Origin of the sequence: Bartonella sp. AC535YNZD (genome assembly GCF_042196625.1) — a bacterium.
GTDB lineage: Bacteria > Pseudomonadota > Alphaproteobacteria > Rhizobiales > Rhizobiaceae > Bartonella.
Genome location: NZ_JBHIQP010000004.1, coordinates 1 through 57671, shown reverse-complemented (window position 1 = coordinate 57671; position 57671 = coordinate 1). Strand labels below are relative to the sequence as shown.

47 protein-coding genes, 2 tRNA genes and 2 pseudogenes (1 of these 51 running past the window's edge) are annotated in these 57671 nt (G+C 36.6%); 22 read left to right on the top strand and 29 right to left on the bottom strand.

Annotated elements, in window-relative coordinates; genetic code table 11:
* Positions 1 to 181, top strand: the 3' portion of a protein-coding gene (locus ACFIM8_RS03895; protein ID WP_375606656.1) for a hypothetical protein. The gene continues 95 nt to the left of window position 1, outside the view; 181 of the gene's 276 nt are visible here — the last part of the coding sequence; its start codon lies beyond the left edge, outside the window; its stop codon occupies positions 179 to 181.
* Positions 182 to 362: 181 nt separating this feature from the next.
* On the opposite strand, the gene ACFIM8_RS03890 is transcribed toward ACFIM8_RS03895, so the two are convergent.
* The 3 genes from ACFIM8_RS03890 to ACFIM8_RS03880 all read right to left on the bottom strand — a co-directional run bounded on the left by ACFIM8_RS03890 (position 363) and on the right by ACFIM8_RS03880 (position 6009).
* Positions 363 to 2867, bottom strand: a complete 2505-nt coding sequence (locus tag ACFIM8_RS03890) for an SPOR domain-containing protein (RefSeq protein ID WP_375614543.1) — start codon at positions 2865 to 2867, stop codon at positions 363 to 365.
* A gap of 151 nt (positions 2868 to 3018) precedes the next feature.
* Positions 3019 to 4776 (bottom strand): arginine--tRNA ligase, encoded by a 1758-nt coding sequence (gene argS / locus ACFIM8_RS03885; RefSeq protein WP_375614542.1) that lies wholly within the window; start codon positions 4774 to 4776, stop codon positions 3019 to 3021.
* Positions 4777 to 4806: 30 nt separating this feature from the next.
* Entirely contained in the window at positions 4807 to 6009 is a 1203-nt protein-coding gene (locus ACFIM8_RS03880; protein ID WP_375608325.1) for a deoxyguanosinetriphosphate triphosphohydrolase, read from the bottom strand.
* A 108-nt stretch (positions 6010 to 6117) separates the two neighbouring features.
* On the opposite strand from ACFIM8_RS03880, the gene ACFIM8_RS03875 reads away from it, so the two are divergent.
* From ACFIM8_RS03875 to glmS, 5 genes are all read left to right on the top strand, one after another.
* Positions 6118 to 6441 carry an iron-sulfur cluster assembly accessory protein gene (locus tag ACFIM8_RS03875; RefSeq protein ID WP_273791197.1) on the top strand — a complete coding sequence of 108 codons (324 nt, stop codon included), beginning with the start codon at positions 6118 to 6120 and terminating at the stop codon, positions 6439 to 6441.
* A 39-nt stretch (positions 6442 to 6480) separates the two neighbouring features.
* Positions 6481 to 7470: a carboxypeptidase regulatory-like domain-containing protein gene (locus tag ACFIM8_RS03870; protein WP_375614560.1), complete on the top strand. Its 990-nt coding sequence runs from the start codon at positions 6481 to 6483 to the stop codon at positions 7468 to 7470.
* Between the two features lie 43 nt (positions 7471 to 7513).
* Entirely contained in the window at positions 7514 to 8302 is a 789-nt protein-coding gene (locus ACFIM8_RS03865; RefSeq protein WP_375606726.1) for a cytochrome c biogenesis CcdA family protein, read from the top strand.
* A gap of 14 nt (positions 8303 to 8316) precedes the next feature.
* A complete protein-coding gene (glmU, locus tag ACFIM8_RS03860) occupies positions 8317 to 9681 on the top strand; it encodes a bifunctional UDP-N-acetylglucosamine diphosphorylase/glucosamine-1-phosphate N-acetyltransferase GlmU (RefSeq protein ID WP_375614541.1) in 1365 nt (454 codons plus the stop codon).
* A 172-nt stretch (positions 9682 to 9853) separates the two neighbouring features.
* Entirely contained in the window at positions 9854 to 11677 is a 1824-nt protein-coding gene (gene glmS, locus ACFIM8_RS03855; protein WP_375606650.1) for a glutamine--fructose-6-phosphate transaminase (isomerizing), read from the top strand.
* A gap of 405 nt (positions 11678 to 12082) precedes the next feature.
* On the opposite strand, the gene recG is transcribed toward glmS, so the two are convergent.
* On the bottom strand, positions 12083 to 14191 hold the full coding sequence (recG, locus tag ACFIM8_RS03850) for an ATP-dependent DNA helicase RecG (protein WP_375614540.1): 2109 nt from the start codon (positions 14189 to 14191) through the stop codon (positions 12083 to 12085).
* A 366-nt stretch (positions 14192 to 14557) separates the two neighbouring features.
* Between recG and dnaE the strand changes: the two genes are divergently transcribed.
* Positions 14558 to 18046 (top strand): DNA polymerase III subunit alpha, encoded by a 3489-nt coding sequence (gene dnaE / locus ACFIM8_RS03845; protein ID WP_375606648.1) that lies wholly within the window; start codon positions 14558 to 14560, stop codon positions 18044 to 18046.
* A gap of 191 nt (positions 18047 to 18237) precedes the next feature.
* Here dnaE and ACFIM8_RS03840 read toward each other — a convergent pair whose 3' ends face one another.
* Together ACFIM8_RS03840 and ACFIM8_RS03835 are read right to left on the bottom strand one after the other, a co-directional pair.
* Positions 18238 to 19488: an FAD-binding protein gene (locus ACFIM8_RS03840; protein WP_375614539.1), complete on the bottom strand. Its 1251-nt coding sequence runs from the start codon at positions 19486 to 19488 to the stop codon at positions 18238 to 18240.
* A gap of 52 nt (positions 19489 to 19540) precedes the next feature.
* Positions 19541 to 19789, bottom strand: coding sequence for a zinc-finger domain-containing protein (locus ACFIM8_RS03835; protein WP_375606646.1), 249 nt, complete (start codon positions 19787 to 19789; stop codon positions 19541 to 19543).
* A gap of 327 nt (positions 19790 to 20116) precedes the next feature.
* On the opposite strand from ACFIM8_RS03835, the gene ACFIM8_RS03830 reads away from it, so the two are divergent.
* Both ACFIM8_RS03830 and ppx read left to right on the top strand, forming a co-directional pair.
* Positions 20117 to 22297, top strand: coding sequence for an RNA degradosome polyphosphate kinase (locus tag ACFIM8_RS03830; RefSeq protein ID WP_375614538.1), 2181 nt, complete (start codon positions 20117 to 20119; stop codon positions 22295 to 22297).
* Positions 22298 to 22303: 6 nt separating this feature from the next.
* The gene (ppx, locus tag ACFIM8_RS03825) at positions 22304 to 23821 is read left to right on the top strand and encodes an exopolyphosphatase (RefSeq protein ID WP_375606644.1); all 1518 of its coding nucleotides are present in this window, start codon (positions 22304 to 22306) and stop codon (positions 23819 to 23821) included.
* A gap of 270 nt (positions 23822 to 24091) precedes the next feature.
* Here the strand turns inward: ppx and ACFIM8_RS03820 are convergent, their stop codons facing one another.
* The 3 genes from ACFIM8_RS03820 to rnd form a co-directional block, all read right to left on the bottom strand.
* Entirely contained in the window at positions 24092 to 24295 is a 204-nt protein-coding gene (locus ACFIM8_RS03820; RefSeq protein WP_375608337.1) for a DNA-binding protein, read from the bottom strand.
* Positions 24296 to 24639: 344 nt separating this feature from the next.
* Positions 24640 to 24783, bottom strand: coding sequence for a hypothetical protein (locus ACFIM8_RS03815; RefSeq protein ID WP_375606643.1), 144 nt, complete (start codon positions 24781 to 24783; stop codon positions 24640 to 24642).
* A gap of 145 nt (positions 24784 to 24928) precedes the next feature.
* Complete coding sequence (gene rnd / locus ACFIM8_RS03810; protein WP_375606642.1) at positions 24929 to 26083, bottom strand: ribonuclease D; 1155 nt, start codon at positions 26081 to 26083, stop codon at positions 24929 to 24931.
* Between the two features lie 132 nt (positions 26084 to 26215).
* Here rnd and aspS point away from each other — a divergent pair, with 132 nt between their 5' ends.
* Positions 26216 to 28009 (top strand): aspartate--tRNA ligase, encoded by a 1794-nt coding sequence (gene aspS / locus ACFIM8_RS03805; protein WP_375606641.1) that lies wholly within the window; start codon positions 26216 to 26218, stop codon positions 28007 to 28009.
* Positions 28010 to 28806: 797 nt separating this feature from the next.
* Positions 28807 to 31056: a DNA topoisomerase IV subunit A gene (gene parC, locus ACFIM8_RS03800; protein WP_375614537.1), complete on the top strand. Its 2250-nt coding sequence runs from the start codon at positions 28807 to 28809 to the stop codon at positions 31054 to 31056.
* 552 nt (positions 31057 to 31608) lie between these two features.
* Here the strand turns inward: parC and ACFIM8_RS03795 are convergent.
* The 10 genes from ACFIM8_RS03795 to rpe all read right to left on the bottom strand — a co-directional run bounded on the left by ACFIM8_RS03795 (position 31609) and on the right by rpe (position 40702).
* On the bottom strand, positions 31609 to 32865 hold the full coding sequence (locus ACFIM8_RS03795) for a multidrug effflux MFS transporter (RefSeq protein WP_375614536.1): 1257 nt from the start codon (positions 32863 to 32865) through the stop codon (positions 31609 to 31611).
* A gap of 70 nt (positions 32866 to 32935) precedes the next feature.
* Positions 32936 to 33268, bottom strand: a complete 333-nt coding sequence (gene grxD / locus ACFIM8_RS03790; protein WP_375606638.1) for a Grx4 family monothiol glutaredoxin — start codon at positions 33266 to 33268, stop codon at positions 32936 to 32938.
* A gap of 98 nt (positions 33269 to 33366) precedes the next feature.
* Positions 33367 to 33600: a BolA/IbaG family iron-sulfur metabolism protein gene (locus ACFIM8_RS03785; protein WP_375606724.1), complete on the bottom strand. Its 234-nt coding sequence runs from the start codon at positions 33598 to 33600 to the stop codon at positions 33367 to 33369.
* A 59-nt stretch (positions 33601 to 33659) separates the two neighbouring features.
* On the bottom strand, positions 33660 to 35870 hold the full coding sequence (gene purL / locus ACFIM8_RS03780; protein WP_375614535.1) for a phosphoribosylformylglycinamidine synthase subunit PurL: 2211 nt from the start codon (positions 35868 to 35870) through the stop codon (positions 33660 to 33662).
* A 281-nt stretch (positions 35871 to 36151) separates the two neighbouring features.
* Entirely contained in the window at positions 36152 to 36823 is a 672-nt protein-coding gene (purQ, locus tag ACFIM8_RS03775) for a phosphoribosylformylglycinamidine synthase subunit PurQ (protein WP_375614534.1), read from the bottom strand.
* 11 nt (positions 36824 to 36834) lie between these two features.
* Complete coding sequence (gene purS, locus ACFIM8_RS03770) at positions 36835 to 37074, bottom strand: phosphoribosylformylglycinamidine synthase subunit PurS (protein WP_375606635.1); 240 nt, start codon at positions 37072 to 37074, stop codon at positions 36835 to 36837.
* A gap of 79 nt (positions 37075 to 37153) precedes the next feature.
* Positions 37154 to 37918, bottom strand: coding sequence for a phosphoribosylaminoimidazolesuccinocarboxamide synthase (purC, locus tag ACFIM8_RS03765; RefSeq protein WP_375606723.1), 765 nt, complete (start codon positions 37916 to 37918; stop codon positions 37154 to 37156).
* A gap of 173 nt (positions 37919 to 38091) precedes the next feature.
* Complete coding sequence (locus ACFIM8_RS03760) at positions 38092 to 38640, bottom strand: RBBP9/YdeN family alpha/beta hydrolase (protein ID WP_375606634.1); 549 nt, start codon at positions 38638 to 38640, stop codon at positions 38092 to 38094.
* A gap of 68 nt (positions 38641 to 38708) precedes the next feature.
* Complete coding sequence (gene purB, locus ACFIM8_RS03755; protein ID WP_375614559.1) at positions 38709 to 40016, bottom strand: adenylosuccinate lyase; 1308 nt, start codon at positions 40014 to 40016, stop codon at positions 38709 to 38711.
* The gene (rpe, locus tag ACFIM8_RS03750) at positions 40016 to 40702 is read right to left on the bottom strand and encodes a ribulose-phosphate 3-epimerase (RefSeq protein WP_375614533.1); all 687 of its coding nucleotides are present in this window, start codon (positions 40700 to 40702) and stop codon (positions 40016 to 40018) included. Before rpe ends, purB begins: the two co-directional genes overlap by 1 nt.
* A gap of 146 nt (positions 40703 to 40848) precedes the next feature.
* Here rpe and ACFIM8_RS03745 point away from each other — a divergent pair, with 146 nt between their 5' ends.
* Together ACFIM8_RS03745 and dksA are read left to right on the top strand one after the other, a co-directional pair.
* Complete coding sequence (locus ACFIM8_RS03745) at positions 40849 to 41388, top strand: flavin reductase (RefSeq protein ID WP_375606632.1); 540 nt, start codon at positions 40849 to 40851, stop codon at positions 41386 to 41388.
* Between the two features lie 308 nt (positions 41389 to 41696).
* Positions 41697 to 42113 carry an RNA polymerase-binding protein DksA gene (dksA, locus tag ACFIM8_RS03740; protein WP_375606631.1) on the top strand — a complete coding sequence of 139 codons (417 nt, stop codon included), beginning with the start codon at positions 41697 to 41699 and terminating at the stop codon, positions 42111 to 42113.
* Positions 42114 to 42170: 57 nt separating this feature from the next.
* On the opposite strand, the gene ACFIM8_RS03735 is transcribed toward dksA, so the two are convergent.
* A complete protein-coding gene (locus ACFIM8_RS03735) occupies positions 42171 to 42647 on the bottom strand; it encodes a hypothetical protein (protein WP_375614532.1) in 477 nt (158 codons plus the stop codon).
* 218 nt (positions 42648 to 42865) lie between these two features.
* Here ACFIM8_RS03735 and ACFIM8_RS03730 point away from each other — a divergent pair, with 218 nt between their 5' ends.
* Positions 42866 to 45400: a response regulator gene (locus ACFIM8_RS03730; protein WP_375614531.1), complete on the top strand. Its 2535-nt coding sequence runs from the start codon at positions 42866 to 42868 to the stop codon at positions 45398 to 45400.
* Between the two features lie 284 nt (positions 45401 to 45684).
* Here ACFIM8_RS03730 and purN read toward each other — a convergent pair whose 3' ends face one another.
* Both purN and purM read right to left on the bottom strand, forming a co-directional pair.
* Positions 45685 to 46296, bottom strand: a complete 612-nt coding sequence (gene purN / locus ACFIM8_RS03725; protein ID WP_375614530.1) for a phosphoribosylglycinamide formyltransferase — start codon at positions 46294 to 46296, stop codon at positions 45685 to 45687.
* Positions 46293 to 47384, bottom strand: a complete 1092-nt coding sequence (purM, locus tag ACFIM8_RS03720; RefSeq protein ID WP_375614529.1) for a phosphoribosylformylglycinamidine cyclo-ligase — start codon at positions 47382 to 47384, stop codon at positions 46293 to 46295. Before purM ends, purN begins: the two co-directional genes overlap by 4 nt.
* A 158-nt stretch (positions 47385 to 47542) precedes the next feature.
* Between purM and ACFIM8_RS03715 the strand changes: the two genes are divergently transcribed.
* The 5 genes from ACFIM8_RS03715 (at position 47543) to ACFIM8_RS03695 (ending at position 50739) form a co-directional block, all read left to right on the top strand.
* Positions 47543 to 48754, top strand: a complete 1212-nt coding sequence (locus ACFIM8_RS03715; protein ID WP_375606626.1) for an AI-2E family transporter — start codon at positions 47543 to 47545, stop codon at positions 48752 to 48754.
* Complete coding sequence (gene hdaA / locus ACFIM8_RS03710; protein WP_375609379.1) at positions 48751 to 49440, top strand: DnaA regulatory inactivator HdaA; 690 nt, start codon at positions 48751 to 48753, stop codon at positions 49438 to 49440. Before ACFIM8_RS03715 ends, hdaA begins: the two co-directional genes overlap by 4 nt.
* Positions 49441 to 50151: 711 nt before the next feature.
* Positions 50152 to 50228 (top strand) — tRNA-Pro (locus ACFIM8_RS03705).
* 89 nt (positions 50229 to 50317) lie between these two features.
* On the top strand, positions 50318 to 50623 hold the full coding sequence (locus ACFIM8_RS03700; RefSeq protein ID WP_375606624.1) for an ETC complex I subunit: 306 nt from the start codon (positions 50318 to 50320) through the stop codon (positions 50621 to 50623).
* Between the two features lie 39 nt (positions 50624 to 50662).
* Positions 50663 to 50739: transfer RNA gene (locus ACFIM8_RS03695), tRNA-Arg, on the top strand.
* A gap of 1063 nt (positions 50740 to 51802) precedes the next feature.
* Here ACFIM8_RS03695 and ACFIM8_RS03690 read toward each other — a convergent pair.
* Positions 51803 to 51934: pseudogene (locus ACFIM8_RS03690) on the bottom strand (integrase); the annotation flags it as partial.
* A gap of 216 nt (positions 51935 to 52150) precedes the next feature.
* On the opposite strand from ACFIM8_RS03690, the gene ACFIM8_RS03685 reads away from it, so the two are divergent.
* Both ACFIM8_RS03685 and ACFIM8_RS03680 read left to right on the top strand, forming a co-directional pair.
* Positions 52151 to 52477, top strand: a complete 327-nt coding sequence (locus ACFIM8_RS03685) for a hypothetical protein (RefSeq protein ID WP_375606623.1) — start codon at positions 52151 to 52153, stop codon at positions 52475 to 52477.
* 11 nt (positions 52478 to 52488) lie between these two features.
* Positions 52489 to 52869 carry a hypothetical protein gene (locus tag ACFIM8_RS03680; RefSeq protein ID WP_375606622.1) on the top strand — a complete coding sequence of 127 codons (381 nt, stop codon included), beginning with the start codon at positions 52489 to 52491 and terminating at the stop codon, positions 52867 to 52869.
* Positions 52870 to 52903: 34 nt separating this feature from the next.
* Here ACFIM8_RS03680 and ACFIM8_RS03675 read toward each other — a convergent pair whose 3' ends face one another.
* Both ACFIM8_RS03675 and ACFIM8_RS03670 read right to left on the bottom strand, forming a co-directional pair.
* Positions 52904 to 53188: an addiction module antidote protein gene (locus tag ACFIM8_RS03675; RefSeq protein ID WP_375606621.1), complete on the bottom strand. Its 285-nt coding sequence runs from the start codon at positions 53186 to 53188 to the stop codon at positions 52904 to 52906.
* Complete coding sequence (locus ACFIM8_RS03670; protein ID WP_375606620.1) at positions 53169 to 53477, bottom strand: type II toxin-antitoxin system RelE/ParE family toxin; 309 nt, start codon at positions 53475 to 53477, stop codon at positions 53169 to 53171. The genes ACFIM8_RS03675 and ACFIM8_RS03670 overlap by 20 nt, the downstream gene beginning before the upstream one ends.
* A gap of 65 nt (positions 53478 to 53542) precedes the next feature.
* On the opposite strand from ACFIM8_RS03670, the pseudogene ACFIM8_RS03665 reads away from it, so the two are divergent.
* Positions 53543 to 54043: pseudogene (locus ACFIM8_RS03665) on the top strand (hypothetical protein); the annotation flags it as partial.
* Positions 54044 to 54209: 166 nt separating this feature from the next.
* On the opposite strand, the gene ACFIM8_RS03660 reads toward ACFIM8_RS03665, so the two are convergent.
* From ACFIM8_RS03660 to ACFIM8_RS03645, 4 genes are all read right to left on the bottom strand, one after another.
* Entirely contained in the window at positions 54210 to 54533 is a 324-nt protein-coding gene (locus ACFIM8_RS03660) for a helix-turn-helix domain-containing protein (protein ID WP_015856199.1), read from the bottom strand.
* Between the two features lies 1 nt (position 54534).
* Entirely contained in the window at positions 54535 to 54885 is a 351-nt protein-coding gene (locus ACFIM8_RS03655; protein ID WP_375606619.1) for a type II toxin-antitoxin system RelE/ParE family toxin, read from the bottom strand.
* A gap of 578 nt (positions 54886 to 55463) precedes the next feature.
* Positions 55464 to 56204, bottom strand: a complete 741-nt coding sequence (locus ACFIM8_RS03650; RefSeq protein WP_375606721.1) for a hypothetical protein — start codon at positions 56202 to 56204, stop codon at positions 55464 to 55466.
* Positions 56168 to 56419: a hypothetical protein gene (locus ACFIM8_RS03645; RefSeq protein ID WP_375606618.1), complete on the bottom strand. Its 252-nt coding sequence runs from the start codon at positions 56417 to 56419 to the stop codon at positions 56168 to 56170. The genes ACFIM8_RS03650 and ACFIM8_RS03645 overlap by 37 nt, the downstream gene beginning before the upstream one ends.
* Positions 56420 to 57671 lie beyond the last annotated feature (1252 nt).

Below are 57671 nucleotides of genomic sequence, written 5' to 3'. Positions count from 1 at the left end.
TATTCTTCTTGCGATGGTTATTATCTGGTTTATTTTTGGTTTTTTAGGATCTTTTTTTGCAAAATCTCCTGAACATAGTTCGCGTTATAATACCCCAGAAACAAGCCAAAGCGTAACAACGCCCAAAAAAGATTTAAATTCGCCTCCCCTTGTACCTTATACTTATAAGGGTACGGAGTGATTTTTTCATAAATATAATCTTTTAGATAGAGCAAAAATCGACGTAGATTAAGGAATAAAGTCAGCACAAAGACATAAGCGAAAAAGATTGAGGGAATTGTAATTTCTAACGTTTTCGATAAGTAATGAGCTGGTATGGAAATAAATAATGCAACGGTTGTTAAAACCGCTGCATTATTGGTTTAGCGTGTGATGAAGCAGCTTCCACCAGAACTTTTAATGGATTCACAAAGGATTATGGCTTCATTACGGTCTTGCGCTTGAATCCGAACACGGTAATAAGTGCCTTTTCCTGGTATAAAAGCGGATTGAATATTTAAAGGACGGGCACCGATAAGGAACCCAAATTTAGATTTCATATTTTTTAAAGAATCTCTAGCTAGCTCATGCGTTGGTTGAGATGCAAGTTGTACATAATAACTTTCTGAATTTTGTGGTGCAACTCTGTTTGATGAGGTGGGGCGAGATGCAGTCTCTGTTTCGATTTGTGCATTTCTCTCTGCATGAGAAGGAATTGGGATAAATTTTTCTTCAATATTTGAGCTAGAATTATTTTCTGCGATTATTTTATCAATATTATTTTTGAGATCATGATCTCTTTCTTGGTCGTTTATATCAGAATCATGGGACGAATCTTGAAGTTCATTAGAAGCTTGATCAATGCTTTCTTCAGATTGAGCAGCAGTTTTGCTGTTTGTTTGATGCGCGGGGGCTAGTGTAACTGTACCATCTTGATTGACAATAACAGTTTGTACTTCTCGCATTGGAATAGTATGATTTATGGCTTCTGTGACTGCATCTTCAACATCAGATTCATTTAAAGACGATGAGGAAACGCTTGAAGATTCTTCAGGGTTTAATTCTTTTAAATTTTCAGGTTGTTCAGAGTTATCAATAAGAAATTGTTGTGTATTTTCTTGTTTCTCATTTTGTTCAGTTGTTTGTTTATAGATATCTAAATTATGTGCAACATCATTTTTCGTTTCAGTTGTTTCTGGTTTGAATTTAAAAGGCGTATTATCAGCGTGGATAATGACCGTTTCTTGATTTTTTTGTGATGGCATAAAAAAGTGAGAATAACCAGCAAACCCAATTCCTATTAAAATAAGTATAAAAAAACCTTTAATGAAAGTTTTACCAAAAATAAAACTTTTTAAGGGAGGAGGAGCTGATGGATGCGTGGGAACCTCATCTGAGCTTGTGTATGATGAATTCTCGCTAAAAGAGGGAAAATTATATTCCATATTGGCAGAAGAAAAATAGTCGGAGTTTTGTTCTTTAGAGTTTATATAAACACCTTCTTTTGAATTTTGCATAGACTGATGAAAAATTTCACTAAAAACCTCATTTTGCTGTTGTTTTTGAGAAAAATTATCCGTTGGGACATTCCCTACATTGAGTACATCAGCAAATTCTTCTTCTAAACCACCATTAGTTGGCACATCATATTCTGGCGCTTCATACGGAACTTCTGGAACCATAATAGGGCCAGTTTTTTCTACGATTTCCTCTGAAAATTTATAAGTATCAACATTGGGAGGGGGAGTATCTCTGTGCGTATAGTTATGGGTAAAAAAGTCATCCGTTTGTTTTGTATTTAAAGAGGGGGATGAGGAAAGAAACTCATCTAAATTATTTTCATTATATGAAATTTCTCTATTTGGGTTAGACGCACCTTCGGCGTTATTGATGTATTGGGCTCGAGCCTCATCATATATCGGAACTTTTTCGCTATAAGTTTCTTGTTGTGAGGGGGTTTCTTCAAAAAAATGGGGATAATTGGTTTTATGATCTTCTTGTGAAGCTCCCTTTAAATAAGATTGTCTATCAACTGGTGGAGAATCTAAAGGTGAGGAGAAGGTACTTGTTGTTTGATTTCTTGTAGTGTTTTGTCTTTCTGACACAAGATTAGAAGATGAGAAAAACTCATTTTCCTCTGTAGAAGAGGAGGAATCAGGATAATCTTTTTTAATCCAATTTTCTTGATCAGCTGAAATTTTATAGGGATGGTTTATAGGAGTGTCATAGAGGTTTTGATTGTCATCATAAGTTTTTTGTATATTCGTAGCCTCAGGTTGTTGTGAATTTATTTGTGAAAAACGATTGGTTTGTTCAACATCTTCTGGTGTCTCTCTCTTATTTTCACGCCTTTCAGATTTATCAAAAAAGAAATTTTCTGATTCTGATTGTGACATAAGATTACTTTTTTCAAGAAAAGGATCAGCACTGGTTGCTGTTGTTTTCTGTTGATGTGATTGATTTTTGGGGATTGGTAATGGAGAAAGCGCATCTAAAATTTGTTCTTCATCATGATTGTTAGATGAAGAATATTTCTCTTCAGATAAATTATTTTGTTTTGAATGGTTGAAAGAAGCAGCTTGTGCAATATCTGAGGCTTTTGCGTTGCTGGTTGCATGCAAGCCCCATTGTTTTTTTTGATCATCAAACGGTAAGTCATGTGCTAAATTATTTTCAAGTTCCTCTTCTAGAAAGGACAAATCAAAATCATCATCATGGGATGATATTTCGGGGTGAGATGTTGATCGATCTGTTTTTAAAGAAGATTGCCCATTTTGGTTTCCGCTTTGTTTGTGCGGATTAAAAATGCGCGTAAGCCTTTCTAAAGGATCATGGTGTTCATGATCGTGTTTTGTTTCGTGTAGATTTTTGCGATCGTTATCGCTCATAGCTTTTCTCACATGATGGTTTGCACTTACGTGCAATCAATGGTTGATTTTGATTTGTTATATTAAAATTATAAATTTTCCCCCTCTCATGCAAGGATACATGAAAAAGTTTATCAATAGAGTACCTATTGTATGTATTTATAGAACTTTTTCAACGCATTTCTATGGGTGCTTCGACTCCTATGATGGTAAGCCCTGATGATAAAATATTGATAACAGCTTGTATCAATCCTAATCTTGCAAAGGATAACTCTTTATCATCGGGTTGAATAAAGCGTAAATTGAGATTTTCACTCCCTTTATTCCAATGGGTGTGAAAGCTGGAGGCAAGGTCATAAAGATAAAACGCTAATCGATGCGGTTCCTTATGAACTACGGCCTGTTCAATGATACGTGGATATTCAGAAAGTTTGCGTATTAACAATATTTCATGGTCATCTGTTAATCGATGAAGATAGGTAATCAATGTATCATTTGAAAAGCTTTTAATATGAAGCGCTTCTTGTGCTTGACGAAAGACTGAGTGACAACGTGCACTTGCATATTGTACGTAAAAGATGGGGTTATCTTTTGATTGTTCTGTTACTTTTGCAAAATCAAAATCAAGAGGCGCTTCACACTTACGGTATAACATCATAAAACGCACAGGATCACGACCAACTTCTTCGACAACATCCCGTAGAGTGACAAATGATCCTGCTCTTTTTGACATGCGGACAGGTTGACCGTTGCGAAAGAGTTTTACCAATTGACATAAGAAAACACTTAATTTGGCTTTATCACCAGAAATCGCTTTTGCCATTGCCTCTAGTCGTTTTACATAGCCAGCATGGTCTGCGCCTAGAATATAAATCATTTCATCAAAATGACGATTAAATTTATCCCGAAAATAAGCAACATCAGCAGCAAAATAAGTGTAAGAACCGTCAGATTTGACTAAAACACGGTCTTGGTCATCACCGACATTTGTTGAACGGAACAAAGTTTGTTCGCTTGGTTCCCAGTCTTCTGTGTTTTGTCCTTTGGGAGGGGGGAGTTTTCCTTTGTAGATATAACCATTTAAAGTGAGGTCGTTGATAGTGTTACGAATGGCGCGTGCATTATCTGCATAAAGCATTCGCTCAGAGAAAAAGATATCATGATAAATATTAAGAGCAGCCAAATCTTCGCGAATCATGGACATCATTGCATGAATTGCACGTTCTTTCACAAGAGATAAGGCTTCATCTTTATCCATTGTGAGGAGTTGGTCACCAAACTCTTGAGCAAGCGATTGACCCAATGGTATCAAGTATTCTCCAGGATAGAGTCCTTCTGGAATTTCATTAATTTTTTGCCCAAGAGCTTCACGATAGCGCAATAGTACCGAATGGGCGAGGACTTCGATTTGTTGACCCGCATCATTGATATAATACTCTTTTGTAATGTTATAGCCCGTAAATTGTAGCAAATTGGAGAGAACATCCCCAACAACCGCTCCGCGGCAATGTCCTACATGCATTGGTCCTGTCGGATTTGCTGAGACATATTCAACATTGACGCATTTTCCTTGTCCCATTGGAATACGACCATAAGAAGTGCCTAATTCAAGCATAGATTTTATAGCATCTTGCCAAAATAATTTTGTAAGCTTTATGTTTATAAAACCAGGACCGGCAACATCTATATTTTCGATAGAGGAATCATTTTTAAGAAGTTCTACGATTTTATCTGCAAGTGCACGTGGATTGATTCCAATAGATTTTGCAAGCACCATAGCAGCATTGGTTGATAAATGACCATGGGAGGAATCACGCGGAGGATCAACAGTGATTTTTGATAAATCTAGATCTTCTCCATTTTTTCCTTTTATATCAGATAATTCAATTGATCTCTTAATTTTTTTTTCGAATTTTTTAAAGATATTCATATTTAGCTTCCATGATGATGCCAAAAGCCATTAAACGAAATTATCTGTATGGTCAAATAAACGCTGATATTCACGTAGAGCGTAGTGATCTGTCATGCCTGAAAGAAAGTCAGCAATCAAACGTGCTAACTCTTGATTTTTTAAGTGCACTGCTTTGCTCTGCCAACTTTCAGGCATTGTATTTGGATTTTCATAATAACAATTGAATAATTTTTGTACAATGCATTTTGCTGCATTGCGACGACTAAGAACCTGTTCATGGTAGTAAAGATTTTTAAATAAAAAGTTTTTTAGTTCTTTTTCATAAACGGTCATTGTCGGTGAAAAGGTAACAATGGTTTGTTTTGCTTGGTGAATATCGTTTATGCTTGTTGGTTTGATGCGTGCTAAATTTTTTTGTGACTGTTTGATAACATCTTCAACCATGGTTGTTATTTGTCTTCGTACAAGTGTGTAACCGCGACGCGTTTGGTCGAGGTGGGGATGCTCATCTGTTATATCTTTTAATATTGCTGCTGTTAGTGAAACATGTTCAAATTGATCGAGTGTTAAAAATTGCGAACGTAGACCATCATCAATATCATGCGCATTGTATGCGATATCATCTGCAATAGCAGCACATTGCGCTTCTAATCCTGCAAAACAATCGAGTGCAAGATCTTGCTTTACATTGTATTGTAAAATATCGATAGGAACCTCCTTATTCTTCGCGTAAGGCCCTAAAAGGGGACCATTGTGCTTTACAAGTCCTTCGAGGGTTTCCCATGTAAGGTTAAGTCCATCAAAATTTGCATAGCGCTGTTCTAGTTTTGTTACAATGCGTAATGCTTGTGCATTATGATCAAAGCCGCCATAATATACCATGGCTTCATTAAGAGCATCTTCTCCAGCATGGCCAAAGGGTGTGTGTCCAAAGTCGTGAACAAGGGCAATGGCTTCGGCAAGGTCTTCATCAAGACACAGGGCACGGGCTAATGTTCTTGCAATTTGAGAAACCTCTATGGAATGGGTTAGGCGAGTACGATAATGATCGCTTTCATCAGCAATAAACACTTGCGTTTTATGTTTAAGACGTCGAAATGCATTAGAATGGATAATACGATCTCTATCTCGTTGAAAAGGTGAGCGTGTGGTGCTCATCGTTTCATGGTATAATCGACCACGGCTTGTTTGTGGATGAGCACTGTATACTGCTCGAGATTGGTAATTGAAGTCGATATTTCCTATATCCATTGCAAGCTGTCTATTATCATCTTAAAATTGAGAGTGGTTTATGACAAATAAACTGCTCTTTGAGTGTAGGATACTCTTTCTTGATGGTTTAATGCAAGGATATATAAAATGAATGTGAAAATTTCAGATGTTGCTGCCAAAAAAATTGCACAGATACTTTTGCGTGAACCCGATAAAATAGCATTACGTATTTCTGTTGAAGGTGGTGGGTGTTCTGGTTTTTCTTATAAATATGACTTGGTTTCTGAAATGTGTGAAGATGACCTCGTTCTCAAAAAAGACGGGGCAGTTGTGTTTATTGATTTACTATCACTTCCTTTTATGGAAGGAGCTGAGATTGATTTTGTTGATGATCTTATGGGGCAGTCTTTTCAAATCCACAATCCCAATGCTGTTTCATCATGTGGTTGTGGTGTAAGTTTCTCAATTTAAAATGATGGCTGTGTGATATTGTTTCTTGAAAAAAAGATCATGTTGGTCAACAATGCAAAAATGGGTATTCTTATAAAAATAGTGCACCGATGTGTATGGTTGTGCGTGGTGCTTGCTTTATTGACTTGGAGTCACTGTGCTTTTTCTGAAGCAGGAGAAGGGCAAAATCAGCAGCAGAGACAATCAAGGAGTTTTATTGTAAAGACTCAAGAGCAGGAAAATGAAAACTTAGCATCTCAAACACAACTCATTTTGAATGCTCGATTAACAAATAGTCATCCGGATATTGAAAAAGGGCTTGTCTGGCGGGTTTATGCCCCTATTCTAGGGATTGATAATAAATTACCATTAGTGGCAACCTATAAGGGGGGAAGTGCACGTTTTAATCTCGAACCAGGAAATTATCTTGTTCATGTCTCATTTGGTCACACGAGTGCTGTGCGCCATATTCGTTTAGAAAATGGGCAAAGTCTTGTAAAAAACTTTAATCTTAAGGCTGGTGGTGTTATTTTAAATGCAACATTGCTCAATGGCGTAATGAATGAAAAGGAACTCCGTTTTACCATTTATGAGGATGAAAAAGAAAATGATGATACGGGAGTGATTATATCAAATGTTAAACCCCACTCAGTTGTGCGTTTAAAAGCTGGCCGCTACCATGTTGCTTCCCATTATGGTTCTATTAATGCGACGGCTCGTTCGGATATTCAAGTGGATGCTGGTAAAATAACAGAAGCTACTCTTGAACATCAGGCCGCTCAAATTGTCTTAAAGCTGGTCCGACAAGAAGGAGGAGAAGCACTTGCAGATACAAGTTGGTCTCTTGCCAATGATTCTGGTGATATCGTTTATGAAACAGTTGGTGCGTATGTTTCACTCGTGTTAGCGGAGGGAGAGTATATTGCAATTGCTAAAAATAAAGATAAAATTTATCAAAAAGTTTTTTCAGTCGTTTCTGGTCATGATGAAGATATAAGTGTGGTGGCGAATGAACAAAATATGCAACGAATTGATGAAGATGTGGATTGATCGTTGTTCATGGGGGTAAACTATGATGAGAGATGGGGTATGAATTTTGATTGAAGTTTCAACAGTTGGTGTGTTTTTTGCTGGGGCACTCTCTTTTTTGTCACCATGCGTTTTGCCGTTAGTTCCTCCCTATTTGTGTTATATGGCAGGGATTGGTATTGATGATTTTCGTTCAGAAAATCGTGATGAGAAAGTCTTTATACGGTGGACTTTATTGTCTTCTGTTATTGCTTTTGTTCTTGGGTTTACGACTGTTTTTGTTGCTTTAGGTGCCAGTGCTAGCACAATTGGGAAATTCATCGGTTATTATCGTGATTGGTTTGCACTTGCTGCTGGAATTGTCATTATTATTTTTGGTTTAAATTTTTTGGGGATTTTCAAGATCGCTTTTTTATTTCGTGAAGCGCGTTTTCAGACCCATAAAACACCTGCTGGTCCTTTAGGCGCGTATATTATTGGTTTAGCTTTTGCCTTTGGTTGGACACCGTGTATTGGCCCCATTTTAGGGCCTATTATAACGCTTGCTGGAACAAAAGAGACGGTGGGCGAGGGAGCTATTCTCTTAGCAGTTTATGCATTAGGTCTTGCTGTCCCTTTTGTGTTGGCAGCTTTATTTTCGAGCAGTTTTATGCGATTTTTAGGCGCTTTTCGTATTCATTTAGGAAAAGTTGAAAAAATTATTGGTATTTTTCTTCTTCTTACAGGGATTTTGTTTTTAACAGGTTCTATGCAGGATATTTCATTTTGGCTTTTAGAACATTATCCTTCGTTGAGTTATATTGAAGATATTCGTTGGCACAATATTATGAATTTTTTTGGATTTTCTCGTTAGTCTTATGTGTTTTTATGGTTAGAAGTTGTCTTTCTATTGTTCTTGCTGCAGGTGAGGGGACGCGCATGAAATCGTCTCTGCCTAAGGTACTTCATAAAATTGCTGGATTGCCTCTTATATGCCATGTTCTAAAACAAATAGAATTGGCAGGCTCTTCGCAATTAGCCGTTGTTGTGGGATTTGGTGCTAAGGAGGTTACGCACGTTGTTCAGTCATTTGTAAAAGATGTAATGGTTTTTGAACAAAAAGAACGTTTAGGAACTGCTCATGCTGTTTTGTCTGCTCGTTTAGCTTTGCAAAAGGAAGTGGATGATGTTCTCATTGTTTTTGGTGATACGCCTCTCATTCAGCAAGATTCATTGCACCAAATGCGTGCACAGCTTGCTGATGGAGCAGATGTTGTTTTTGCAGGTTTTCATACCCAAAATCCAACAGGTTATGGGCGTCTTCTCGAGAAAAATGGTAAATTAATCGCAATTGTAGAAGAAAAAGACGCTAGCGATAAAGAAAAAAAGATTTCTTTTTGTAATGGTGGAATACTCGCTATGCGTGGAAAACATGCGCTTTCTCTTTTAGAGAAGGTTGATAATAACAATATAAAAAAAGAATATTACTTAACAGATGTTGCTTCTCTTGCAACACGTGAAGGATTAGATGTACGCGTTGTTGAAGTTCCTTTTGAAGATATTGTAGGAATTAATAATTGTTTTGAGCTATCGAGGGCTGATTCTTTATGGCAGAAACGTAAAGCATACGATTTAATGTTATCAGGTGTTACACTCTTAAAACCAGAAACAGTCTATTTTTCTTATGATACAGAAATTGAACCAGGCGTGGTGATAGAACCAAATGTTTATTTTGGGTTAGGCGTAAAAATACACTCTGGAGCTGTTATTCACGCATTTAGTTATCTAGAAGGTGCTGTAGTTGGGACGGATGCACAAATTGGTCCCTATGCACGTTTACGTCCTGGAACAGAGTTGGCGAAGGCTGTAAAGGTTGGAAATTTTTGTGAAGTTAAACAAGCCAAGGTAGGAGAAGCTTCTAAAATTAATCATTTGAGTTATATTGGTGATGCCGAAATTGGTGCACATACCAATATTGGAGCTGGTACGATTACATGCAATTATGATGGATTTAACAAATATAAAACGATGATTGGTGATCATGCTTTTGTTGGGTCTAATACGGCGCTTGTTTCTCCATTGGTGATAGGGGATGGTTCTTATGTTGCTTCAGGAAGTGTTATTACTGAAAATATTCCTATGAATAGTATGGCTTTTGGGCGTGCACGACAGGTTATAAAAGAGGGCTATGCGACAAAATTTCGTACGCGCTTGTTAGAGAAAAAATTGTCAGAAAACAAACAAAAAAAATGATCTTTTTCAGTCTATTTCTTTGTTTAGTGCTGATCGAACGATGGAGAGGCGGTTTATTTTTAAAGATTGCCGTACTCCATGTTTGAATTATTTTATTATTTACAGTTTTAAATAAAGGTTGTTGGATTGTTTTATAAGATTTAAATCTTAAGATGTGGGTTGGAGCTTTTTAATGTGTGGAATTATTGGAATTCTTGGAAAGAGGTGTGTTACGTCTTCTCTGGTTGAGGGTTTAAAACGTCTTGAATATAGAGGGTATGATTCATCTGGGGTGGCGACAGTCCATAATGGGCATCTTTATCGTGTACGTGCTGAAGGAAAACTTGTTCGTTTAGAAGAAAAATTAAAAAAAATACCTCTGGAGGGAAGTTTAGGGATTGGCCATACCCGTTGGGCTACGCATGGAATTGCTGTTGAACGCAATGCGCATCCCCATGTAACTAAAAAACTTGCAGTTGTTCATAATGGTATTATTGAAAATTTTATAGAATTACGAAAGGAACTCATTGAGGATGGTTATATCTTTGAAACAGAGACAGATACAGAAGTTATTGCACATTTAATAACGCGTGCATTAAAAAGTGGTCTTTCTCCGCAAGAAGCCATGCGTACAAGTTGGAAACGGTTGCAGGGGGCTTTTGCTATTGCTCTTATTTTTGAAGGTGAAGATAATCTTATGATTGCGGCTTGTTCTGGTCCACCGCTGGCAATCGGTTATGGAAAAGATGAATTTTTTGTGGGATCAGATGCCATTGCTTTAGCGCCATTCGTTGATCATATTAGCTATATGGAAGATGGGGATTGGGCTGTTATCACACGGGAGGGTGTCACAATTTACGATGCCAACAACCAACTGATAAAACGTCCTGTGACACCATTACTTGAAGGGGCTTTATTGATCTCTAAGGGTAATCATCGTCATTTTATGCACAAGGAAATGTTTGAACAACCTGAAGTGATTTCTCATAATTTGGCGCATTATCTTGATCTTGGGAATTATGCAGTTCGACCACTTGAGAATTTGATTGATTGGAAAAATATTCATCGGCTTCTTTTTGCGAGTTGTGGAACGGCTTATTACTCAACCTTAGTTGCGCGCTATTGGTTTGAAAAATTTGCCGCTTTAAGTGTTGATAATGATGTCGCTTCGGAATTTCGTTATCGCGAACCTCCTATAACGTCTGATGCGTTATCATTGTTTGTTTCTCAATCTGGTGAAACAGCGGATACATTGGCTTCTTTGCGTTATTGTCGTGAACGAGGTATAAAAACAGCCACAATTGTGAATGTTGAACAATCAACAATGGCAAGGGAGGCTGATTTTATTCTCCCAACACTTGCCGGACCAGAAATTGGTGTTGCTTCAACAAAAGCCTTTACCTGTCAATTGGCAACGCTTGCTTCACTTGCTCTTAGTGCTGCTAAACAACGTGGTTATCTTACAGTTCAAATGGAACAGCAATTGGTTCAGCAGTTGGCAGAAGTTCCTCGTATTTTAAATGAGGTCTTAAAATTAGAAGGCAAAATTGAATCTATTTGTCGTGATTTGGTGAATGCAAAAAGTGTTCTTTATTTAGGACGTGGAACTTCTTATCCGATTGCTTTGGAGGGAGCTCTTAAATTGAAAGAGCTTTCTTATATTCATGCTGAAGGTTATGCGGCGGGTGAGTTGAAGCATGGGCCAATTGCGTTGGTAGATGAGACAATACCCGTTATTGTTGTGGCGCCTTATGATCGATGGTTTGAAAAGACTTTTTCTAATATGCAAGAAGTAGTAGCGCGCAATGGTCGTATTATTTTAATAACCGATAAAAAAGGAGCAGAAGCAGCTTGTTTTCAGACTTTATCAACGATTACTTTGCCAGATGTTTCAGAATTTATTGCTCCTATTATTTATGCTCTCCCCATTCAGTTAATCGCTTATCATACGGCTGTTTTATTAGGAACAGATGTTGATCAACCCCGTAATTTAGCAAAATCAGTCACGGTTGAATAAAAATAGCGTTTGTATTTCTGAATCTGATTAGAGAATAATCAAGTGTAACAAGTTGATTTATAATGATAGCTTATTTTTCCATTTTTCTCTGTCAAATAAGAATCTCCACGACTGAATTTCTCATTCCAAACCCTTTACGACAGAATGAAAAATATTTTTTACCTATCAAAAAATGAATCAGCTGTGTGAATATAATGGCAAAAAGAGCGCAAGAGTGCTTTTATTGTTTTAATGCAAGAGTCATCCAGATTGTAAGAGAAGATCTGACGTTGGTTTGTTATTCTTTTATGAGGCATAAAGATGGAGTAGGGATTACGTTAGGTTATTTATGGGTTATTTCAAGAAAGAAAATCATATTTTAAGAGAGAGGTATTTAAGTTTTTTATCAAAAGTTTTTTTCTAGAGTTACCCTGATCGTAAGAGACGTGTAGCATCGTCGTGTCCGAAAAGATAAAGGAGTAACTGTAAAGCTTGTCCTTGCTCAGAAGAAAGATGAGGATCGCGTTGTAAAAATAAACGAGCATCTTTTCTTGCCATTGACAAAAGATCGCTGTGAACAGCAAGGTTTGCTATATGAAACTCAGGTACGCCGGATTGTTTTGTACCTAAAAGCTCTCCTTCACCTCGCAAACGCCAATCTTCTTCAGCAATTTCAAAACCATCTTCTGTGTTGCGGATAATATTAAGGCGTGTTGCTGCTGTTTTTGTCAGTGGATCTTTGTAGAGCAGAATGCAGGAAGATTTTTTATCTCCTCGTCCTACACGTCCACGCAATTGATGCAGTTGTGAAAGTCCAAAATGTTCCGCGTGTTCGATAATAATGATTGAAGCATCTGGAATATCTACCCCCACTTCAATAACAGTGGTTGCTACTAAAATGCGTGTATTGCCGCATTTAAAAGATGCCATAGCTGCTTCTTTTTCTGCTGTAGACATTTTTCCATGGATCATACCAACGTGTGCTCCAAAGCGCTCATGAAGAAATGCAAAGCGGTTTTCAATTGAAGTAAGGTCAAGAGCTGTAGAGTCCTCCACTAAAGGACAAATCCAATAAAGCTTTTCTCCTTTTTCTAATGCAATTGCAATTCGCTCTATAAGCTCATGAAGACGTTTCAAAGAAAGCGTTGCTGTTGTAATAGGTTGTCGCCCAATTGGTTTTTCTGTAATTTTAGAGACATCCATATCACCAAAAGTTGTTAAGACAAGGGTGCGGGGAATGGGCGTGGCGGTCATAACCAGCATATCAGGTTGATTGCCTTTTTCTGTAAGGGCAATACGTTGATGGACACCAAAACGGTGTTGTTCATCGATAATGGTTAAAGCGAGATTATTATAAGTAACGCTGTTTTGTATGAGAGCATGGGTTCCAATGACAATAGAAACTTGACCTGATAAAATATCATTCAAGATATTTGTCCGCATTTTTCCTTTTTCTCGTCCTGTTAAAAGCGTTGTTTGTAATCCGATCTTTTCGGCAAGAGGGGCAATGGTGGCAAAATGTTGCCTAGCCAGCACTTCGGTTGGTGCCATTAAAGCTGATTGTCCTGAATTTTCAGCAATTTGTGCCATTGCCATTAATGCAACGACAGTTTTTCCTGCGCCTACATCACCTTGGAGCAGTCTTAGCATCGGTTCTGGTGAAGCAAGATCATTTGCGATATCTTCTACCGCTTTTATTTGTCCGGTTGTAAGTTGAAAGGGGAGGATATTGAGCAATTTGTTAGTATAAATTCCAGTAGCTGGTCGAGAAGCGCCAATAAGAGATTTGGTTTTTAAACGCACGAGGCTTAGTGCCAATTGACAAGCAAACAATTCATCATAGGCAAGACGTTTGCGTGCTGTACTTTCTAAGGATAGATCATCGGGATTAATGGGCGCATGGATACGGCGTAAAGCAACAGAAAAAGAAGGAAAATTTTGCTGTTTTTTTACATTTTCATCTATCCATTCCGGTAGAAGAGGAATAAAATCGAGAGCGTTTTTTATGGCACGTCTTAGCGTCTTTGCAGTGAGTCCGGCGGTAGATGGATAAATCGGTTCGATGAGAGGTATCTGATTTGATTGTTCGCTTGTGGCGATATGGTCTGGATGCGCCATTGAAAGTTGTCCATTAAACCATTCAACTTTTCCTGATACAACGACTTTTTTGCCTTCGGGAAGTTGTTTTTTTAGCCAAAGAGGTTGAGCATGAAAAAAGACTAAATTTATTTTTCCTGTTTGATCATGCGCAATAACACGATAGGGAATTCGGTTATGACCACGTGGGGGTGGTTGATGTTTATCGATGACAATTTCAAGTGTAATAGTATCTCCTTCTTTTGCACAAGCAATGCTGGGACGCATTCTGCGGTCTATAACGGAATGGGGCATTAATTGAAGGAGATCAATAAGGGTTGCTTCCCGTTGTGTAGGATTAACATTTAAGAGTTTGGTCAGTAAGCCATAGACTTTAGGTGTAATACCAGAAAGGGTTCGAATAGAGTTGAAAAGAGGGGCAAGAAGACTTGGAGGCATGAGAAAATTTAACCTGCTCTTTTTGTTTTTTCTAGACCTTTAGAAGAGCTTTTTGGGGATAAAGTCATTAAAGAAGATGATATTTTATTTACACATTGCGTTGTAAAAAGAGAAATTATCTTTAAAAGAGAAATAAAATAAAAAAATGAAAGTGCTTATGGCATATTTTGCTTCTTTTTATTTTAGGTATTTATTTGCTGTGAATAGAGGTACTTTCTTGATAGAACTCTCTTATAAATATCAATAAAATTAGGGCATTTTTTCTATGTGGGATGATAAAATTTATAGCTTTAAAGTTATGCTAGCCTGAATTTTTTTCTTTAAGGGGGCTGTTTGGCATTTAGTTTATAGTAGGAAATTGTGAGAGTGGTTAAAGATAAAAATAAAATGCAAGAGTACAAAAATTCTCTTCCTCGCTTTATTCATTTGAGAGTGCATTCAGCTTATTCCTTGCTCGAAGGGGCTTTAAAAATCCCACAAATTATTCAACAGACGATTGTAGATCATGCTCCAGCGGTTGCTATTACCGATACCAATAATTTATTTGGTGCTTTGGAGTTTTCGCAGTATTGTCTCTCTCATGGGGTTCAACCCATTATTGGTTGTCAGCTTACCGTTGATTTTTGTGATGAAAATGATCATTCACATTTGGTTAAAGGACGTAATGCTTCTGATTTCTGCTCTATTGTTCTGTTCGCTGCTAGCGAAACCGGTTATGCTCATTTGGTTCGTCTTGTAAGCCGTGCTTATCTTGATAAATGTGATACTGATCCTCCTCATATTAAAGCTGATTGGTTGTCAGAACACAGTGAAGGTATAATCGCTTTAACGGGTGGAAAGGGAGGACCTATTAATCGTTCTTTGTTAGAAGAAAAAAAAGAACGCGCTGTTGAGCGCTTAATTTATTTAAAAAAAATTTTTTCTGATCGTCTTTATGTGGAATTACAGCGACATGGCTCTTATGACCGAAGAGTAGAAGCAGATCTTATTGAATTGGCTTATGCACATGAAATTCCTCTTGTTGCAACGAATGAAGCCTTTTTTCTGAAGAGAGAGGGGTATGAAGCGCATGATGCGTTGATGGCTGTTTCAGAAGGACAAATCGTCTCTAATCCAGATCGCAAACGGGTGACGCCAGATCATTACTTGAAGTCACAAGATGAAATGGTTGCGCTATTTTCTGATCTTCCAGAAGCTTTAGAAAATAGTGTTGAAATTGCATTGCGTTGTCATATTGCCACGCCTCTTCGAAAACCGATATTGCCTCGTTTTATAGAACAATCTTCTAATTCAGAAAATACTTTAGAAGCAGAAGATAGTGAATTGTTAAATCAAGCTAAAGCTGGTTTGAAGATGCGCCTTGAAACAATTGGATTGGCTGAAGGGTATACGATTGCAGATTATGAGCAGCGGCTTGATTATGAGATTTCAGTTATTACGCGTATGCAATTTTCTGGATATTTTCTTATCGTTTCAGATTTCATAAAATGGGCGAAGATTCATGATATTCCTGTTGGTCCAGGGCGGGGATCTGGTGCTGGTTCACTTGTTGCTTATGCATTAACGATTACCGATGTTGATCCATTGCGTTTTTCCCTTCTTTTTGAACGTTTTCTCAATCCAGATCGTGTTTCGATGCCAGATTTTGATATCGATTTTTGTCAAGAGCGGCGTGAAGAAGTTATTCAATATGTTCAAAAAAAATATGGACGTGATCAAGTTGCTCAAATTATTACCTTTGGTAAGTTACAGGCACGTGCAGTTTTGCGTGATGTGGGGCGTGTTTTAGAAGTTCCTTATCGTCAGGTGGATTATCTTACAAAATTAATTCCTGCCACCCCAGGAAGTCAGGTAGAATTAGCGGATGCTATTAAGGATGAACCTAAATTTGAAGAGGAAAAGAAAAAAGATCCCGTCATTGGACGCGCATTAGATATAGCACTTCAGTTGGAAGGGCTTTATCGTCACGCTTCAACGCATGCTGCTGGGATTGTTATCGGAGATCGGCCGCTTTGGGAGCTTGTCCCGATGTATCGTGATCCTCGTTCTGATATGCCTGTTACACAATTTAACATGAAATATGTAGAACAGGCAGGGTTGGTAAAATTTGATTTTCTTGGACTAAAAACACTGACTGTTTTGAAAATGGCTGTTGATTTTGTTGCCAGAAAGAAGATCAAAATAGATTTGTCAAATATCCCTCTAAATGATGAAGCAACCTACGCTATGATGGCATGTGGTGAAACGGTTGGTGTGTTTCAGGTGGAAAGTTCTGGTATGCGCAAGGCGCTGATTGGAATGAAGCCAGACCGTATTGAAGATATTATTGCGCTGGTTGCGCTTTATCGTCCTGGTCCAATGGAGAATATACCAACCTATAATGCACGTAAACACGGGGAAGAGGAGATAGCTTCTATTCATCCTAAAATAGATCATCTGATTAAAGAAACACAAGGTGTTATAGTCTATCAAGAACAGGTGATGCAGATTGCTCAGGTGCTGGCTGGTTACTCGCTTGGAGAAGCTGATTTATTACGGCGCGCTATGGGGAAAAAAATTCATGCAGAAATGCAAAAACAGCGTACGCGTTTTGTCAATGGCGCTGTTGCTGGTGGTGTTGATAAAGAGCAAGCTGATATTATATTTGATCTTTTAGCAAAATTTGCCGATTACGGTTTTAATAAATCACACGCTGCTGCTTATGCGATTGTTTCTTATCAAACAGCGTATATGAAAGCCAATTATCCCGTTGAGTTTTTAGCTGCTTCAATGACGTATGATATGACGAATACCGATAAGCTCAATGATTTTCGGCGTGAAGCGTTAAGGCTGGGTATTGAAGTTATTGCACCTTCTATACAAACATCTCATCGTATTTTTGAGGTTGGTGATAACTGTATTTATTATTCTCTTGCGGCCATTAAAGGTGTGGGAGAAACGGTTGTAGATCATATTGTCACTTGTCGTGGAAATGAGATTTTTAAGGATTTGGAAGATTTTTGTGCGCGTGTTGATCCTCGTATTGTTAATAAGCGTGCGATGGAAAGTTTAGTTTGTGCTGGCGCTTTTGATTGTTTTAACATTGCACGCGAAGTTTTATTAGCGAATCTTGGAACCCTTCATGCGCGAGCGCTTCGTATTCTCGATGACAATTCTAGCGGGCAGGTTGACATATTTGGAATGGCAGGCGGATTAAAAGAGCCCTTGATTTTATCGCAAACGACTCCTTGGTTGTTGGCTGAAAAACTTTATCGAGAATTTCAAGCTATAGGTTTTTACTTTTCAGCTCATCCATTGGATGAGTATCAAGCCATTCTCGCTAAAAAACGCGTTCAGACTTGGGGTAATTTTTCCAATGCCGTTAAAGGGGGAGCAACGGCTGCACGGCTTGCTGGAACTGTTGTGGCAAAAAACGTGCGCAAAACAAAATCTGGTAAAAAAATGGGAATTATTCATTTTTCTGATACAAGTGGACAATATGAAGCAGTTCTCTTTTCTGAGGCACTCTCGGATTATGAAGAGATGCTAGAACCCGGAAAATCTTTTATTATTACGGTGAGCGCAGAAAATCGCTCTGAAGGAGTTAGTTTGCGAATTGAGACAATTCAGTCTTTGGAAAAAGAAGCGTTACAGCAGCATAAAATGATGCGTCTTTTTATAAAAACAGTTGATATGCTTCCACAAATTGAACAAAATTTAAATCTTGGGGGAAATGGAGAGGTTGGACTTATTTTAATTCAAGAGGATGGATTGCGAGAAGTTGAAATTGCGCTTCCTAAGCGATATAAGGTAAATTCACATGTGGCAAATGCTATGAAATTAATTCAGGGTGTTGTTGATGTAGAATTGAGTTAAAGAAAGATTAAAGATGGGAGCTGATTTTGAGTGGTGTTTTTGCTTTTAGGAGAGCTAAAAATTGAGCTTTTAAAATCGAATTGTAGGTTTAGAAAAATATTGCTTTTATTTGAGTAAATTATGATATTTTTTTAGTGTCATAGAATCAAAAAATTTCTTTCTTTCATAATATTCAAAGTACGGGAAGAATTTTATAAGTTTTTATCACGATTTTTTATAGAATTCATCGCATCATACATATAAAGCCAATTGAGATCTGACATAATGCTCTCTGGTGTACGAATTTTCATCATGAGATTACGTGCAATTGCTATGGGCCCCGTTGCATGATAGGATAATCTGTTGAAATCTCCGCGTTTTTTTACTGCTGCAATACGGGGGGTACGTGTTTTTTCGTAAAGCGAAAGTGCTTTCGTTAATGAAAGATTTTTCAATGAAAGTGCTTTTGCTAATGTGGCGGCATCTTCGATTGCCATAGCGGCACCTTGTGCTGCAAAAGGTAAGGCAGCGTGTGCGCAATCGCCAACAAATACTTGTCTCTCTAAACCGATAAAACGATTTTGTTTCATTTGAAAGAGTGGCCAATAACTCCATTCATCAATATGATCAAAGATTTGTAAGATTTTTGAATTCCAAGCTTTAAAAAGAGATTTAAGTTTTTCTTTATCTCCTTTATAGGCCCATCCCTCTTTTGAATTATCCCCATGTGTAATAGCGACAAAATTTACAATTTTTTCTGACGATTTAATGGGATAAACAACAAGATGATTTTGAGGCCCCATCCAAGCCGTAATTGTCTTCATATTTTGCAATGAAGAACGAAAGTCTTGAGGAAGATTATCAAGTACTGTTGTTGCTCGCCAAGCAATAAAACCACTAAAATTTGCTCTTTCATGAAAAGGAAATTGTTGCCGTAGTGTTGACCAAACGCCATCACATCCGATCAGGAGAGGGGTTGAATAAAGCTGTTGTTGTGTTGCTGTATCTGTTTTTATTGTGGTTATTTTAATGTTGGTTGCCGATTGGGTAGAAGATACAATCGTTTCGCCTGCTTTGTATTTGATCAAAGGATTTGCAATCACTGCATTATATAAAATTTTTTGTAAAGCCGCGCGGTGAATCGTCATATAAGGGGCTTTCCAGTATTTTTCTGTTAGAGTGATAAGATGAGCACGTAGACGTATTTTTAAAGATATTCCATCTTTTAACTCAAGAAAATGTGGGATTGTCGCAACTTCAGTGAGTTTGTTAAGAAGTTCCCAGCGAGCAAGAATAGATGTTGCATTTGGTGTCAGTTGAATACCAGCGCCTATCGTTTCAAGTTTTTTACACTTTTCAATAATGATGCTTGCAATTCCTTTATGAGCGAGTGCTAAAGCGGTACTTAAACCAGCGATTCCTCCTCCAACGATGATGGGTGATTGTTCTACAAACGATTTCATATTAAACAAGCAGAATTAAAAGAGTAGTTATTTAAGAAAGCCCTAGAACACATTATAATAGCTTGTCTGGATGATATAAACATCCTGTTGGGTTTGTTTGATCGTACGATAACGAGGGAACATAACGATAAAGGGTTGAGCAGTAAGGGCAAATTTTCTCATCAGCAGCGCCCATATCAATAAAAATATGAGGGTGATCGAATGGTTGTGTAGCGCCTACACACATAAACTCTTTCACACCAATTTCGATTGTTTTATATCCAAGGTCATTTTGAAAATGGGGAATATTGTGATCAGCCATGGCGTACAAACTCCAGAATAAATTGTCTCATTAGTTATGATAAGGCTCTTCTATTTTATAAGTGTGAGTTTGTAATAAAGCGTATCATAATGCAAGATGCTTTTTAAGACAAACTACTCCTCTTTTATGCTATAATCAGAATAGTTGTCTTACTTTTAGCGCTTTGCGCATAGAACCTCGTTCCAAGTATTTTAAAATATTAAATGGAAACATGACAAGAAAAATGGGGCATTGATGTATTATTATGATGATAACATATTATAAAATATTATGTGAGATATTTCGTCAAGGATTTTAGAAAATATAAAAGAAGCTTAGTTAGAATATATGGAAAAGAGGGTGAAAGATAAAATTTCTATATCAAATATAACAATGAAAAATCCGATACGGTTTATTAATCGAGAGTTTTCATGGCTACAATTTAATAATCGTGTTTTGATGGAAGCAGCTAATTCGAAACATCCTTTATTAGAACGTCTACAATTTCTTTCTATTTCAGCTGCAAATCTTGATGAGTTTTTTATGGTTCGTGTTGCAGGACTAGCAGCTCAAATTCGTGCTCGCGTTACAGCGTGCAGTGCAGATGGGCACACTCCACAGGAACAACTTGATATTGTGCTCGCTGAGATTTCAAAGCTGCAGGCTCACCAACTACGAGAATTGAATGTTTTACGTGATGAATTAAAAAAGAATGATATTGAAATTATTTGTTCTGATGATCTTTCAGAAATTGAAAAATCATGGCTTGAAAAATATTTTCTTGAGACAATTTTTCCTGTTTTAAAACCTTTGCCTGTTGATGCTACTCATCCTTTTCCATTTATTCCTAATTTAGGGCTTTCTATTGGGCTTCAATTGTCTGGAGAAGCTGATCAGAATTCACACACAGTGTTGTTGTCTATTTCAATGCTTTTAAGGCGTTTCATTCTTCTTCCTCAAGAAGGTAATCATTTTCGTTTTATCGCATCTGAAGATGTTATTTGCCTTTTTATTAAACATGTATTTCCTAACTATGAGATTAAAGGAATTGGTACATTTAGAATAATCCGAGATAGTGATATTGAAGTAGAAGAGGAAGCTGAAGATCTTGTTCATTTTTTTGAAACTGCTCTTAAAAGGCGGCGCCGTGGACAGGTTATTCGAATTGAATTTGACGCAAAAATGCCAGAGAGTTTACGCCAATTTATAGCGAATAGTCTTGCTGTTCCTGATCATTGTATTAATGTTCTTGATGGATTTTTGGCGCTTAATATGGTATCAGAGATTGTTTCTATTCCCCGTGATGATCTCAAATTTATTCCTTATATTTCTCGTGTTCCGAAATGTATTCGTGAACATCATGGGGATTGTTTTGCAGCTATTCGTGAAAATGATATTGTGATTCATCACCCCTATGAGACATTTGATGTTGTTGTCCAATTTTTACGTCAAGCTGCTTGCGATCCTGATGTTGTAGAAATAAAACAAACACTTTATCGTACATCAAATGATAGTCCAATTGTTGGCGCTTTGATTGAAGCAGCTGAACAGGGAAAGTCTGTGACTGCTTTGGTAGAACTTAAAGCACGTTTTGATGAGGAAGCAAATATTCGTTGGGCCCGGGATCTTGAATGTGCTGGGGTTCAAGTTATTTTTGGTTTTATTGCATTAAAAACACATGCTAAGATGTCATTGGTTGTGAGACGTGAGGGAAAACGTCTTCGCTCTTATGTTCATCTTGGAACAGGAAACTACCATCCCATTAACGCTAAAACTTATACCGATCTTTCTTTTTTTTCCACGGATGATGTTATTGCTCATGATGTTGCGTTATTGTTCAATTATATTGCGCAATATGAGCGTCCAAATGAAACAATAAAGATTGCTTTTTCACCCTTAACATTGCGTGGTCGTATCTTAGAGCATATTGAGGGAGAAATTGTTCATGCACAACAGGGAAGATTTGCTGCTATTTGGATGAAAGTTAATGCATTGGTTGATCCTGAAATTATTGATGCTTTATATCGTGCCAGTCAAGCAGGGGTGCAAATTGATTTGGTTGTGCGGGGGATATGTTGTTTACGTCCTGGTATTCTAGGAATTTCGGATAATATTCGTGTAAAATCAATCGTCGGGCGTTTTCTTGAACATAGTCGCATTTTTTGTTTTGGGAATGGTCAAGATTTGCCTAATGAAAATGCACTCGTTTACTTAGGCTCTGCTGATATGATGCCTCGTAATTTGGACTATCGTATTGAAATATTGGTTCCAGTTTTTAATAAAATAGTGCGTCAAAAAATTCTTTTACAGATTATGTTAGCTAATATCATTGATAATCAACAAAGCTTTGATATACTTAAGGATGGAACATCAAAACGTATTACACCGCAGAGAGGTGAAAGTCTATTTAATGCGCAGGAGTATTTTATGGCCAATACAAGTTTTGCGGGGGAAAATGAGTCTTTTGAGTCTTCTGTTTCGCGCTTGGTTGCGTTGCATCGGCAACAAGCCGAAATACATAAAGACTAAAATCCAATGACATATAGAGATGCTCAAGGTCGGTTAAAAGGGCGTAAGCCTGTTGCTGTTATTGATATTGGCTCAAATTCTGTTCGGTTGGTTATTTATGAGGGGCTTGTTCGATCACCAACGGTTTTATTTAATGAAAAGATTCTTTGTGGTCTCGGGCATGGTGTGGCGAAAACGGGATTTTTAGAAGAAAAATCGATGAAGATGGCGTTGCAAACACTGAAACGGTTTCGTACGCTTTGTCGACAGATTGGGGCAGATGAGGTCTATACTTTAGCAACAGCAGCAGCACGAGATGCACAGAATGGCGTAGCATTTATTCAGCATGCTGAAGATATTTTGCAAAATAAAATATATCTTCTTTCAGGAAGTGAAGAAGCTATGTATTCAGCCTATGGAGTTGTGTCTACCTTTTATCAACCAAAAGGTATTTCTGGGGATCTTGGTGGTGGAAGTCTTGAGCTGATTGATATTGATCATTCTGATGTTGGTGAAGGGATAACGCTCCCATTGGGTGGTTTAAGGCTACAGTATATATCAAATAATGATAGTGCTGTAGCTACAAAAATTGTACATGAGCAATTTTATAAATCGTCTGTTGTTCGTGCTCGTAAAGGTATAGCACGTTATTTTTATGCAGTAGGGGGGACATGGCGTAATTTGGCAAAACTCCATATGGCAATGAAACACTATCGGCTTCCTGTTATGCATGGCTATGAAGTTGATGCTGTTGAAATGGAGAACTTTTTACGTCTTGTAGCGCGTGGCAATATTGATAATATGAGAGGGATTGCAGCGGTTTCTCAGAACCGTCGAAAACTTTTATCTTATGGGGCAATAGTTCTTATTGAACTCATTCAGTGTATGGAGTTTGAAAAGATAATCTTTTCTGGTGCTGGCGTTCGTGAAGGTTTTCTTTATTCACGATTGCCGCAGGCGATTCGACTTTCTGATCCTCTCATTGCAGCATGCACAGAAATGGCTATTTTACGGGCACGTTCACCAAAACAAGCAGAAGAACTCATTGATTTTACGACGAATGCTTTTGAAGTTTTTGGAATTTCAGAAACTGAAAATGAATGCCGTTATCGTCAAGCCGCTTGTCTTCTTGCGGATATTGGTTGGCGTATACATCCAGATTATCGAGGCAATGAAGCAGCAAATCAAATAGCTTTAGGATCTTATCCAGGAATTTCTCATGAAGGGCGCCTTTATGCGGCGCTTTCTGTTTTTTTTCGCAATACGAGTTTATTGGTTGATAAAGAATCTCTTCCCATTTTTCAATTAGCAACTCAAAATATAATTGATAAAGCACGTATTCTCGGTGAAACTATGCGTCTTGCTCATCTTTTTAGTGCTTCTGTTGCAGGAATTTTACCTCATTTATTGTGGCATAAAAAAGCAGATCATATTATCTTGCAGATCCCAAAGAATTACGCTGGATTATTAGGAGAACGTCCTCTTGGACGATTAAAGAAGTTATCAACAATAATAAAACAACCTCTCGCTTTTGAAATTTTTTGATTTTTTTCCTAATTTATTCGTGTTTTATGTCTTATAATAAAGCCATTGACGAGGGATAAGCTAGGTAGCCTGTCATCATGAGCTGAACAACTGGTTGTTTCATAATGCCTGATCCAGACTTTACGCAAGGCATTTGTAATGCCCTGAGCATTCATAAAAGAAAATATAATTTTTTATTCTGTTATTTGCGTCACAGGATGTGATTTGCATTTCATAAGCTTCATGTAAAAATAAAAGCCTTGTCCGTCCTTACGTGACAAGGTTTTCTTTTTATGCTGCGTCGTTATAACGTTTCTGTTTAGCTTTCTTGATTATATTGATAAGATTTGATTGTAGCCAACGCGATAAAAAAACAAATTTTAAAGATTTTTGGAGAGATCCATTGGTTATATGACGCCGGAATGTTGAACCACTTATATGAAGTAATTTTGCACTTTCACGGTTTGGCAAAAGAATATCATTTTCTGACTTTATAAAATCCTTTCACTATAAAAAATAGAAACAAATCATAACTATTTATTAATCATATTTTTGAATCCTGTGTAAGATGCTTAATCTATAAAAAACAGCGCTTTATCATATAATTTCTTATGTGATACTTTATGATTCTTATTGAGATAAAATGAGAGAATCCTACGATATTCGGAGTTCTAATTCAATATAAATAACGCTAGATTATCTTTATAAATCAATATATTGTCTTTGTTAGGTATTTTAGTTGTTATGCTGGCTCGTTTTTGATTGTTAGATTGCAATCTCGGTAGTTTTTTTATACGATATGGTGACGTGAGGCATTATATCTTTGTTTTTTCCTATTGCTAGGCTGCTATTTTTGTAATGAATGCGCTTTTATTATCAGAGCTTTTTCTTTTTAAAGCTTTTAAATAAGGGGCTGTCTGTTTTTTTAGATTATTTTTAATAGGATTGCTATTTGATTGAAATGATAAAGATTTAGCTGTCATTTTAATAAGAGTTCACTATTTAATTTTTTAACTTTATCAGAAGTAGGCTTTATTTATCCTGTTTGCATTGGCCTATAGGGCATACCAATTGATGTAGATAATGAGTAGCGTAATGGATTTTTTAAAATAAAAATGTAAATGTAAATTAAAGCTGTTTTGTGCTTATTTTCCCATCGTGAAAGTAAAAACCTATCTGGCCCTTTAGCAGTTGTTCGGCTTTTTGACCAAATATTTCATAGCGCCAGCCATTCATAGCGGGAATATTTTTCTTTATTCCTCCATTGGCAATTTTTTCTAAATCATTAGATGTTGCAATAATTTTAGGGGCAATGCTGTTTTCATTTGCAACAATTTTTAATAACACTTTGAGCAGATCGATAACAGCGGCTGTCGTATCATTGAGTGGATTATGTTTAGGAATGGGGGGTAAAGTGGAAAGATCCACCTCTAATCCTTCGTGGACAGCTTTGATTAATGATTGAGCAATTGAGAATTTATCCCAATTCTTATTAAGACTGCGTAACCGTTTTAATGCAGATTCATCTTTTGGTTGTTGGATTGCTATTTCTATAAGACATTCATCTTTTATAATATGACGACGTGGCATATTGTATTTTCGTGCTTCACGTTCACGCCAAGCTGCTATCTTTTGTAATACAGCAAGTTCACGTGGCTTTTTAATTTGTCCTTTCACTTTTTTCCATGCTTCATCTTCTGGCATGTCATAGGTTTTAGGATTTAAAAGGATTGTTATTTCATCGTCCATCCAGTGAGCACGTTGATTTTTTTCTAACCGTTTTTTCAATAACAGGTAAACATCTCTTAAGTAAGTTACATCGGCAAGTGCGTAGAGCAGTTGTTTTTCAGATAAAGGTCGGCAACTCCAGTCTGTAAAGCGGGAGGATTTATCAAGATGATGCCCTGTGCAGCGTTGTACAATTTGATCATAGGAGATAGAATCACCAAATCCACAAATTGATCCTGCTATTTGCGTATCAAAGAGAGGGGAAGGAATAACACCTCCAAGGTGATAAATTGTTTCAATATCTTGGCGCGCAGCATGAAAAACTTTTACAACTTTTTTATCGACCATAAGGTCAAAAAATGGTTGTAAATCAATATCTGGTGCTATGGGATCAATCAAAACTGTGACATCTGGTGATGCGAGCTGGATTAAACACAGTTGAGGCCAAAAAGTTGTTTCGCGGATAAACTCAGTATCGACAGTTACAAAATCAGAGGTACGTAGAGCGTTAAGTGCAATTTTAAGATCTGTTGTTTTTGTAATAAGATTCATCATTTTATTATAATTCGATAAATTAAATTTGTGCTTTATTGACTTTATTTCTGAGTTTTTATTCTCATATCTTGACAAATGGTTATTAAAAAGCGTTTGTAGCGCATGTGAATATTATAATCAAAGGCAAAAAACATGCACCGTTATCGCAGTCATCATTGTGCGGCTCTTCGTAGATGTGATGTAGGAACACAAGTTCGTCTTTCAGGATGGGTTCATCGTGTTCGTGATCATGGAGGGATTCTTTTTGTGGATTTACGTGATCATTTTGGAATCACACAAATTGTTGCTGACCCTGCTTCACCAGCTTTTAAAGCTATTGAAAAAGTGCGTTCTGAATGGGTTATTCGTGTGGATGGGGAGGTATGTGCTCGTTCTGATGAGGTTATTAATGCAACGCTTCCAACAGGTGAGATTGAAATTTTTGCACAAGAGGTAGAAATTCTTTCAAAATCTGATGAGCTTCCTTTACCGGTTTTTGGTGAGCCTGATTATCCAGAAGATATTCGATTAAAATATCGTTTTCTTGATTTGCGTCGGGAGACTATGCACAAAAATATCATGCGTCGGACTGAAATTATTGCAGCTATGAGACGGGCTATGCAAAATAATGGTTTTACGGAATTTACGACGCCACTTTTGACAGCTTCATCGCCGGAAGGGGCGCGTGATTTTTTAGTTCCAAGTCGTGTTCATCAGGGAAAATTTTATGCGTTACCGCAAGCGCCACAGCAATATAAACAATTGTTGATGATGTCAGGTTTTGATCGTTATTTTCAGATTGCTCCATGTTTTAGAGATGAAGATCCAAGGGCCGACCGTCTTCCTGGTGAATTTTATCAATTAGATGTTGAAATGAGTTTTGTTGAGCAAGAAGATGTTTTAGCAACTATGGAACCTATTATGCGTTCTATTTTTGAAGAATTTGCGGATGGAAAAACTGTGACACAAAGCTTTCCTCGCATTTCTTATGATGAAGCAATGCGAAAATATGGTTCTGATAAGCCTGATTTGCGTAATCCGATCATTATGGAAGATGTTTCTCAGCATTTTTATAATTCTGGTTTCAAAGTCTTTGCTCAAATTTTAGCGAATGATGAGAATGCACAAGTGTGGGCTATTCCAGCTAAAACGGGTGGAAGTCGTGCTTTTTGTGATCGTATGAATGTATGGGCACAAGGCGAGGGGCAACCAGGACTTGGCTATATTTTCTGGCGTGAAGAAGAAGGAAAATTTGAAGGAGCAGGGCCTATCGCCAAAAATATTGGTGAACAGAGGACTGAAGCAATCCGTATACAGCTTGGGCTTGAAAGTGGGGATGCCTGTTTTTTTGTAGCTGGAGACCCTAAAAAATTCGCATCTTTTGCTGGAGCAGCACGCACAAAGGTAGGGGAAGAATTAGATCTTCTTGATAGAGATAGTTTCTCTTTGGCGTGGATTGTTGATTTTCCATTTTTTGAATGGAATGAAGATGAAAAAAAGATTGATTTTGGACATAATCCTTTTTCCATGCCTCAAGGGGGAGAAAATGCCCTTGCCTGTCAAGATCCTCTTACTATTAAAGCTTTTCAATATGATCTTGTTTGCAATGGTTATGAAATTGCATCAGGTGGAATTCGTAATCACTTACCAGAAATGATGCTTAAAGTTTTTGAACTTGTAGGACTTTCTAAGGAAGTTGTGAAAGATCGTTTCGGTGGTCTTTATCGTGCATTCCATTATGGGGCTCCGCCACATGGTGGCATGGCTGCGGGAATCGACCGCATCATTATGCTGTTGCAAGGTGTTAAAAATTTGCGTGAAGTTGCTTTATTCCCTATGAATCAACAAGCACTTGATCTTTTGATGAGTGCTCCGTCTGAGGTTTCTCCTACACAATTACGTGATTTAGGAATCCGCATGGCTCCTACTCATAAAAATAGTTCATAAAGTTGGTTGTGGATTGTTGTCATCTTTCTACATAAAGTGAAGCGTTGATGCTTCTCTATGGGGTCAGTGTGTGTACTATTTGTAAAAATTGAGATAAACAAAAAATGCTGTTGTTTTGATTTTTTATGAGGGTATTATTTTTAAAAAAATATCTCTCAATGCTGTCAATTGTGTTTTACGATGCTTTTTCGTATGAAAGGTATAACTATAAAAGCCTCATGAGTGATATAAAAATCGTTGTGTAGCACTATCTTTACTAATAATCACCGTTTTACTTTCTAGATTTCAATTATTGATAGTTCTTGTAAGCAAATGGGTTTATAAGAGGTATTTTTCTTCCTTTCTTCATATAGAAGCTTTTCCGCTTATGATAAGCGGGGAAATGTTTGTGATTGATTGATTGTAAGAAATGAGAGAATTCTACAATATTCTGGAGTTTCATTTAAGTTGTAAAAAAATTAATTATCTTTATATATCAATATATTATTTATTTTGAAAATGTCAGTTTCTCTATTTAACACTGAAAAAATGATTTACTTTCTTTGTTATTTATCACTTAAAGAGGATATTTAAAAAGTTTTCGATAATGTATGAAGTATTTTCATATACTGCTTAGGACAAGAGGGAAGAACATGTATAAATTTTTCAAATTGATATAATTTTCTGTTCATGTTTTAATTGCAGCACTTATTTTTATGTCGTTGACTTTTAATAAAAAAGTCGACTCATAAAGGGTTGTTTTAAATAAATCCTATAAAATAACTTTTTATTATTGTGGGAACTTTTGTTCTAATATTATGTCTGATAAAATGAATTTACCTTTTGATAAAGAACATATTGAGCCAATAGAATTACGTTCTGCTTTACAGGAACGTTATTTGGCTTATGCGCTTTCTACGATTACGCACCGTGCATTGCCTGATGTGCGTGATGGGTTGAAGCCTGTCCATCGGCGGATTGTTCACGCGATGCGGCTTCTCAAACTAAATCCTGGACAGTCTTATGCGAAATGTGCGCGGATTGTCGGTGATGTCATGGGAAAATTTCATCCTCATGGGGATGCATCTATTTATGATGCTTTGGTGCGCTTGGCTCAAAGTTTTGCAGTTCGTTATCCGTTGGTTGATGGACAAGGCAATTTTGGCAATATTGATGGTGATAATGCTGCTGCCATGCGTTATACGGAAGCACGGATGACTGAAGTGGCAGCATTGTTGCTTGAAGGTATTAATGAAAACGCCATTGATTTTCGTTTAACTTATAATGAGGAAGATGAAGAGCCTGTTGTTTTGCCTGGGGCTTTTCCTAATCTTTTAGCAAATGGTTCATCAGGGATTGCTGTTGGTATGGCAACATCTATTCCACCCCATAATGTTGCTGAGCTTTGTGATGCGGCGCTCCATTTAATTGCACATCCCGATGCACATGATGAGGAATTAAATCAGTTCGTTCTTGGTCCTGATTTTCCAACTGGTGGCATTTTAGTTGAGCCTAAAAAGAGTATTGAGGAATCTTATCGTATTGGTCGGGGTTTTTTTCGCTTGCGTTCACGTTGGCATCAGGAATCTGGTAGCCGTGGTTCTTATGTGATTGTGGTGACTGAAATTCCCTATCAGATTCAAAAGTCACGTCTTATTGAAAAAACAGCAGAGTTACTGCTTGCTCGGCGATTACCAATGCTTGAGGATATCCAAGATGAATCAGCAGAAGATATCAGAATCGTGCTGGTTCCTAAAAATCGGTCGGTTGATCCGGAGCTCCTTATGGAGTCTCTTTTTAAGTTGACTGACTTTGAAGTAAGATTTCCCCTTAATCTGAATGTTTTGTCTTTGGGAAAAATACCCAATGTCCTTTCTTTGCGAGAAAGTTTGCATCAATGGCTTGAACATCGTCAAGAAGTGCTTATTCGTCGCTCTCATTATCGGCTTGATCAAATCGATAGCCGATTGGAAATTCTCCATGGATATCTTATTGCCTATTTAAATCTCGATGAGGTCATTAAGATTATTCGTGAAGAGGATGAACCTAAAAAGCAGCTTATCAGTCGTTTTGAATTAACAGAAAATCAAGCAGAAGCTATTCTTAATATGCGCTTGCGCTCTTTACGTAAGCTTGAGGAATTTGAAATTCGTAAGGAATTTGAAAGTTTGAAAGCTGAAAAAGAAAAGCTAAAGAATTTGTTAGCTTCTCCTATAAAACAGTGGAAAATAATTTCAGAAGAAATCAAAAAAGTTCGAAACACTTTTGGTCCTGAAACACTCTTGGGGAAAAGACGTACGACGTTTGAAGAGGCACCAAGACATGATCTTGATGATATTCAACAAGCAATGATCGAAAAAGAACCGGTTACTATTGTTATTTCTGAAAAGGGGTGGGTGCGTGCTTTAAAGGGGCATTTAAACGATTATAAAGCACTTTCTTTTAAAGAAGGAGACAGTTTAAAGTTAGCCTTTCCAGCATTTACGACCGACAAGATTGTGCTGATCAGTACGGGGGGAAAGTTTTTTGCTATTGGTGCAAATAGTTTACCTGGAGGGCGGGGACATGGTGAACCTATTCGTCTTTTAGTTGATATGGACGATGAGCACGATATTTTTACAGCTTTTGTGCATTATGCAGAGGGAAAATTGCTCTTGGTTTCGTCTCATGGAAATGGCTTTATTGTCCTTGCTTCAGAAGTGATCGCCAATACACGAAAAGGAAAGCAAGTGATGAATGTCAAATCTCCTGATAAGGTGAAACTTTGTGTTCCGGTAAATGGTGATCATGTTGCTGTGGTCGGTGAAAACCGTAAAATGCTTATTTTTTCTATTGAACAAATACCAGAAATGAATCGTGGTAAAGGTGTTCGTTTACAGCGTTACAAAGAGGGTGGCATTGTTGATGCCAAAACTTTTAATTTATCAGAAGGTTTAAGTTGGCAAGATACAGCTGATCGAATCTTTAACCGCCAAGCTGATGATCTCATTGAATGGATGGGAACGCGTGCGGGCGTCGGGCGTTTGGTTCCAAGGGGATTTCCAAAATCGGGAAAATTTATCAATTAAATTTATTTTATAAACGGGAAAGTGCCGTATGACTTTATGATATGCAATATATTGATTTATAAAGATAACGTATCACTTTTATATTGAAAGAAAGACCTAAAGTGTGAGTTTTTTTCTTAATTTTTGTCTTGTTTAGGTTAAATCAGTAAAAAATATTTGCTTGCATGTCATAAGATGAGGGGGGGATTGTGTGCATAAAAACTATTGAAGAAAAGAATAAAAATATTTCTTATAGACCGTTTGAAATATAAGAGCTGTTGCAACAATAGGTATGTTTGTTTTTTGTCAGTGATTATATTTTTAAAAACTGGGAATAGTATTATGATGACGATTTGCGTCTTTATTAAGTAAAGATACTGCTTTTCAATGATTTTATACAGTTCACTGTTTTTTTAACCTTATATCATTCATGAATGTTGTCGTGAAATGATTTGAGAAGTTTATTTTTAAAACAAACATGTGAACGTTCAGCACAAGAGTGTCCTATTTTATATTATAGGCATTTCCTTATTGTTCAAAAGAGATATTATTAATTGTCTCATAAAGCAGTCTTTATTCGTTAGGGTTATTATGATATTGCCTAAAAAGATGACCACGTTCAGCCCATAAAACAAGAAGTATGGCAGTGAGGCTCAGAAAGAAAAATCCTGCTGAGTTTGGGATGGTTGTTTCATCAAATTGTTGGGCAATAAAAAAGCTAAGTCCTGCACCGATAGATGTTTGAAGAAAGCCGGATACAGAAGATGCTGTTCCAGCAATTTCGCCTACAGATTCGAGAGCGAGTGTATTGAAATTGGCCATAATGCCACCACAGGTAAACATTAATATACAATATAACGTCATATAAAAAAGAAAAGGGATAACACCACCTGCTAAGATGGAGCCAATAAACCAAATGCATGAAGTGGCACAAAAGAGCAAAAGCATAGTATGAGCAATACGTCTCATTCCAAGACGTCCGACAAGTCGAGAATTCATGAATGATGAGAAAGCCTGAAATGCAGCACCGATGGCAAATGCGATAGGAAACCAAAAGCCTAAGTTATAAATTCCTTCATAGGTTTGTTGTGATGTATTAACAGCAATAAAAATGCACCCTAAAATGATAGAAGTTGCAAGTGTATAGCAAAGTGTTGTACGATTTGTCACAACAATCCATAAATTCTGTTTGACTGAAGAAAAGGAAAGAGGGCGTTGTTCATGAAGTGTTTCAGGCAAGCGGAATTGAATCCAAATCATCAGCCCGAAACCAATCATTGCCATGAAAATAAAAATATATTGCCAATGTCCGAGTAGTAAAATGATCTGTCCTGTTGCGGGACCAACCATTGGTGCAACAAGAAAAACCATCATAACAATAGACATAACTTCTGCCATTTTTCTACCACTGTAAAGATCACGTACGACGGAAACTGTAAGAACCCGCATAGCAGCTCCTCCAATACCTTGCAAGATACGCAAAATAAGTAAGAGAGAAAAATCAGTTACAAAGGCACAGCCAATCGCCGTAAATGAATAAAAAGCAAGACCAATAAGGATAAGTTTACGTCGTCCATACCGATCGCTTATGGGACCGAAAAATATTTGAGCAATACCATAGCTAATAAGATAACTCGAAATGATATAATGTTGATCATTTTCATTAAGAACATTTAAGCCGTCCAAAATGTTGGGCATAGCTGGCAGCATAATATCAACAGCTATAGCGTTAATAGCCATGAGAGAAGCAATAAGGATAACAAATTCTTTATAGCCAATTCTTTTTCTAATCGCATTACTATGCGTTTCTTCATCGACTGAATATGACATATGGCATCCTTGAAATAAAATTTCTTCTGAAAACAGCTCTTTTTAAGAGTCTGAATAAAATACAAGATACCTATGATTGATTACAGGGAATATTTTTTTCTTTCAAAAGCTCTTGTAACTCATTGTTTTGAAACATCTCTTTAACAATATCACAGCCTCCGATAAATTCACCTTTGATATAAAGCTGTGGAATTGTTGGCCAATTCGAGTAATCTTTAATCCCTTGACGCAATTCGTTAGAAGTTAAGATATTAATCCCTTTATAATTCAATCCTAAATAATCAAGGATTTGAACAACTTGTCCTGAAAACCCGCATTGCGGAGCGTCAGGTGTTCCTTTCATGAATAAAATGACGTCGTTTGTTTTAATCTCGTTGTCAATAAAATCATGAACAGTGGTCATTTTTATCCCTCGATATTTCAGATTTTTATCAGTGTGTAATTTATATTCATACTGTTTTTAATCGTATTAAATGTGTGAATGCAAGAAGAAATTTTAGATTATTTTGGAATATTTGTTTGCAACATTAAGGCATGAAGGTCATTTCCCATATTGCCTTTAAGGGCATCATAAACCATTTTATGTTGTTGAACACGGGTTTTACCACGAAAACTTTCAGAAATAACTTCTGCAGCATAATGTTCTCCATCTCCAGCAAGATCACGAACTATTACAATAGCATCAGGAATACTTTCACGAATAAGCGTTTCAATTGCATGGGCACTCATCGCCATCATTATTCTCCTATGTTATTCATTTTTTTATAAAGGCTGTTTAAGAGAAAAAACAATTTTTACTCTTCACCCATAAATTGTGGAAACCAGTTTTCATAGGCTTTTGTGAGTTTGTCTATAGAAAGTTTTAGTATTCCATCTATATCAAGTGCATCACCTGCAACGTTACCTAGCTCTATTAAAGAAACTGCACTTATTTGTGCGAGCTCTTTAAGGCTATTGAGTGCTTCAGGTTTGACTGCTAAAAGATAACGTCCTTGGTCTTCTCCAAAAAGTTCTGCATGTTCTGGTGATTGGTTGCTTAATTTTGTTTTGATCCCTTTACCTGCTTTAATGACCATTTCTGCAAGCGCAATCGCTAATCCTCCATCAGAAAGATCATGGGCGGCGTGAACAAAACCACGATGTATGACATCTCGAACAAATTGACCATGCTTTTTTTCAAGTTGTAAATCTACGTGAGGGGGGGCACCTGCATCAATATTTAAAATGTTTCGCGCATAGATTGATTGTCCTAAATGAGAACCGCAATCTCCCACTAAAACAATATAATCTCCATTTTGCATCCCCTTTATTGTTACCATTTTAGACCAATCACCAAGAAGTCCTACACCAGCAATTGTAGGGGTTGGAAGAATAGCTTCTCCATTTGTTTCGTTGTAAAGAGAAACATTGCCTGAAACGATAGGGAAATCGAGGATTCTACAAGCTTCCCCTATCCCTTTAATAGCCAAGACCAGTTGTCCCATAATTTCAGGTTTTTCAGGGTTACCAAAATTGAGATTATCTGTAGCAGCCAACGGCGTTGCACCTGTCGTACTAATATTTCGCCAACATTCTGCGACAGCTTGTTTTCCTCCCTCATAAGGGTCTGCTTCACAATAGCGAGGTGTTACATCAGAAGAAAAAGCAAGAGCACGTTTGCTATTGTTGCCTACACGGATAACGCCTGCATCGCCTCCTGGGCGGATAAGGCTATTTCCTTGGATAAGGGTATCATATTGTTCATAAATCCATCGTCGTGAACTTTGATCAGCAGAATTCAATAAGCTCAAAAGCGCATCACCAAGATTGTTAACTTTTTTGACGTCTTCTGTTTTCAGGAGTGTTTTTTTTGCAGGTTCACTCCAAGGACGGTCATAAACAGGTGCTTCATCACCAAGTTCTTTGATGGGAAGATTAACAACTTCTTTCCCTTGATGAAATACACGGAAACGTAGATCATTGGTTGTTTTTCCAATAATAGAAAAATGGAGCCCCCATTTATGAAAAATTGCTGCTGCTTTCTTTTCTAACTCTGGTTTAAGAACCATGAGCATACGCTCTTGGCTTTCAGAAAGCATCATTTCATAGGCTGTCATGTTTTCTTCACGAACGGGAACTGCATCAAGATTAAGCTGTATTCCTAGATTGCCTTTTGCACCCATTTCAACGGCAGAAGAGGTGAGACCTGCAGCTCCCATATCTTGAATAGCAACCACAGCTCCAAGTTCCATGAGCTCTAAACATGCTTCAAGAAGACACTTTTCTGTAAAAGGATCACCGACTTGAACGGTTGGACGTTTTTCACTGATTGAATCATCGAATTCAGCAGAAGCCATTGTTGCTCCACCGACACCATCTCGCCCTGTTTTTGCCCCAAGATAAACAACAGGGAGTCCGATGCCTTGCGCTTTAGAATAAAAAAGGGCGTCTGTCTTTGCAATACCGGCTACAAAGGCGTTAACAAGGATATTGCCATTATAACGCTCATCAAAATTTACTTCTCCACCAACCGTTGGAACGCCAAAAGCATTGCTGTAACCACCAATACCAGAAACAACACCGGAAACAAGATGGCGTGTTCGTGGATGATCAGGAGCGCCAAATCGCAATGCATTCATAGCGGCGACAGGACGGGCTCCCATTGTGAAGACATCACGTAAAATACCACCAACACCTGTTGCTGCACCTTGATAAGGTTCAATATAAGAAGGATGGTTATGGCTTTCCATTTTAAAAACCACACATTCCCCTTCACCAATATCAACAACGCCAGCATTTTCACCAGGCCCTTGAATGACACACTTTCCTTCTGTTGGAAGAGTTTTTAGCCATTTTTTAGAGGATTTATAAGAACAATGTTCGTTCCACATTGCAGAAAAAATTCCTAGTTCAGTAAATGTTGGCTCTCTACCGATTAACGTCAGGATACGTTGATATTCATCTTCTTTTAGCCCGTGTTGTGCAATGAGCTCTGGTGTAATAGTGATGTTATCGCAAGGCTTCATGAGTATTTATCCGTTAAATTAACTGAAATTTAGCATTTTAGTTTCTATCTAGCAGCTATTATAAGCAATAATGTTGTTTAATAATAAAAATATTCATAGACCGTAAGCTGAAGATTTTATTCGTTTGTTTGATGGGATTTAAGACCAAAAACAATCTTAAATAATTATGTATTTAGAAAATAATGTCCATTGTTGTTTGTGAATAATTCCGTTCATGGATTTACGACGCAAGATATAGACCTTTGTTTTTTATAATTATGGAGCACAAGAATTTTGCGGCATCATCCATTTGCTAACTCTAAAGCACTTTGAAAAAGTAAACGACCGTCAACACCTCCATGAGCGGGTTCAATAAAGTTTTCAGGATGAGGCATCATACCAAGAATATTACCAGCTTTATTAACAATACCAGCAATATCTTTTATTGAGCCATTAGGATTTGTATTTTCTGTATAACGAAAAACAATTTGTTGATTATCTTCCATTTGTTTTAATGTTTCACTATCAACAAAATAATTCCCATCGTGATGGGCAACGGGACAACGAATAATTTGTCCTTTAGAATAATATCGAGAAAATTTTGTCTTGGCGTTGACGACTTCAAGTTTGATTTCATGACAAACAAATTTTAAAGAAGCGTTACGCATTAAAGTACCGGGTAATAATCCAGCTTCCAACAAAATTTGAAATCCATTACAGATTCCTATTATTGTAGTCCCTTCTTGTGCTTTTTCACGAATGGCCTTTAAGATAGGGGTTCGCGCTCCAATAGCGCCACACCTTAAGTAGTCGCCATAAGAAAAACCACCAGGAATAATAATAACATCTACATCTGGAATTGTTGTTTCTGTTTGCCAAATTTTTAGTGGTTCAACTCCCGTTATATGATGTAATGCTGCAATCATATCTCGGTCACGATTTAATCCAGGAAGTTGAATGATAGCAGTTTTCATGAGCGTTCCACTTAAAGAAGTTCGATTGTATAATTTTCGATGACAGTATTTACGAGTAACTCTTCACACATCTGGTTAAGTTTTTTCTTTGCGCTTTCAGAAGGTAGATCATCAAGAACAATATCAAAAACCTTTCCTTGACGAATGGAATGAATGCCCTCGAAAGCTAAACTTTTTAAAGCACCAACAATTGCTTCTCCTTGTGGATCAAGAACGCTTTCTCTTAAAGTAACTGTAATGCGTGCTTTCATTTTTTGCTTCCTGTTGTTAAAAGAACCTCTCCTTTGAAGAGGGGGTATTTATATAAGGTGATAATATTTTACCTTGTTTTTATTTTACGAGAACGGGACCACTTGGTCGTGTAGGTTCATTTTCATTCATAATACCAAGACGTTTGGCAACTTCTTGATAGGCATTAATAAGCCCACCCATATCACGACGAAAACGGTCTTTATCCATTTTTTCTTGTGTGTGCATATCCCATAGTCGTGCAGAATCAGGAGAGATTTCATCAGCAAGAACAATGCGCATTGTTTCATCTTCCCACAGGCGACCAAATTCCATTTTAAAATCAATTAATTGGATGTTAACACCGGCAAAAAGCCCAGAAAGAAAATCATTAATACGAATTGAAAGTTGCATGATATCTTCTATCTCTTGTGGGACAGCCCACCCAAAAGTTGTGATATGTTCTTCCGTTACCATAGGATCATCGAGAGAATCATTTTTATAGTAGAATTCAATGATGGATTGCGGAAGCGGGGTTCCTTCTTCCAGTCCTAAACGCTTAGCAAGAGAGCCGGCAGCAACATTGCGAACAACAACTTCCAACGGAATGATTTCCACCGCTTTAATAAGCTGTTCGCGCATGTTTATACGTTTGATAAAATGTGTTGGGATGCCCAAACGTCCAAGATGGCTAAAAATATGTTCCGAAATTCGGTTGTTTAAAACCCCCTTTCCATCGATAATTTCATGTTTTTTTGCATTAAAGGCAGTTGCATCATCTTTAAAAAACTGAATATAAGTCCCTGGTTCAGGTCCTTCATATAAAATTTTAGCCTTGCCTTCATAAATACGGTGGCGACGATTCATCATGATTCTCTATTTATCTTGAGAGGTTTTTAATAACATTGATAAATGATACTATCCTAATTGATAGAATTTCTCAATGATATTGCTATGATACTTTTATAATTTTTGTCATTACACGTTTATCCAAAGGTGAAGATACATAAGCGATGAGAAAGAAGATCATCTCTTTTGGATCAAATTTTTGCAAGAAAGTGAGAGAGGACCATAAGCCCTTCAGGCCAAGGTCCGTGTCCGGATTCTGCGTTAATATGGCCAGAATACCCAGCATCAACAAAGAGTGATCCCCAATCATTGGCAATTTTTTCTGCTACTGAAAATTGACAAAACTCATCGTTGCGACTGGCTATGACAATAGAAGGAAAAGAAAGCTTTTGGCGATGATAGGGGCCAAATGTCATTAAATGTTTGGGACGTATTTTTTCATTGGCGACATCTGGAGGTGCAACAAAGAAAGCGCCACAAATTTTTTCTGTATTTTGTACAGTTGCATGAATAACACTGGGAACTCCTAATGAATGAGCAATAAGCATAACAGGCCTTTGAGCTTTTGCGATGGCGGTTTTAACTTTGTTAACCCACTCTTCACAAACAGGCTTTGACCAATGGAGTTGTTCAATGCGGCGGGCTGTCGACAATTTTTTTTCCCAGCGTGTTTGCCAATGATCTGGACCAGATCCTTTGTAGCCAGGAACAATAAGAATATCGAGTTGATTTGCTTTCATGAATTGTTTTCTTTGTTACAACAGATTTTTGATCATAGGTGGAATGGATTTTGGTTTTCTATGTCGCTTTATTGTTCTTCAAAAACACGTTTAAAAATCGTATTTATATGTTTGGTGTGGTAAGAAAGATCAAATTTTTCGCGAAGTTCTTCTTCACTTAAAGCTTTGGTAACATCTTTGTCGTTGAGGAGTTCTTCTAAAAAATCTTTTCCTTGTTCCCAAACTTTCATCGCATTTCGTTGTACAATCCGATAAGAATTTTCACGACTAATCCCTGCTTGTGTGAGTGCTAAAAGAACCCGTTGTGAGTGAACAAGACCGCGGAATTTATTGAGATTTTTTTGCATATTTTCTGGATAGACAATGAGATTTTCAATGACAGATGTGAGGCGAGAAAGAGCAAAATCAAGTGTAATCGTCGCATCTGGAGCAATATAACGCTCAACAGATGAATGGGAAATATCACGTTCATGCCAAAGAGCTACATTTTCCATGGCCGGGAGTGCAAATGCACGTACCATACGGGCTAGTCCAGTTAAATTTTCTGTTAAAACTGGATTACGTTTATGAGGCATTGCCGATGAACCTTTTTGCCCAGGTGAGAAATGTTCCTCTGCTTCAAGAACTTCTGTTCGTTGTAAATGGCGTATTTCTATTGCTAGCCTTTCAATAGAGGAAGCAATAACACCAAGTGTTGCAAAAAACATAGCATGACGATCTCTTGGTATTACTTGGGTGGAAACCGGTTCAGCACGCATCCTCAAGGCTTTTGCTACATGTTCTTCAACGCGTGGATCGATATTAGCAAAAGTTCCTACAGCTCCTGAAATCGCGCAAGTAGAAATTTCTTCTCGTGCGGCAAGAAGACGTTTGCGACAACGGGAAAATTCAGCGTATGCAAGAGCAAACTTGATTCCAAAAGTTGTCGGTTCAGCATGAATGCCATGACTCCGCCCAATGGTGATTGTTTCTTTATGCTCAAAAGCACGTCTTTTTAATGCTTCAAGAAGTTGATCTATATCCTCTAGCAAAATATCACTCGCACGCATCAATTGAATGTTCAGCGTTGTATCGAGAACATCAGATGATGTCATACCTTGGTGGATAAAACGTGCTTCTGGTCCAATGAATTCAGCGAGGTGGGTTAGAAATGCGATAACATCATGTTTGGTAATTGCTTCAATTTCATCAATGCGATTGACATCAAATTTAGCTGCTGCCCCTTTTTCCCAAATGACTTTGGCGGCTTCTTTCGGAATAATCCCTAAGTGAGCAAGGGCATCACAGGCATGGGCTTCAATTTCAAACCAAATACGATATTTTGTTTCGGGAGACCAAATTGTTACCATTGCAGGGCGGGAATAACGTGCGATCATCATTTTTTTCCTTGTTGTGAGAGGATTGCGGCTTGGCGCAATGCACTAATACGTGTTTTGTAAAGCTCTTTATTTCCATCTTTATAAATTGCAGAGCCTGCGACAAATACATTTGCACCAGCTTTTGCAGCTATCCCAATTGTATCAACGGTGATACCACCATCAACTTCAAGGTCAATAGGGCGGTTTGCAATCATGCTTTTAACGCGCTTAATTTTATCTTTTATTTCTGGAATAAAACTTTGTCCACCAAAACCGGGATTGACCGTCATGATGAGAATGAGATCTAATTGATCAAGCAAATATTCAAGCATATGTTCAGGGGTGCTTGGATTGAGTGCGATTCCTGCTTTTTTCCCCATTTTTTTGATTGTTTGGAGTGAACGATGAAGATGTGGACCTGCTTCAGCATGAATAGTTATAATATCTGAACCTGCTTTTGCAAAAGCTTCTAAATAAGGGTCTACTGGTGCGATCATCAGGTGGACATCAAATATTGCTTTTGTTAATGGGCGCAGAGCTTTGACGATTTCAGGACCAAAGGTGATGTTAGGAACAAAGTGCCCATCCATAATATCAAGATGAAGCCAATCTGCACCAGCATCAATAACATCTAACATTTCTTGTCCAAGTTTAGAAAAATCAGAAGCCAAGAGAGAAGGCGAAATGAGATGAGCATGGGGCATTAAAATCTCCTTAGATTGGCAGTTTTTATCATATCGCTGTGTATACACAAATATTTTTTGTGTTATGACGGAAAAGAAAAAATATGTATTATAGGTCTTTTTATGGAAAGATCGCTTGAAATTTTAAAGCTTTATAAGTGAAAGATATGTCGAATCATAAAACATATTTGATGCCTGAACTTCAACATAAACATACTATTGCGGTTTCTTCCCAAGAATATCGAGACGCCATGAGTCTTTTTGCAGGAGCTGTGCATATTGTGACAACAAATGGTATTAAGGGAAGACGCGGGGTGACTGTTTCGGCGTGTTGTTCTTTATCTGATAATCCTCCAACCCTTCTTGTTTGTCTTATGCGTCATAATTTAAAGAATCAGGTATTTATGGAGAATGGAAATTTTTGTGTTAATAGCTTGGCAGGAAAACATCGCTCATTAGCGGATGTTTTTTCGAGGCGTTGCAATTCTACACAAAATGAGCGTTTTGATGTTGCTCAATGGGGAGCTTTGCAAACGGGGGCGCCTAGTCTTTCAGACGCTCTAGCGTCGTTTGATTGTCGTTTGATTTGTTGGCACGAACACGCAACTCATTGTGTTTTGATTGGTGAGGTTGTTGCAATTAACTGTAATAAAGAAAAAGATGCTTTGATGTATTTGAAACGTGAATATCACACTTTGCCTTTATAAAGATTTTATTTTTTGCATTGATGAAATGATTTATTGTTGCTTCATTTAGATTTTAAACAATGTAGAGAGTAGGGGAGGGATGGCTCTGATATCTGATTTCCTTCTTTTTAAGGTTTTTCAATAAGCGAGAAAAATGATTCTGGATGAGATTTAATCAAGAGTTCAATCTACATAAATAAAGTGATCAAACCTAAACAGTACATTTAAATATATTCGTCGATTGTTATGAAAAAACATTTTACTCTTGTGTTGATGGGTATTGCACAATATATAGACCGCACATAGCATATGTGGAGGTTTTTTATTGCATGAGCGAAGAGATTTATGGTCAATATCGCCCTAGTGAAGATGAGCCTTTTATGAATGAGCGGCAAAAGGCGTATTTTCGTGCTAAATTGGTTTCTTGGAAGAATGATATATTAAAAGAAGCTCGTGAGACTTTGGAAAATTTGCAGGAAGAGAATGTTGGTCAACCCGATTTGACTGATCGGGCTTCTTGTGAAACTGATCGTACAATCGAATTACGTGCTCGTGATCGTCAGAGGAAACTTATTTCAAAAATAGATGCTGCTTTAGAGCGCATTGATAATGGGACATACGGTTTTTGTGAAGAAACCGGCGAACCCATTAGTATAAAGCGTCTTGAGGCTCGGCCGATAGCCGTTTTGTCATTGGAAGCGCAAGAACGTCACGAACGACGTGAAAGAGTTTATCGCGATGATTAAGGTAAGGTTATTAAGATGATAAACAAACGAAATTCGTGGTGATAAAATTGTATATTTTTATTTTTGAGGGGTAGGAATGAATAAAGATGGTTCTTGCCGCCCCTCAATTTCGGCGGTGATGGTTGAATCTTTTACCGCTTGATTCGTAAAAGGAGAGGGACTTTTATCCGATATATCGTTTCTTTCTGTAGAGGTGGAATTTAGATGTGTGTGTGTTTCTCTCTTTTGTATTTTGGATGTACCGGTAATATCGGATTCTATAACCATATCTGTTAATCCACCAATAAGGAGCAAATGTTCTTTATTATCGCAACGGATTAAAACAAGGCGGCGTGCTCGATCTATAGAAATTACTTCACATAATGCTAATCGCGATAGGCTTTTTTTTCTATTAATGTTGAATCTTCTTGTATTTAAACGGCGTAAAAATACGATAATTATGGTAATAGCTGCGATTGTTATTAAAAAAATCAAAAAGCTTATCGTTATGTTTGCCGCAGATACACCTATTTGCTCTGATAACCAGATATACATAGATTTTCTCCCATTTTGTATGGAAATATTATTTTTTATTGAGATAAATTTATAAACATACCCTCAAAAGGTTCACTTATAACGTAAGAAATAAACTTTTGAATATTAAGCGATCTTATCTTAGATAATATCATAGTATATACTTTATAACAACATAACAACGAATATAAAGGAAGTTTTGTGACATAAGAAATAGCTATAAGCTAAGGCAAAGAGAGATGGATAAAGATTTTGAGAATAATGAAAGATCAGCGTCTTCGTTTCATCGGAGAGTTGTTATTTTTGGTGTTGTTTTTGTATTAGGTTTTCTTTTCATTGTGGGTATTTTAGGTTTTTTTTATACACAAAACTATTTGCAACAGGCGATATCAATATCTTTTTTGATTCTAGCAATGATCGGTGTTGCAACACTCGTTTTGTGTGGAATGGGAATTTTAAGATATCATGTGTGGTCGCATGAAGATTTTGATTTTAGCATCTTTAATAGGAGCGATGATGCAATTGTAATCTCTGATCTTTCTGGTTTTGTTTATTATTCTAATCAAAACTATCGAAAAATTCTGACCTATAGGCCTGAAGTGTCTTGTTATAGGGTTATTGCGGATCTTCCAGGAGCTGGTGCCCTCTCGTACCGCTTAAAGGTTGCAGCCTGTAATAATCTTGCAGCGCAAGAGGAATTAAGAGTAGAACAGCCAATTTTTACCGATTCTACACCAAAAAAGTCTGTTTGGTATAATATTTCCGTTCAACCTATCACAAAACAGAAAAAAAAGCTTTTATTTTGGCGTATTACTGATATTTCGCACTTACAACAAACGCGAGAAGTTTTTTTCTCGAACCTTCAAGAGGCTATCAATCACTTGGATCAAGCTTCTATTGGTTTTGTATCCGTTAATAGACAAGGAACTATTCTTTATGCCAATGCGACTTTTGCAGAATGGTTTTCAATTGATTTAGCTAATTTCTCAATTGGTCAATATAATTTTGATTCGTTATTTGATAGCGTTGGCGCTAAGAGCTCATGGAGTGATATCTGTTTACAAACCAACAGATATCAAAGTTCAGGTTACTCTTTACCTTATAGGCTTTCGTTATGTTTAAATTCACACACGACTTGTGAGAAAATATTCCATTGTCTTATATCTGTTTCTTCTCTCTTAGAAGAGGAGGCTATTTATCGTATTGTGATCATTCCACAACAAATACAAAAAGAAGAGGACGATCAATTAAAATTACCCCGTATATTAGGAGAATATTTTGATGCGAGTCCTTTTGCAATAGCCGTGGTGGATCATGCAGGGCAATTGGTTCATATGAATAAAGCTTTTTCATCACTCACAGGATGTATGGACAAAGCTGTCAATTTTTATGATGTTATTTCTCGTCGTGATTGTGTGCAGTTAGAGCGTTCTTTTCAGAGAATTGCAACAAATAAAAATTATTTTGTTTCTCTAGAAACTGTTTTAGAAAAAAATGAAGAATGCCATTTACGGCTCCATATTATGTCTGTACCGCCCTATCATGGTGATGTATTGCAAGATTTGCTTATTATCTCTGTGATTGAAACAACCGAACAAAAAACTCTTGAAGATAAAATGATGCAAAGTCAGAAGATGCAAGCTGTAGGACAATTGGCTGGCGGCATTGCTCATGATTTTAATAATGTTTTAACAGCAATTTTAATGTCGTGTGATCTTCTTTTAAATACGCATCGTAGTTCTGATCCTGCTCATGCTGATCTGATCAATATTAAAAATAATGCTAATCGTGCAGCTGCTCTTGTACAGCAATTATTAGCTTTTTCTAGAAAGCAAACACTTCGACCTGAAGAAGTTGATTTTACAGAGTTTTTATCAGACATTCGCAATCTTATTTTACCACTTTTGGGTAATAATATTCAGTTAAAAATTATTCATGGAAGAGATTTGTGGAGCGTTGAAGTTGATCAAGCATCTTTTCAGCGTGTTATTATGAATTTGGTTATTAATGCGCGTGATGCCATGTTAGATGGAGGTATTGTTACGATTGCGACAAATAATATTACAAAGCAACAAAGTGCTGAATTTAATCATCTTGGATTAGCAATTGGCGAGTATGTGCAATTGACTATTTCAGATACAGGAGCTGGTATATCTGCTGCTATACAAGAAAAAATGTTTGAGCCATTTTTTACAACAAAAGAAGTTGGAAAAGGAACAGGACTTGGTTTATCAATGGTTTATGGAATTATCAAGCAGAGCGGTGGGTATATTTATTGTGAAAGTAAAGAAGGTGAAGGAGCAACATTTCATATTTTTCTTCCCCGTTATATCCCCAATATAAAAGGAGAAATTTCTCAAAAGGTTGAAAAAGATGAAGAGAAAGATAAAAATATAGACTTAACAGGATCTGCGACTGTTTTATTGGTTGAAGATGAAGATGCGGTCAGAATGGGGGGGGTAAGAGCTCTTCAAATGAGAGGATATACGGTTTTAGAGGCTGCAAGTGGGGTGGAAGCACTCTCTATTCTTGAGGAACAAAAAGGAGATGTTGATATTATTGTTTCCGATGTGGTGATGCCAGAAATGGATGGGCCCACTTTATTGAAGGAAGTCCGTAAAAACTATCCTGGTATCAAATTTCTTTTCGTTTCTGGATATGCAAAAGATGCTTTTGCTAAAAATCTTCCACAAGATGCTGTTTTTGGTTTTTTATCTAAACCTTTTACACTCAAACAGTTAGCTGTAACAGTTAAAGAAACACTTTCGTCATGAGCAAAAATTTATGCAATAGAAAAAGTGCGTATTTTAAGATTTTTTAGGCTAAATACGAGAGCATTTTGATAAATAGAGCTTATGATAATGTCATAGAACTAAATAAAGAAGAAGAATTTTGAAAATGAAATAAAATTCAAAAAAATCACATGTTTTGTGCAAAAATTTATTGAAGAGATGGGCTCTATTATGTCAACATTTCATAGAGATTTTCAATTGTAGATACTGAGCAGAAACTATGTATAAAGCATTGAAATATGCTGATTAATAGATTGTTGATACACTCAAAAAGATAAAAGCTGTTGTTGCGTATCTATCATTTTGCTCTTTCCTTCAATAAATGCTTTTAAGGCTTCGGGGTAGAGTTTATGCTCTACTTTAAGAACTCTTTCTGCTAAGCGCTCAGCAGTATCATGGGGATAGACTGGAACGGCTGCTTGGGCAAGGATTTTTCCTGCATCCACGTCTTCTGTAACAAGATGAACAGTGCAACCCGTAATTTTTACACCTGCTTGTAAAGCTTTTTCATGTGTGTTTAAGCCTTTAAATGAAGGCAAAAGAGAAGGATGAATGTTTAAAATTCGTCCTTCATAAAGTTTTACAAAACGTGGTGAGATAAGGCGCATATACCCTGCAAAGCAGAGAAAATCTGGTTTATATTGATCTAAAATCGTAAAAATATTTTCTTCATGCTCTTCTTTTGTTTTGTAAATTTTACGATCAACAATATGAATGGGTAAGTTATGATTTTGTGCCTTTTCAATACCATTTGCACGCGGATTATCGCAAATAACAGCGACAATTTCAGCAGGATATTCCGTTTGTTGGCTTGCTTGAGCAAGGGCGATCATATTCGAACCATTACCAGAAATAAAAACGACAATTTTTTTTTTCATAAATTCAATACCCCTTTATAAAGTATTCCTTTATTTTGATCTTGGCGTTTTATTAAAATGCCAAGTGGAGTTACAGTTTCTCCTTTTCTTTCAAGAGCTTGTGTAATTGCTTCAGCTGCATGCTGTGCTACGATAATGATCATGCCAATACCACAATTGAATGTTCTTAACATTTCTGTTTCTTCTATTTTACCTTGTTTGGCAATCCATGAAAATACTGCTGGAACATTGATGGTAGAAAGATTAATTTCAGCGCAGAGAGAAGATGGAAGGACACGTGGAATATTTTCAGGAAAGCCTCCACCCGTAATATGAGCAAGAGCTTTAATCCCTTCATATTTTCGCATGATGGGAAGAAGCGATTTTACATAAATGCGTGTTGGTGTAAGAAGTGCTATACCAAGGCTGTTTTCAGGGGAAAAAGGGGCAGGGTTATTCCATTTGAGATAATTTTGCTGGATGATTCGTCGAACAAGCGAAAAGCCATTGGAATGAATTCCAGAGGAGCTTAGACCTAATATAACATCACCTTCTATCAAATCTTTTGAAGGGAGTAGCTTGCTGCGTTCGCATGCTCCTACAGCAAAACCGGCTAGATCATAATCTCCCTCTGCATACATTCCTGGCATTTCTGCAGTTTCTCCTCCAATAAGAGCAGCACCGGCTTGTTTACATCCTTCTGCAATACCAGAAACGATTGCCGCCCCTTGTTCAGGGTCGAGCTTTCCAGTTGCAAAATAATCCAGAAAAAAAAGCGGTTCAGCTCCTTGTACAAGTAAATCATTGACACACATAGCAACGAGATCAATACCTACAGTATTATGGTGACCTACTTCGATAGCAATTTTTAATTTTGTTCCCACTCCATCATTGGCTGCTACGAGGATAGGATCTGTAAAGCCAGCGGCTTTTAAATCAAAAAGGCCACCAAACCCACCAATTTCTGCATCTGCTCCGGCTCGTTTTGTAGCGCGTATAAAGGGTTTGATTTTTTCTACCATGGCATTACCCATATCGATGTTTACACCGGCTTTTGCGTAGGTAAGGCCGACTTTGGATTTATTCTTTATAAGATCTTGATTGCTCATTGGAGCCTTCCTTTAATGGAAAATCAGGTTTTGATATTATGCAATGCCATGATAGAGTTCTCTCTGCAAGAGATATTGATAAGAAAATAAGCAACTTTTCTTGTAGCTTATTTTGAAGTTGTTTATAATTCTTTGTGAAGTTTTTTTTAGGATATTTTATGAGCAAGATATCAGATAATCACGGACAGTCTTCTTGGAAACTTATGAGAAAGAAAGTGAGTGAGAATACATCTCGTGATCGTTATAAGACTTATGTGCCAGCGTATACTCAATTACCGTTGCCGAATAATATGAAAAGACAAATCTTTTTTTGGCTGGGTACGCTGATTTTTTTCATTCTTTTTATGTTTGTTTTTGGATCGATTTTGCTTCCTTTTGTGGCAGGGATTGTGTTGGCTTATTTTCTCAATCCCATTGTTCAATTACTTGAAAAATTTGGTATTCGTCGTGTGTTTGGGACTGTCCTTATTACCTTATTTATTGTTATTATCTTTGTTGCTGCTTTAGTTATTTTGATTCCTGTTATTAGTTGGCAAATACAGCAGTTTATGAGTGATGGTTTACCTGTTTATATTAATCGTATTCAAACCTTTTTTGTTGAGCATGATTTTGATTGGTTAAGGCGCTATTTTGGAAGTGATCCAAATGAATTACGGAATAATATTAAAGGATTTTTGGGCGAAGGTTCGGATTTTATTACGTCTCTTTTGAATTCACTTTTAAAGTCAGGAAAATCTATCGTTAATATCGTTAGCCTATTTGTTGTGGCACCTGTGGTGGCATTTTATATGTTATTAGATTGGCCACGTATGGTAACAGCAATCGATTCGTTAATACCGCGTGATCATCTTGAAACCGTCCGTAGTATTTTTCATGAAATGGATAGAGCTATTGCAGGCTTTGTTCGTGGACAAGGAACAGTTTGTCTCATATTGGGAGGCTATTATGCTATTGGTTTAACGATTGCAGGACTCAATTTTAGTCTTTTGATTGGTATGTTTATTGGTCTTATTAGCTTTGTTCCTTATATCGGCACAATGAGTGGTTTGCTCCTTTCTGTTGGTATTGCATGGGTCCAGTTTTATCCCAATAATTGGGGAGGAATCATTGTTGTGATGGCACTTTTTTTAATTGGTCAATTTATTGAAGGTTATATTCTTCAACCCAAGCTTGTAGGTTCATCAGTGGGATTACATCCCGTATGGTTGATGTTTTCACTTTTTGCTTTTTCTTCACTCTTTGGTTTTACTGGTATGCTTGTTGCTGTTCCTGCAGCAGCGGCTGTTGGCGTTTTAGTTCGTTTTGCTCTTCATACTTATCTGAGTTCTCAGATGTATTCGCGAAGCGGAAATTCGGAGCCGCTAAAATGAATGGGTGTGAAACGCAATTATCTTTAAATTTTCCTTATGATCCGATTTTTCAATTTGAGGATTTAGTGGTAACGGAAAGTAATCGTATGGCTTTTCAGCTTATTGATCACTGGCCCAATTGGAGCTTACCTATTGCAGTTTTAGTTGGTAAAGAAGGATCTGGAAAAACGCACTTTTCTAATATATGGCTCCAAAAAGCAGATGCTTTCAGGATTCAGTACAATGAACTTGATCAGGCTGTTACTATGGCTTCTTTAGGAAGATCATTTTTAATAGAGGATATTGATACAGGTGAAATCAATGAGACAGAACTTTTTCATTTAATTAACAGTATTAAGCAAACAAATCTTGATGCACGACAAGCTACTTTATTGATGACGGCACGAACACTTCCTTCCGCTTGGAATTTAACGTTAAATGATCTAAAAAGTCGTCTTAATTCGGTGATGTTCGTTGAAATTAATCAGCCTGATGATGCATTGTTAACAGCTGTTGCTTTTAAGCTTTTTTCCGATAGGCAACTTATTGTACATCCAGATACGGTTTATTACCTTGTAAGTCGTTGTGAACGTTCTTTATTTTCATTGAAGCGTGTTATTGATTCTGTTGATCAGTTGGCATTACAAAGAAAAAGAAAAATAACACGTGCTGTTATTGCTGAAGTTTTGAATAGAAGAAATCCGTAAATACTCTTTATCGCGGCTTACCTATTCTGACCTTTTATTATCGTTTCAATATGTGAAAAGACAAGTCATTTAAATTTTTTCTTTTTTGGATATCTATATAAGAGAGAAAAATAGTGTTTTTTACTTTTGTCATGTGATTATTTTAAATAACTTTGAGATTTTATTGTATGATATTGAATTTTTTTCATCTTCGCATTTGAAAATTTTTCTAAAAAGAGCGCTTTATTTTATTTATAATGAAACCTTTGTGCTTTGAAAAAATGTTTGTTGTTTATGAATATGAATTGTCGCAGATTCTAGAGTTTTTAATAAAAGAGTCCTTGGGAAGATAGAAAAAGAGGAGAAAAAAGCTTAATACAGCTGAATTCTTTGGCTTATGTTCTCTTTGGGAAAATTTTTCTATGATATTTAAGTTGTTTTTTTCTAAAACTGTATCTGTGAAATGCGTTTTGATACAGTGAGAGCTTGCTTAAAACAGGATAAAAATTATGAAGTCTTTATAGAGAAATTCATTCTTTTTTAATATAGATTGGATTTTTTACGGAGGTTATTTTCTACTATTTGTCAATAAATTTGTTATTGAGTAGGGGAAAAAATTAAAAAATGTGCTTTTTTGTAAAGAAATGCAACAAAATTTAAAAAAAGTGTGTTTTTCTCTTGCACTTCTGTTGTGAAAATTTTAGGAAATGTGCATCAAGTAAATGTAAATGGCGGAGCGTAGCGCAGCCTGGTAGCGCACCTGATTTGGGATCAGGGGGTCGTAGGTTCGAATCCTATCGCTCCGACCATATTTGATTGAGTGTGTGAAAATGACCAAATTGGGTACGTGTGATGAGAAACTATCATTCAAGCGTTGTTTAATCTTAAGGAAAAAGACATGATCGCACGTATTTATAGTCCTGCTAAGACAGCTATGCAGTCAGGGAAGGGGAATACAAGTTTTTGGGTTCTAGAGTATGAGCCGATGAAAGAAAAAATGCTTGAACCTCTTATGGGATACACGGCAACGTCTGATATGAATAATCAGGTAAGGATCCGATTTAATAGGAAAGAAGAAGCGATTGCTTTTGCACGTAAGAATGCTATCTCTTACCGTGTAGAAAAGAAACATACATCGATTCGACGTGCTATTTCTTATTCTGATAATTTTCGCAGTGATCGGCAGCAACCTTGGACACATTGAATTAAAAATGCTATTTTGAATTGAGAAAATAATCAGTTGGGTCCCGTAGCTCAGCTGGATAGAGCAACGGCCTTCTAAGCCGTGGGTCACAGGTTCGAATCCTGTCGGGATCACCATGTTTAAATAATATCAATAGGCTATAAAGAGAGTTTTCCTCTTATTGTATTAGCTTATTTTTCTGTATAATCCCGAACCTTTTTGATGTTTTTTGGTTGATTTTGTTGCTAAACGTTTTTCTATTGACTGTTTTAGTATAAAATAATGCTGTTTTACCTTTTTTCAGTAAAAATTGTTTTTGATTACTGAAACTTATAGCATTGCATTTTCGTGCCGCGTGTTGCTACTACATTACATGCTTTAGGAAACAGATTGTAAAAATTCTTTTTTAAGAGCTTCTTTTCATTTTTCTGAAAATGAATATTTTATTTCTTAGATTAGATTTAAGCATTGCTGCTAATGCTGGTGAAATTGCAAAAAAAACATCTATTGTAATTTTTTTATTTTTTATGAATAATATTATTATATTTTTCAGCATGACCTTTAGTAAGATCGACTTTGATTATATACAAGGCATGATGGATGTGATTTAGAACAGTTTATGAAACATTGAAGAATAAAAACGATATCTGTTTATGATGAGAATTTACAGGCGGCACAAGAGGTGGAGAATATCTTCTTGTCTTGGAAGCAGTGGATTCATAACGAATTGCTTTTTTATAGTTTTTTCGTATAAGAAGGTGTTATATGTGCCGCCCAGATAAGATATTGTTTTTTTCAATGAGAGGCATTTGCGGACAATTTGATTTAACGTGATTATCACTGTTTCTCAGGTGTGGTTATAGATATTCATCAATATTTAGGTTTTCTTAGTCTTATCGGTTTAGGAATATATGCTGTGTATTTATATGAATGGAGATAGATTGTATCTCAGAATTAAGTTTTTAGATTTCATATTTAAATTTTCAAATGTTTTTTCTTATTTCTTTATAGTTTGTACATCATATTAGAGGTATTTTAATATTGGATAACAATCACATTAAAATGTTATGCAGATGAGATCTGAAGATCTAAATTCACACGATTCAAGGTGATCATTATTTCAATAGAAATACAGTGTGAGGAGAATGCCATTTTATGCGCTTGTTTTAAGAGATATCTCTTAAAGCTCACTTCACGCTAGCGCTCGTGAATAGTACAATGATAAATCCATTGAGCGCCTCCATCTTTATGCTTATGAAGTAACAAGCCGGCACCATCATTATATTTGCCAACCCCCAATGTTGCGACAGATCTTGCATTAAGACGGTTCATAAGGACCGTTTTTACTCCTTTTTTGTACAAATTTGATCCATACACTCATCCCACTTGTTATGTGCAAATGAGTGATTTTGATTGATTCAAGATAAGCAGGTTTGAAATGAGAGAATCCTACGTTATTCGGGTTTCTAATTCAATATGAATAACGCTATATTATCATTATAAATCAATACCTTGCCATTACAAGGGAGAAATCTACATACCTAACAAGTGAGTTTCTTACGTTTGAATATCTCGCATAAAGATAAGCATCTTACGGAAAAAATCGGAATTTTGCCTCGTGGCGCTTTGATCACTTCGATGAAGGCTTTTGTCAAGACCGCGTTTTCTGAGGCAAAATTAAAGATAGGCAGCACCTATGGAGGCAATGAGTTCAGTGAAAAAGACATCAAAGCCCAAAATACGCAAGATTTTACACCAACAGACCAAAAGGTTTTTACTCCAGAGGATAAAGAAATGACCCTTTATGCAACACGAGATAAAACCACTGATGCTGGTGAATGTATTGTGGTTGTGCAATTCGTGACAAATCATTGAGGGGATAAGACATGGCAGATTATTTACCACAGCCCTTGCAAGGGAGAAGTCTTCATACGCAGCAGGTAAGCTTTTTGCGGCTTAATTTTAGCTATGAAGATAAAGAAAACGCTATGAGAATAGGTACGCTACCTCGTGGTGCTTTGATTACTTCGATCAAAGTATATGTTAAGACAGCATTTTCGGACACGAAGGTAAAAATAGGCAGCACTGCTGGAGGGACTGAGTTTGGGGAAGCAGAAATCAAACAGCAGGCAGTCAAAGAAGTTAAGCCCACCAATCAGAAGGAATTTGTCCCTTATGATGAAGAACTTACTCTCTATGCTAAAGCGGACAAAACGGTACAAGCTGGTCAAGCAAGTATAGTCGTTGAATTCGTAACCAATCACTAAAATTGAGAGGAGATATCTATTAACTCCTCTCAGTTTATGAATTAGCAGATTGTACAGAGAGTTGTAAATTAAGGGCAGATAAGACAGCGACTAAGGTAGAAAGTTTAGGGTCACCTGTTTTGCTTAAAGAGCGGTATAATCCACTGCGTTCTCGATTGGTTTCTTTTGCTAAAGCACGCATATTTTGAGAGCGAGCAACAATACCAATGGCATCCGCTATATGAGCAGCATCACCAGTTTTGAAGGCTTCATTGAGAAATGCTTGTTGTACTTCAATGTCTTCAAGATATTCTTCTGGTTTAAATGGGGTTATTTTCATCACTGTACTCCTCTTTTAACTTTAATGCTTGTTCGATATCCCTTTTCTGCGTTGATTTATCTCCACCGCATAACAAAAGGATAAAATCAGAGCCTTTTTGGATAAAATAAATTCGATAACCAGCACCATAGTGGATACGTAATTCACCTATGCCATTAAAGAATTTAACATCACCGAGAAGACCTTGTTTTAAGCGTATAACACGTTGAAGAATAATAGCCTTAACGCTTTTATCTTTAAGTTTCTTAAGCCAAGTATCAAATTCTATCGTTTTATGAATGAACACCATTAGTGCACTGTAATACACATAATGTATAATGTCAATAATAATATTCCTCACAGAAAGGTATTTTGATGACACGTCATTATATTCGGGTTAAGACCGGAGGATCGATACCTGTAAAGCGAGATGTTTATCGTCATAAGAGAACACTTTCGCACTTAGTGTCGGTCATTCAAGATGAGATTGATGACATAGCCGATGAGTATGTTCATCAAATCCAAGAAAGCATTTTTGCAGCTATTCGTTTTTGTGAACGAGAGACCTTTTACTTTAACGAAAGCCGTGATGTGGTGTTTGAGACACGGGCGGGACAAGGTGTTTATGATGCAAGCACTACCCGCCCTATTGAAACAGCTGTTAAAATCAAAAACGTTTATCTGAGTTCTGATCAACATCATAAGTTTGCATTGGAGTGTAAGGATCATGTTTCTTTAGAGCCTTTGTTATCATCAGAGCAGCAAGGAACGCCGGTTTGTTACAGTTATTTTGATAGGAAATTATATCTTTATCCCACGCCGGATAGAGCCTATCAGATTCAACTCATTCTCTCTCCATTGCGTTTATCAGAGATAGTACTCAGTATAATATCAAAAAATACAATAAAGTCAATAGGTTGTTTGTAATTATTTTATATGAATCCACTTAAGAATCCACACTTTTATACGTGATTCATTTGACTATTTTTTATATAAGATTGCCATGCATGAATAGACCCCAAAAAGCTAATCATAAAGAAGTTTAAGAAGAAAAAACAACTTCAAAATGTCCTTCAAGCGTTTTAACTTCTTTCGGATTAACAATAATCTTTATATCGTTTCCCAATTTTGCCAAACACTCAAGCATTTTCATTTCACTAATTCCTCGAAATTCTCCACTTAAGAGTTTAGACAGTTTTGGTTGAGTCATTTTCAAAAGTTGACTAGCCTGTTTTTGTGTTAAGTTCTTTTCTTTCAGAATTTGACTAATCTTATGAGCAAGTTGCGCTTTGATAAGCATCTCTCTGGAATCTGAAAAGCCAAGATCCGCATAAACATTGGAACTACCGTGAAAAACATTGATCATTTTAATTCCCTTCTAATTGTTTTGCTAACTTGAGACGTTCTTTAATCAGATTAATGTCTGGTTTTGGTGTTGCAATGCCACGGGTCGATTTTTTCTGAAAACAATGCAACACATAAAGAGATTTTTTATATTTTATCGTATAAACAGCGCGATAAGTTCCTTGAATATCGCGTTCAATAATTTCTAGAACATTGGCAGATCCAAACCCCTTGAGAACCTTAACATTTTCTCCTCTATCTCCTATCTGAGCAAGATAAAGAGCATAACCAATCCTTTGTTGAATAAGATCAGGAAGACTTTTTATATCTTTGAGTGAAGAACCAAGCCATATGATACGTTTTATTTTACTCATGATTATTAATATACCCATATGGGTATATTTTCAAGTGGTTATTCTAATTTTGTGATTTTTTAATAACTATTATTAATAAAATTGACTTGATAAAAATGGTAACAAAAAACCATAATTGTTTATTTGTTTTATGAAAAGCTGCTTTTGAAAACCAATGCTTGCGAGCTAAAAAGAACGTTTTTACAAGACATTCACTTAATATGCATTTGCTTTTGATTGGATTGTAAAAGCTACCGAGCGTTTTGATTTGTTTGATACGTTTGATAGCCATAACAAGCGTTTTATAGGCTCTCTCATTCAAATGAGTGATTAAAGATCATATGCATCATTTACGTTTCTTTTGATAAGTTTTCATATCTCTCATAGAGCGCTTGCAATATGATACGTTTTGTATATATGCATTCATTACTCCATTGTGGATGATTCATTTTAATCAATAAGAAACGCTATTTGAAAGCCGCGTCATATCATTTGACACGGCTTTTTTTATGTTACTCTCTCTTTTATGATATGTTTATAGCAATGCATTTTATATGCGTTTATAACCATAAAGAATGCACGCCCCCCCATATCTCTTTTTATTCTGTTTTATCAGTTATATTGATAACATTATCTCTTTCATACACCTCACAATTTTTTGGAACCAACCTTACTTTGCTTTTTTTGTTGATTTTTGCATTGCCATAAGCACGCCCCCAGATCGTTGCACAATATGAGATTTTAGCATTGCCATAAACAGAGCCATAAATCTCACAAGAGCCACTCACACAAGCATTCCCATAAACCTTGCCATAAATCTTTGCACGACCATTAATAACAGCATAATTATAAATTTTTGCATGGCTATAAATACAAGCCAAGCCAGAAACCTTGGCATGACCATAAACGCGTGCATAACTAAAAACCGTAGCATCATAAGAAACATGCGCATGATCATAAATATGAGCATCAGCAAGAATGCGGGCACTACCATTCACATGAGCATTACCATAAATATTGCCATAAACATGAGCATTGCCATAGACAAAAGCATGGTCATAAACTTTAGCATATTGAGAGATAAAAGCTTTTCCATAGACTTCAGCATTGCCATAAACTTGACCACAGACTTGAGAAAAATGGCGTATTTTTGCATTTTCATACACTCTTGCATGACCATAGACACAAGCCTCATCATACACCCAGCAATTACCTTCATGAGATAAGTTGCTTTCATTTTCAATATACCCCCCTAAATCGCCTTTTTTGACATCATCAAAATCTCTTAAGGCTCTAATTCGAGTTAAAAAATGACCATCGATATATTCACAATCATCAATAAATTCGTATTTTTTGCAGGCTCTTGTTGATTAACAGACGCGGTCTCATTCGCAATATTAGAGATAACGGGGGTGTTTTTTGAGATATTTATCATAATTAAAACCTTACGGGTTAATAACGTTTTCAATTGACACTCTATAAGAGCATCGGGCGTTGAAAACACGGCCGTAAGTCCGTTGTTATGCTTTTCCCATAAATGGGTATTGTATGGCATAACCACGCCCGACAAAATTCTCATATACTAACAAAAGCATAAAAGCTAGCCAGTATTTTAAAGACATGGGAGAGGCTGTTTCGTAACCTATCCGCTTACGGTTTAAGTGTTTTCATCACTTGAGTATTTATATAACAAAATACGTATTTATTGTCAAACAATATTTTATCTTTTTTATGTTTTTTCTTATTTTTTAAATACGTTATGTATTGATAATATCTTATGCTTATTAATTGCTTCTTTTATATTTATATGCTTTTAAAGCTATATTATAGGTTTTATGAAACGATTGCGTTATTTTCTGAATCTATACATTTATAATATTTAGAAAAGCTCTCATTATGCGTATTTTTAGCTTTATAACCTATCATTTTTTTACTAAATGAATTTTAAATTTTTTGTGAATTTTGTTTATAAGGGGCTCTAATTTAAACAACCTTAATAGCACCGCGCTCTTATAACAAATGCTTTCATTTGCATTTTTGCTTTCTCTATAGTTGTTATGTTCTTTATAGCCATGGCATCATTTTTCATGTTCATAAGAGAAATGATAAATAGGATAATTGTGATTTATTGCTTGTTATGAAAACATCTCAATAGAAACTGATCATTATAGAGATGAGCAAAGTCCCTTTTAATAAACTTTTGTCAGTCTTGTCAGTTCTTTTTAGAACCTATATCATTTTTTTCAAATGAGAAAAATTAAAATCATTATATTTCAATAAGTTAAGTTTTATCAATTTTTCAAAATACAACTTATTAAAACAACAATAACAAATAAATACAACTGTAAATATATATTTGTCAGTTTGTGTCAGTACATTGAATCGACAAAAGTGATCATTTAGTGAATGATTAAAACATGTCTTATGAGAGTATGTGATCTTTTAAAGCCTTTCAAAAGAAAGGGATTATAATCATAATAAATGCTATCAAGACCATTATGGTTATGAGTTTTGGAGGTGCTTTTTACGCCCCCCTTTACATATTTTTCAATAAAAAATAAAAGTCATTATATTTCAATATATTATTTTTTATCAATTTTTCAAAAAACAACCTATATCAATAGTACAACCTATAAATTCAACTAATGCTCTATGTTTTGTAAGGGTTTTGGGGGGGGGTGAAAACATTCAAAACCTATAAGTAATATAAGAAAATGAATATACATAACCCTCTTTAAACAAAGCTTTTGAAAAGGATAAAGCTATCATTTTAAATTACGATATAATCTCTTAAAGGCAATCCAAAT

Excerpts from the sequence above, each read along its gene's own strand:
- ACFIM8_RS03835 (WP_375606646.1), bottom strand. The coding sequence starts at position 19,789 with ATGGCTGATCACAATATTCCCCATTTTCAAAATGACCTTGGATATAAA.
- ACFIM8_RS03735 (WP_375614532.1), bottom strand. The coding sequence starts at position 42,647 with ATGTATATCTGGTTATCAGAGCAAATAGGTGTATCTGCGGCAAACATA.
- glmU (WP_375614541.1), top strand. The coding sequence starts at position 8,317 with ATGGTTAGAAGTTGTCTTTCTATTGTTCTTGCTGCAGGTGAGGGGACG.
- purL (WP_375614535.1), bottom strand. The coding sequence starts at position 35,870 with ATGAAGCCTTGCGATAACATCACTATTACACCAGAGCTCATTGCACAA.
- ACFIM8_RS03670 (WP_375606620.1), bottom strand. The coding sequence starts at position 53,477 with ATGGTGTTCATTCATAAAACGATAGAATTTGATACTTGGCTTAAGAAA.
- grxD (WP_375606638.1), bottom strand. The coding sequence starts at position 33,268 with ATGACCACTGTTCATGATTTTATTGACAACGAGATTAAAACAAACGAC.
- recG (WP_375614540.1), bottom strand. The coding sequence starts at position 14,191 with ATGCCTCCAAGTCTTCTTGCCCCTCTTTTCAACTCTATTCGAACCCTT.
- purN (WP_375614530.1), bottom strand. The coding sequence starts at position 46,296 with ATGAAAAAAAAAATTGTCGTTTTTATTTCTGGTAATGGTTCGAATATG.
- purS (WP_375606635.1), bottom strand. The coding sequence starts at position 37,074 with ATGAAAGCACGCATTACAGTTACTTTAAGAGAAAGCGTTCTTGATCCA.
- dksA (WP_375606631.1), top strand. The coding sequence starts at position 41,697 with ATGAGCGAAGAGATTTATGGTCAATATCGCCCTAGTGAAGATGAGCCT.
- ACFIM8_RS03745 (WP_375606632.1), top strand. The coding sequence starts at position 40,849 with ATGTCGAATCATAAAACATATTTGATGCCTGAACTTCAACATAAACAT.
- hdaA (WP_375609379.1), top strand. The coding sequence starts at position 48,751 with ATGAATGGGTGTGAAACGCAATTATCTTTAAATTTTCCTTATGATCCG.
- ACFIM8_RS03875 (WP_273791197.1), top strand. The coding sequence starts at position 6,118 with ATGAATGTGAAAATTTCAGATGTTGCTGCCAAAAAAATTGCACAGATA.
- ACFIM8_RS03660 (WP_015856199.1), bottom strand. The coding sequence starts at position 54,533 with ATGATCAATGTTTTTCACGGTAGTTCCAATGTTTATGCGGATCTTGGC.
- ACFIM8_RS03700 (WP_375606624.1), top strand. The coding sequence starts at position 50,318 with ATGATCGCACGTATTTATAGTCCTGCTAAGACAGCTATGCAGTCAGGG.
- ACFIM8_RS03760 (WP_375606634.1), bottom strand. The coding sequence starts at position 38,640 with ATGAAAGCAAATCAACTCGATATTCTTATTGTTCCTGGCTACAAAGGA.
- glmS (WP_375606650.1), top strand. The coding sequence starts at position 9,854 with ATGTGTGGAATTATTGGAATTCTTGGAAAGAGGTGTGTTACGTCTTCT.
- ACFIM8_RS03880 (WP_375608325.1), bottom strand. The coding sequence starts at position 6,009 with ATGGATATAGGAAATATCGACTTCAATTACCAATCTCGAGCAGTATAC.
- purC (WP_375606723.1), bottom strand. The coding sequence starts at position 37,918 with ATGAATCGTCGCCACCGTATTTATGAAGGCAAGGCTAAAATTTTATAT.
- parC (WP_375614537.1), top strand. The coding sequence starts at position 28,807 with ATGTCTGATAAAATGAATTTACCTTTTGATAAAGAACATATTGAGCCA.
- ACFIM8_RS03830 (WP_375614538.1), top strand. The coding sequence starts at position 20,117 with ATGGAAAAGAGGGTGAAAGATAAAATTTCTATATCAAATATAACAATG.
- ppx (WP_375606644.1), top strand. The coding sequence starts at position 22,304 with ATGACATATAGAGATGCTCAAGGTCGGTTAAAAGGGCGTAAGCCTGTT.
- ACFIM8_RS03680 (WP_375606622.1), top strand. The coding sequence starts at position 52,489 with ATGGCAGATTATTTACCACAGCCCTTGCAAGGGAGAAGTCTTCATACG.
- purB (WP_375614559.1), bottom strand. The coding sequence starts at position 40,016 with ATGATCGCACGTTATTCCCGCCCTGCAATGGTAACAATTTGGTCTCCC.
- ACFIM8_RS03655 (WP_375606619.1), bottom strand. The coding sequence starts at position 54,885 with ATGAGTAAAATAAAACGTATCATATGGCTTGGTTCTTCACTCAAAGAT.
- ACFIM8_RS03840 (WP_375614539.1), bottom strand. The coding sequence starts at position 19,488 with ATGAAATCGTTTGTAGAACAATCACCCATCATCGTTGGAGGAGGAATC.
- ACFIM8_RS03870 (WP_375614560.1), top strand. The coding sequence starts at position 6,481 with ATGTTGGTCAACAATGCAAAAATGGGTATTCTTATAAAAATAGTGCAC.
- ACFIM8_RS03785 (WP_375606724.1), bottom strand. The coding sequence starts at position 33,600 with ATGGCGATGAGTGCCCATGCAATTGAAACGCTTATTCGTGAAAGTATT.
- purM (WP_375614529.1), bottom strand. The coding sequence starts at position 47,384 with ATGAGCAATCAAGATCTTATAAAGAATAAATCCAAAGTCGGCCTTACC.
- ACFIM8_RS03815 (WP_375606643.1), bottom strand. The coding sequence starts at position 24,783 with ATGACAGCTAAATCTTTATCATTTCAATCAAATAGCAATCCTATTAAA.
- aspS (WP_375606641.1), top strand. The coding sequence starts at position 26,216 with ATGCACCGTTATCGCAGTCATCATTGTGCGGCTCTTCGTAGATGTGAT.
- ACFIM8_RS03675 (WP_375606621.1), bottom strand. The coding sequence starts at position 53,188 with ATGAAAATAACCCCATTTAAACCAGAAGAATATCTTGAAGACATTGAA.
- ACFIM8_RS03715 (WP_375606626.1), top strand. The coding sequence starts at position 47,543 with ATGAGCAAGATATCAGATAATCACGGACAGTCTTCTTGGAAACTTATG.
- purQ (WP_375614534.1), bottom strand. The coding sequence starts at position 36,823 with ATGAAAACTGCTATCATTCAACTTCCTGGATTAAATCGTGACCGAGAT.
- ACFIM8_RS03890 (WP_375614543.1), bottom strand. The coding sequence starts at position 2,867 with ATGAGCGATAACGATCGCAAAAATCTACACGAAACAAAACACGATCAT.
- ACFIM8_RS03795 (WP_375614536.1), bottom strand. The coding sequence starts at position 32,865 with ATGTCATATTCAGTCGATGAAGAAACGCATAGTAATGCGATTAGAAAA.
- ACFIM8_RS03730 (WP_375614531.1), top strand. The coding sequence starts at position 42,866 with ATGGATAAAGATTTTGAGAATAATGAAAGATCAGCGTCTTCGTTTCAT.
- rnd (WP_375606642.1), bottom strand. The coding sequence starts at position 26,083 with ATGATGAATCTTATTACAAAAACAACAGATCTTAAAATTGCACTTAAC.
- rpe (WP_375614533.1), bottom strand. The coding sequence starts at position 40,702 with ATGCCCCATGCTCATCTCATTTCGCCTTCTCTCTTGGCTTCTGATTTT.
- ACFIM8_RS03645 (WP_375606618.1), bottom strand. The coding sequence starts at position 56,419 with ATGCCATACAATACCCATTTATGGGAAAAGCATAACAACGGACTTACG.
- argS (WP_375614542.1), bottom strand. The coding sequence starts at position 4,776 with ATGAATATCTTTAAAAAATTCGAAAAAAAAATTAAGAGATCAATTGAA.